This is a genomic window from Microbacterium sp. PF5 (assembly GCF_004794315.1).
GTDB classification, from domain to species: domain Bacteria; phylum Actinomycetota; class Actinomycetes; order Actinomycetales; family Microbacteriaceae; genus Microbacterium; species Microbacterium sufflavum.
Genome location: NZ_SSDQ01000173.1, coordinates 1 through 55,943, shown reverse-complemented (window position 1 = coordinate 55,943; position 55,943 = coordinate 1). Strand labels below are relative to the sequence as shown.

General features: G+C 70.6%; 52 protein-coding genes, 2 tRNA genes and 1 other RNA gene (1 of these 55 running past the window's edge). 36 read left to right on the top strand and 19 right to left on the bottom strand.

Features of this window, described 5'->3' with window-relative positions:
* A protein-coding gene (locus DW297_RS17995) for an SIMPL domain-containing protein (protein ID WP_136034990.1) crosses the window boundary here: on the bottom strand, nt 1-597 show its 5' portion. The gene continues 69 nt to the left of window position 1, outside the view; the window shows 597 of its 666 coding nt (coding positions 1-597); it begins with the start codon at nt 595-597; its stop codon lies beyond the left edge, outside the window.
* 142 nt (nt 598-739) lie between these two features.
* Here DW297_RS17995 and ssrA point away from each other — a divergent pair.
* Nucleotides 740-1,109: a transfer-messenger RNA gene (gene ssrA, locus DW297_RS17990) on the top strand.
* A 67-nt stretch (nt 1,110-1,176) separates the two neighbouring features.
* On the opposite strand, the gene DW297_RS19045 is transcribed toward ssrA, so the two are convergent.
* On the bottom strand, nt 1,177-1,338 hold the full coding sequence (locus tag DW297_RS19045; RefSeq protein WP_168387320.1) for a hypothetical protein: 162 nt from the start codon (nt 1,336-1,338) through the stop codon (nt 1,177-1,179).
* A 154-nt stretch (nt 1,339-1,492) separates the two neighbouring features.
* Between DW297_RS19045 and DW297_RS17985 the strand changes: the two genes are divergently transcribed.
* The gene (locus DW297_RS17985) at nt 1,493-4,357 is read left to right on the top strand and encodes an HAD-IC family P-type ATPase (protein ID WP_136035115.1); all 2,865 of its coding nucleotides are present in this window, start codon (nt 1,493-1,495) and stop codon (nt 4,355-4,357) included.
* A 15-nt stretch (nt 4,358-4,372) separates the two neighbouring features.
* On the opposite strand, the gene DW297_RS17980 is transcribed toward DW297_RS17985, so the two are convergent.
* The gene (locus DW297_RS17980; RefSeq protein WP_136034988.1) at nt 4,373-4,939 is read right to left on the bottom strand and encodes a hypothetical protein; all 567 of its coding nucleotides are present in this window, start codon (nt 4,937-4,939) and stop codon (nt 4,373-4,375) included.
* A gap of 26 nt (nt 4,940-4,965) precedes the next feature.
* Entirely contained in the window at nt 4,966-5,766 is an 801-nt protein-coding gene (locus tag DW297_RS17975) for an inositol monophosphatase family protein (protein WP_240744682.1), read from the bottom strand.
* A gap of 166 nt (nt 5,767-5,932) precedes the next feature.
* Between DW297_RS17975 and DW297_RS17970 the strand changes: the two genes are divergently transcribed.
* Nucleotides 5,933-6,008: transfer RNA gene (locus DW297_RS17970), tRNA-Lys, on the top strand.
* Between the two features lie 75 nt (nt 6,009-6,083).
* Here the strand turns inward: DW297_RS17970 and DW297_RS17965 are convergent.
* The 8 genes from DW297_RS17965 to DW297_RS17930 form a co-directional block, all read right to left on the bottom strand.
* The gene (locus tag DW297_RS17965; protein ID WP_136034984.1) at nt 6,084-6,359 is read right to left on the bottom strand and encodes a hypothetical protein; all 276 of its coding nucleotides are present in this window, start codon (nt 6,357-6,359) and stop codon (nt 6,084-6,086) included.
* A 28-nt stretch (nt 6,360-6,387) separates the two neighbouring features.
* Nucleotides 6,388-6,654 carry a hypothetical protein gene (locus tag DW297_RS17960; protein ID WP_136034982.1) on the bottom strand — a complete coding sequence of 89 codons (267 nt, stop codon included), beginning with the start codon at nt 6,652-6,654 and terminating at the stop codon, nt 6,388-6,390.
* A gap of 74 nt (nt 6,655-6,728) precedes the next feature.
* Nucleotides 6,729-7,067, bottom strand: a complete 339-nt coding sequence (locus DW297_RS17955) for a DUF7882 family protein (protein ID WP_136034980.1) — start codon at nt 7,065-7,067, stop codon at nt 6,729-6,731.
* A 128-nt stretch (nt 7,068-7,195) separates the two neighbouring features.
* Nucleotides 7,196-7,888 (bottom strand): SOS response-associated peptidase, encoded by a 693-nt coding sequence (locus DW297_RS17950; RefSeq protein ID WP_136034978.1) that lies wholly within the window; start codon nt 7,886-7,888, stop codon nt 7,196-7,198.
* A 111-nt stretch (nt 7,889-7,999) separates the two neighbouring features.
* Nucleotides 8,000-8,488: a YbaK/EbsC family protein gene (locus DW297_RS17945; RefSeq protein WP_136034976.1), complete on the bottom strand. Its 489-nt coding sequence runs from the start codon at nt 8,486-8,488 to the stop codon at nt 8,000-8,002.
* A 22-nt stretch (nt 8,489-8,510) separates the two neighbouring features.
* A complete protein-coding gene (locus DW297_RS17940; protein ID WP_136034973.1) occupies nt 8,511-9,749 on the bottom strand; it encodes an MFS transporter in 1,239 nt (412 codons plus the stop codon).
* The gene (locus tag DW297_RS17935; RefSeq protein ID WP_136034971.1) at nt 9,746-10,183 is read right to left on the bottom strand and encodes a MarR family winged helix-turn-helix transcriptional regulator; all 438 of its coding nucleotides are present in this window, start codon (nt 10,181-10,183) and stop codon (nt 9,746-9,748) included. Before DW297_RS17935 ends, DW297_RS17940 begins: the two co-directional genes overlap by 4 nt.
* A 35-nt stretch (nt 10,184-10,218) precedes the next feature.
* Nucleotides 10,219-11,007 (bottom strand): IclR family transcriptional regulator, encoded by a 789-nt coding sequence (locus DW297_RS17930; RefSeq protein WP_136034969.1) that lies wholly within the window; start codon nt 11,005-11,007, stop codon nt 10,219-10,221.
* Between the two features lie 105 nt (nt 11,008-11,112).
* Between DW297_RS17930 and DW297_RS17925 the strand changes: the two genes are divergently transcribed.
* Genes DW297_RS17925 through DW297_RS17915 form a run of 3 tightly spaced genes read left to right on the top strand, consistent with a single transcriptional unit; the run spans nt 11,113 to nt 13,751 of the window.
* Entirely contained in the window at nt 11,113-11,886 is a 774-nt protein-coding gene (locus tag DW297_RS17925) for a CoA transferase subunit A (RefSeq protein WP_136034967.1), read from the top strand.
* A gap of 1 nt (nt 11,887) precedes the next feature.
* Nucleotides 11,888-12,556: a CoA transferase subunit B gene (locus DW297_RS17920; RefSeq protein WP_205828328.1), complete on the top strand. Its 669-nt coding sequence runs from the start codon at nt 11,888-11,890 to the stop codon at nt 12,554-12,556.
* A complete protein-coding gene (locus tag DW297_RS17915; protein WP_240744681.1) occupies nt 12,549-13,751 on the top strand; it encodes an acetyl-CoA C-acetyltransferase in 1,203 nt (400 codons plus the stop codon). The genes DW297_RS17920 and DW297_RS17915 overlap by 8 nt, the downstream gene beginning before the upstream one ends.
* 24 nt (nt 13,752-13,775) lie before the next feature.
* Here the strand turns inward: DW297_RS17915 and DW297_RS17910 are convergent, their stop codons facing one another.
* Complete coding sequence (locus tag DW297_RS17910; RefSeq protein ID WP_025103262.1) at nt 13,776-14,075, bottom strand: hypothetical protein; 300 nt, start codon at nt 14,073-14,075, stop codon at nt 13,776-13,778.
* Between the two features lie 206 nt (nt 14,076-14,281).
* Here DW297_RS17910 and DW297_RS17905 point away from each other — a divergent pair, with 206 nt between their 5' ends.
* From DW297_RS17905 to DW297_RS17870, 8 genes are all read left to right on the top strand, one after another.
* Nucleotides 14,282-15,544 carry an MFS transporter gene (locus tag DW297_RS17905; protein ID WP_136034964.1) on the top strand — a complete coding sequence of 421 codons (1,263 nt, stop codon included), beginning with the start codon at nt 14,282-14,284 and terminating at the stop codon, nt 15,542-15,544.
* 62 nt (nt 15,545-15,606) lie between these two features.
* Nucleotides 15,607-17,013 carry an alpha,alpha-trehalose-phosphate synthase (UDP-forming) gene (locus DW297_RS17900; RefSeq protein ID WP_136034962.1) on the top strand — a complete coding sequence of 469 codons (1,407 nt, stop codon included), beginning with the start codon at nt 15,607-15,609 and terminating at the stop codon, nt 17,011-17,013.
* A gap of 35 nt (nt 17,014-17,048) precedes the next feature.
* Nucleotides 17,049-17,849 (top strand): trehalose-phosphatase, encoded by an 801-nt coding sequence (gene otsB / locus DW297_RS17895; protein WP_136034961.1) that lies wholly within the window; start codon nt 17,049-17,051, stop codon nt 17,847-17,849.
* Nucleotides 17,850-17,955: 106 nt separating this feature from the next.
* Complete coding sequence (gene ilvD, locus DW297_RS17890) at nt 17,956-19,674, top strand: dihydroxy-acid dehydratase (RefSeq protein ID WP_136034959.1); 1,719 nt, start codon at nt 17,956-17,958, stop codon at nt 19,672-19,674.
* Between the two features lie 51 nt (nt 19,675-19,725).
* The gene (locus DW297_RS17885) at nt 19,726-21,525 is read left to right on the top strand and encodes an acetolactate synthase large subunit (protein WP_136034957.1); all 1,800 of its coding nucleotides are present in this window, start codon (nt 19,726-19,728) and stop codon (nt 21,523-21,525) included.
* Between the two features lie 3 nt (nt 21,526-21,528).
* Nucleotides 21,529-22,038 (top strand): acetolactate synthase small subunit, encoded by a 510-nt coding sequence (ilvN, locus tag DW297_RS17880; protein WP_136034955.1) that lies wholly within the window; start codon nt 21,529-21,531, stop codon nt 22,036-22,038.
* Between the two features lie 43 nt (nt 22,039-22,081).
* The gene (gene ilvC / locus DW297_RS17875) at nt 22,082-23,110 is read left to right on the top strand and encodes a ketol-acid reductoisomerase (protein WP_136034953.1); all 1,029 of its coding nucleotides are present in this window, start codon (nt 22,082-22,084) and stop codon (nt 23,108-23,110) included.
* Nucleotides 23,111-23,204: 94 nt separating this feature from the next.
* Nucleotides 23,205-24,479 (top strand): alpha-L-fucosidase, encoded by a 1,275-nt coding sequence (locus DW297_RS17870; RefSeq protein ID WP_446724385.1) that lies wholly within the window; start codon nt 23,205-23,207, stop codon nt 24,477-24,479.
* An 18-nt stretch (nt 24,480-24,497) separates the two neighbouring features.
* On the opposite strand, the gene DW297_RS17865 is transcribed toward DW297_RS17870, so the two are convergent.
* Complete coding sequence (locus DW297_RS17865) at nt 24,498-25,649, bottom strand: ROK family transcriptional regulator (protein ID WP_136034949.1); 1,152 nt, start codon at nt 25,647-25,649, stop codon at nt 24,498-24,500.
* Nucleotides 25,650-25,848: 199 nt separating this feature from the next.
* Between DW297_RS17865 and DW297_RS17860 the strand changes: the two genes are divergently transcribed.
* The 6 genes from DW297_RS17860 to DW297_RS17835 all read left to right on the top strand — a co-directional run bounded on the left by DW297_RS17860 (nt 25,849) and on the right by DW297_RS17835 (nt 32,924).
* Nucleotides 25,849-27,108: an ABC transporter substrate-binding protein gene (locus DW297_RS17860; protein WP_136034947.1), complete on the top strand. Its 1,260-nt coding sequence runs from the start codon at nt 25,849-25,851 to the stop codon at nt 27,106-27,108.
* A 42-nt stretch (nt 27,109-27,150) separates the two neighbouring features.
* The gene (locus DW297_RS17855; protein ID WP_136034945.1) at nt 27,151-28,056 is read left to right on the top strand and encodes a carbohydrate ABC transporter permease; all 906 of its coding nucleotides are present in this window, start codon (nt 27,151-27,153) and stop codon (nt 28,054-28,056) included.
* Nucleotides 28,046-28,966, top strand: coding sequence for a carbohydrate ABC transporter permease (locus tag DW297_RS17850; RefSeq protein ID WP_136034943.1), 921 nt, complete (start codon nt 28,046-28,048; stop codon nt 28,964-28,966). Before DW297_RS17855 ends, DW297_RS17850 begins: the two co-directional genes overlap by 11 nt.
* A 2-nt stretch (nt 28,967-28,968) precedes the next feature.
* On the top strand, nt 28,969-29,943 hold the full coding sequence (locus tag DW297_RS17845) for an ROK family protein (protein ID WP_136034941.1): 975 nt from the start codon (nt 28,969-28,971) through the stop codon (nt 29,941-29,943).
* 63 nt (nt 29,944-30,006) lie between these two features.
* Nucleotides 30,007-31,578 carry a M81 family metallopeptidase gene (locus DW297_RS17840; protein WP_342589034.1) on the top strand — a complete coding sequence of 524 codons (1,572 nt, stop codon included), beginning with the start codon at nt 30,007-30,009 and terminating at the stop codon, nt 31,576-31,578.
* Nucleotides 31,575-32,924: an alpha-L-fucosidase gene (locus DW297_RS17835; RefSeq protein ID WP_136034937.1), complete on the top strand. Its 1,350-nt coding sequence runs from the start codon at nt 31,575-31,577 to the stop codon at nt 32,922-32,924. The genes DW297_RS17840 and DW297_RS17835 overlap by 4 nt, the downstream gene beginning before the upstream one ends.
* 83 nt (nt 32,925-33,007) lie before the next feature.
* On the opposite strand, the gene DW297_RS17830 is transcribed toward DW297_RS17835, so the two are convergent.
* A complete protein-coding gene (locus DW297_RS17830; protein WP_136034935.1) occupies nt 33,008-35,842 on the bottom strand; it encodes an FAD-binding and (Fe-S)-binding domain-containing protein in 2,835 nt (944 codons plus the stop codon).
* 74 nt (nt 35,843-35,916) lie between these two features.
* Between DW297_RS17830 and DW297_RS17825 the strand changes: the two genes are divergently transcribed.
* Nucleotides 35,917-36,579 (top strand): GntR family transcriptional regulator, encoded by a 663-nt coding sequence (locus tag DW297_RS17825; RefSeq protein WP_136034932.1) that lies wholly within the window; start codon nt 35,917-35,919, stop codon nt 36,577-36,579.
* 3 nt (nt 36,580-36,582) lie between these two features.
* Here the strand turns inward: DW297_RS17825 and DW297_RS17820 are convergent, their stop codons facing one another.
* Nucleotides 36,583-37,524: a hypothetical protein gene (locus tag DW297_RS17820; RefSeq protein WP_136034931.1), complete on the bottom strand. Its 942-nt coding sequence runs from the start codon at nt 37,522-37,524 to the stop codon at nt 36,583-36,585.
* Nucleotides 37,525-37,606: 82 nt separating this feature from the next.
* Here DW297_RS17820 and DW297_RS17815 point away from each other — a divergent pair, with 82 nt between their 5' ends.
* The 3 genes from DW297_RS17815 to serA all read left to right on the top strand — a co-directional run bounded on the left by DW297_RS17815 (nt 37,607) and on the right by serA (nt 40,240).
* Complete coding sequence (locus DW297_RS17815) at nt 37,607-38,155, top strand: hypothetical protein (protein ID WP_240744680.1); 549 nt, start codon at nt 37,607-37,609, stop codon at nt 38,153-38,155.
* On the top strand, nt 38,152-38,487 hold the full coding sequence (locus DW297_RS17810; RefSeq protein ID WP_136034927.1) for a hypothetical protein: 336 nt from the start codon (nt 38,152-38,154) through the stop codon (nt 38,485-38,487). Before DW297_RS17815 ends, DW297_RS17810 begins: the two co-directional genes overlap by 4 nt.
* 148 nt (nt 38,488-38,635) lie before the next feature.
* The gene (serA, locus tag DW297_RS17805) at nt 38,636-40,240 is read left to right on the top strand and encodes a phosphoglycerate dehydrogenase (RefSeq protein WP_136034925.1); all 1,605 of its coding nucleotides are present in this window, start codon (nt 38,636-38,638) and stop codon (nt 40,238-40,240) included.
* A 61-nt stretch (nt 40,241-40,301) separates the two neighbouring features.
* Here the strand turns inward: serA and DW297_RS17800 are convergent, their stop codons facing one another.
* Nucleotides 40,302-40,844, bottom strand: coding sequence for a TetR/AcrR family transcriptional regulator (locus DW297_RS17800; protein WP_136034922.1), 543 nt, complete (start codon nt 40,842-40,844; stop codon nt 40,302-40,304).
* A 96-nt stretch (nt 40,845-40,940) separates the two neighbouring features.
* On the opposite strand from DW297_RS17800, the gene DW297_RS17795 reads away from it, so the two are divergent.
* The 8 genes from DW297_RS17795 to DW297_RS17760 all read left to right on the top strand — a co-directional run bounded on the left by DW297_RS17795 (nt 40,941) and on the right by DW297_RS17760 (nt 49,242).
* Nucleotides 40,941-42,476 carry an MFS transporter gene (locus tag DW297_RS17795; protein ID WP_136034920.1) on the top strand — a complete coding sequence of 512 codons (1,536 nt, stop codon included), beginning with the start codon at nt 40,941-40,943 and terminating at the stop codon, nt 42,474-42,476.
* Nucleotides 42,477-42,558: 82 nt separating this feature from the next.
* Complete coding sequence (locus tag DW297_RS17790; RefSeq protein ID WP_136034918.1) at nt 42,559-43,602, top strand: 3-isopropylmalate dehydrogenase; 1,044 nt, start codon at nt 42,559-42,561, stop codon at nt 43,600-43,602.
* Between the two features lie 61 nt (nt 43,603-43,663).
* Nucleotides 43,664-44,764 (top strand): branched-chain amino acid aminotransferase, encoded by a 1,101-nt coding sequence (locus DW297_RS17785; RefSeq protein WP_136034915.1) that lies wholly within the window; start codon nt 43,664-43,666, stop codon nt 44,762-44,764.
* Nucleotides 44,765-44,832: 68 nt separating this feature from the next.
* Nucleotides 44,833-45,612, top strand: a complete 780-nt coding sequence (locus DW297_RS17780; protein ID WP_136034913.1) for a fumarylacetoacetate hydrolase family protein — start codon at nt 44,833-44,835, stop codon at nt 45,610-45,612.
* The gene (locus tag DW297_RS17775) at nt 45,609-46,868 is read left to right on the top strand and encodes an MFS transporter (protein WP_136034911.1); all 1,260 of its coding nucleotides are present in this window, start codon (nt 45,609-45,611) and stop codon (nt 46,866-46,868) included. Before DW297_RS17780 ends, DW297_RS17775 begins: the two co-directional genes overlap by 4 nt.
* A 92-nt stretch (nt 46,869-46,960) precedes the next feature.
* On the top strand, nt 46,961-47,518 hold the full coding sequence (locus DW297_RS17770) for a hypothetical protein (RefSeq protein ID WP_136034909.1): 558 nt from the start codon (nt 46,961-46,963) through the stop codon (nt 47,516-47,518).
* 47 nt (nt 47,519-47,565) lie between these two features.
* On the top strand, nt 47,566-49,071 hold the full coding sequence (gene gltX, locus DW297_RS17765; RefSeq protein ID WP_136034907.1) for a glutamate--tRNA ligase: 1,506 nt from the start codon (nt 47,566-47,568) through the stop codon (nt 49,069-49,071).
* 99 nt (nt 49,072-49,170) lie between these two features.
* A tRNA-Gln gene (locus DW297_RS17760) sits at nt 49,171-49,242 on the top strand.
* A 74-nt stretch (nt 49,243-49,316) separates the two neighbouring features.
* On the opposite strand, the gene DW297_RS17755 is transcribed toward DW297_RS17760, so the two are convergent.
* Both DW297_RS17755 and DW297_RS17750 read right to left on the bottom strand, forming a co-directional pair.
* Nucleotides 49,317-49,676 (bottom strand): hypothetical protein, encoded by a 360-nt coding sequence (locus DW297_RS17755; protein WP_136034905.1) that lies wholly within the window; start codon nt 49,674-49,676, stop codon nt 49,317-49,319.
* A 114-nt stretch (nt 49,677-49,790) separates the two neighbouring features.
* Nucleotides 49,791-50,630 (bottom strand): hypothetical protein, encoded by an 840-nt coding sequence (locus DW297_RS17750; protein ID WP_136034903.1) that lies wholly within the window; start codon nt 50,628-50,630, stop codon nt 49,791-49,793.
* 85 nt (nt 50,631-50,715) lie between these two features.
* Here DW297_RS17750 and DW297_RS17745 point away from each other — a divergent pair, with 85 nt between their 5' ends.
* The 4 genes from DW297_RS17745 to pepN all read left to right on the top strand — a co-directional run.
* Nucleotides 50,716-51,987, top strand: a complete 1,272-nt coding sequence (locus DW297_RS17745; protein ID WP_240744679.1) for an MFS transporter — start codon at nt 50,716-50,718, stop codon at nt 51,985-51,987.
* 10 nt (nt 51,988-51,997) lie between these two features.
* Nucleotides 51,998-52,504 (top strand): hypothetical protein, encoded by a 507-nt coding sequence (locus DW297_RS17740; protein ID WP_136034899.1) that lies wholly within the window; start codon nt 51,998-52,000, stop codon nt 52,502-52,504.
* A gap of 78 nt (nt 52,505-52,582) precedes the next feature.
* Nucleotides 52,583-53,617: a DNA topoisomerase IB gene (locus DW297_RS17735; RefSeq protein ID WP_136034897.1), complete on the top strand. Its 1,035-nt coding sequence runs from the start codon at nt 52,583-52,585 to the stop codon at nt 53,615-53,617.
* Between the two features lie 206 nt (nt 53,618-53,823).
* Nucleotides 53,824-55,943, top strand: a 2,120-nt coding sequence (pepN, locus tag DW297_RS17730) for an aminopeptidase N (protein ID WP_136034895.1), incomplete at its 3' end; no start/stop codon positions are given.

Here is a 55,943-nt window from a genome sequence, read left to right as displayed (position 1 = left end):
GGGTGCGGCGTCGGCGGCGAACGCGACCGCTCCGCGAGCCTTCATCAGGGGCGTACCGGGGCCGGGGTGGCCGGGGGCGATCAGCCCGACGTCGGCCAGTTCGACGGGCGAGACCTGATGGAGGCCGACGGCACCCGCGTACGCCTCGGCGCGCAGCACGGCGGCCTCCACGGCGCGGGCCGCGACCTCGCGTTCGACACGGGTGCGGGTCTCGGGGGTGAGGTGCCAGTCCACCCAACCGACCTCGACTCCCTCCCGCGCTGAGACCTCGGTGACCCACAGGGAGAGCTCGCCGTCCTCCGCGAACGTCGCGGTGAAGTCGACGCCGGCCATGTAGACGGGCGCGAGGCGCGAGCCATCGCTGCTCCACGGGCGCTCCGCCCGGACGCTGAGGTTCGCGCTGCTCCAGTCGAGCGCTGACCCGGTCTTCGTGCGCTCGGCGAGGTCTTCGCGCACGGGCTCGGAGAGACGCAGGGCTTCGTCGACCACGGGGCCGCGTTCCGGCCCCTCGGCACGGACGGAGACACGGACGGTGGCACGCTCGGGGTGGACCCGCACTTCGTGCTCACCACGGACGGTGACGATGACCTCGCTCATGCGCCGACTCTACGCGAGCCGGTCGGGGCAGGGGCGGAATGGCGAAGGGCCTCCGAACGTTGTAACCTGTGATGCTCGGGTGCATGTCGCCCGGCCTGGTAATTCCACAGTGTGACAGCGGCTCCTTCGAGAGAAGGACCACGGGGCTGATCGGTTTCGACAGCGCCTGTGAATCCACGAGAAGCGGGCCGAGGATGCAGAGTTATCTCGTAAACGCTCTCTGCAAAACAATAGTTGCCGAATCCAAGCGCAACGACTTCGCCCTCGCTGCCTAAGCGAGCCCGATAGTCCGTCAGACCGTATGTGATTCCGATACGGATCCTGGCGTCATCTAGGAATCTTGCTGCGTGACGGCGTCTGGACGTCACGTGGGACTCTTCCCAGGCTGGGCTCGTCGACTTAGGTGTCTGTGACAAAGGTCGGAGCCGAGCAGAACGCTTCCACAGACTGCGCCCGGAGAAGGCGTGGAGACTCAGCGTTGGACGGGGGTTCGATTCCCCCCAGCTCCACCAGGTCGCTGTCACAGACGAAGCCCCCGTGTTCCTCATGAACACGGGGGCTTCGTCGTTCCGAGACCAGCTAGTCGGCGTCGGTGCCGTCGTGAGCCTCCACGTCGTCGTCGCCGGTGGGTGGCACCGTGGGCGGTTCGCCCTTGTTGTCCTCGGCGCCGAGGTTGTCGTTCTCGTCGGGCCCGGGGGAGGATTCGGTGCTGATGTCGTTGCGGTGGCTGTCGCTGCTCATGCGCGTTCCTTTCTGGCTGACTTCCTCCAGCCTCTCCTCCCGGAGGATCGGGGGCCAGACGGTTGACAATGCGACCACGCGCGGCCCAGGGAGCAGACGCGGAGGAGGGCATGCCGCAGGAGACGCCGGCGCGGCCTATATTGAGGCCGTGACGATGACCCCGCCCACGCCCGCCGACGGACTCACGCGCGCCCAGGTGGCGGAACGCGTCTCGACGGGCCGAACGAACGCGTTCACGGCCGATACGAGCCGGAGCGCCTGGAGCATCGTCCGCGCGAACGTGTTCACCATCTTCAACGGGATCGTGTTCGCGTGCTTCTTCGTGCTGTTCGCGATCGGGCGGTGGCAGGATGCCCTTTTCGGTCTCGCCGCGTTCTCCAACGCGATCATCGGCTGCGTGCAGGAGTTCCGAGCGAAAGCGGCTCTCGATCGCCTCGCCCTGATGAACGCCCCGCGTGCGCTCGTCCGACGGGACGGAGCCGAGACGGAGGTGGTCCCCGGTGATGTGGTGCTCGACGACGTGCTCGTGCTGCGTGCCGGCGAACAGGTCCCGGCCGACGCCACGGTCACGCAGTCCCGCGGGCTGCAGATCGACGAGTCGATGCTCACCGGCGAGTCGGACCCAGTCGAGAAGCACCCGGGCGATGAGGCGCTATCGGGGGCGGTCGTCGTCGCCGGCGAAGGGCTCGCCGTCACCACCCGCGTCGGGGCGGACTCGTACGCGAACCGGTTCGCGGGTGAGGCGCGGCGGTTCTCGCTGGTGGCGAGCGAGCTCCGGTCGTCGATCGATCGCGTCCTCACCTGGGTGGGCTGGATCATCGGTCCCGTCGGGCTCCTCGTGCTGAACGCGCAGATCATCGTGACCGGCGGCTATGCGACGGCGTTCAGCTCAGGCTCGTGGCAGCAGGCGGTCGTCAACACGATCGCCGCGTTGACCGCGATGATTCCGCTCGGCCTCGTCTTGATGACCAGCATCGCGTTCGCGGTCGGAGCGTCGCGGCTCGCGCGTCGACAGGTGCTGGTGAACGAGCTGCCGGCGGTCGAGGGGCTCGCGCGTGTCGACGTCGTGTGCCTCGACAAGACCGGCACGCTCACGGTGGGCGACATCGTCTTCGACGCCGAGCACACGATCGGCGGCGCGTCTCCGTCCCGTGCAGACGAGGTGGCCGCCGTGCTGGCCTGGTATGCGGCAGCTCCGGACGCGAACTCGACGGCCCGTTCCCTGCGCGCCGACCACCCGGTGCGCGCACCGCTGCACGTCCGCGGAGACATCCCGTTCTCCTCGGCGCGCAAATGGAGCGCCACGGTGTTCGAGGAGGTCGACGGCACCTGGGTGATGGGGGCACCGGAGATGATCTTCGGCGACGAGGCCACCTCGAGCAGCACCGAGCTCGGCCGCACGGTCACGAGGCTCGCGGAGAGCGGGCGCCGCACGCTGGTCCTCGCGCGGGCGGAACAGCCGCTGTCCGAGTCTGAGATCGCCGAGGAGCGCCTGCCCGCCGGACTGGCCCCCGTCCGCGTCCTCACCTTCCGCGAACAGGTGCGTCCTGACGCCGCGCAGACGCTGGAGTACTTCCGCCGCCAGGAGGTGGCCATCCGCATCATCTCCGGAGACAACCCGCGGACCGTGGCGGCGATCGCGCGCGAGGTCGGACTCGACGTGGAGGAGGGGTTCGACGCGCGGGAGCTCCCCGACGACGATGCCGAGCTCGCCCGGCTCCTCGACAGCCAGCAGGTGTTCGGGCGGGTGACGCCGGAGCAGAAGAAGCGCATGGTGACCGCGCTGCAGAGCCACGGACACACCGTCGCCATGACCGGAGACGGGGTCAACGACGCCCTGGCGATCAAGACGGCCGACATCGGGATCGCCATGAACTCCGGCTCGCCGGCGACGAAGGCCGTCGCGCGCCTCGTCCTGCTCGACGGGCAGTTCTCCCACCTGCCCGACGTCGTGGCCGAGGGGCGGCAGGTCATCGCGAACATCGAACGCGTCTCGATGCTGTTCCTCACCAAGACGGCGTATGCGACGACCCTCGCCGTCGTGTTCGGTGCGCTGATCCTGGCCTTCCCGTTCCTCCCGCGCCAGCTGTCGATCACCGACGGCCTCACCATCGGGATCCCCGCGTTCTTCCTGGCGCTCATGCCGAACGCCTCGCGCTACCTCCCCGGCTTCCTGTGGCGATCCCTCAGCTTCGCGATCCCGGCCGGCGTCGTCGTGGCGGGCGGCCTCACCTGGTACGACGCTGTCGCGCGCGGTCTCGGCGTCTCCGAGGAGCAGCTGCGTACCGGCGCGACCGTGATCCTCGCGATCGTCGGCATCTGGGTGTTGGCGGTGCTGGCGCGGCCCCTCAATCGCTTCAAGGTCCTCGTGGTGGGCGCCATGTTCGTGCTGCTCGTCGGCATCTTCAGCCTGCCGCCGGCGCGCAGCTTCTTCGCCCTGGTCGATCCGGGGGAGGAGCTCGCGCTGGCCCTCACCGGGATCGTCGCGGTGATGATCGCCGCGATCGAGATCATCCGGTTCGTCCATCGCCGCGTCGTCGTCGATCGTGTTCGCCCGAGCGGCGACCGCACCGGCGAAACCGAGCGCGCCGCTCAGGCTGCCCGCGGCAGCACCGTGGCGCGGGTCCTCACGAATGGGGTCGCAGCCCTCGCCTATGTCTTCGGCCTGCTCGCCACGGCGTTCGGTGTGCTGGTGTTCCTCTCGCGCTACGAGGGGACGGTGGGACGGACGGCGTTCTCGCTCCTCGGCGCATCGATCGCCCTGTTCGGGCTCCTGGTGCTCGCGATCGCGGCGGGCGTGCGGCGGGGCAGCGGGTTGTCGCGCCTGTTGCTCACGATCGTGCTGACGCTCGCCATCGCGGTCAGCGTCGCGGTGCTGCTCGCGGGGGATCGCTGGGACTGGGGTGCCGGGATCACGGGGCTGGTCGCGGGCGTGCTCGTGACCCTGCTGTGGACGCCGCCGACGACGCACCGGTTCGGGCGCATCCGCGACAGCTCGATGGGGCGCGGTCGCCCCTGAGCGGCCGCGGTGCCCTCAGTCCGCCCAGTCGACGAGCAGCAGGCTCTGGCGGGTGTCGGCGAACTTCACCCAGCCGTCGCCGAAGAGGTAGGTCATGCCGTAGCCGTCCTCATCGGTTCCCATCGAGAACTCCGGGTCCTCCGTGACGTACACGCCCTCTTCCGACTCCTCGCGCTGCCACCCCTCGGCGAGCAGCCCGGCCTGCGCCTCCGCCGCGTCCGCGGCGCTGACGCGGGCCCATCCGTACAGCTGACCGTGGTCCGAGGGCACCGAGAAGTCGGCCCAGAAGCAGAGCAGTCCCTCGGTGAACTCCACGCCTCCGGCCCGGAACTCCTTGCCCTGCGCACTCCAGCCGGCCGACGTCAGCGCGGCGACCGTGCCGTCGGAGATCATCGACTCGCACGTGAGCTCCTCGCCCGTGGGTTCGGGCGCCGGAACGGGGGCGGGGGAGGACGTCTCGACCGTGGTGTCGGCCGTGGCAGGAGGAGAGCGGGTGGGCTCGGCGTGCGGAGCCCCGCTGCAGCCCGCCAGCAGCAGCACCAGCAGCGCGCCGGTGGCGGCGGGAAGGCTGCGGGCCGTCATGGGGGTCCTCGGGATCGCGGTGGCGGTCAGTCGTCGTGCAGGAGCGCGAGGAGGTCCTGGTGAAGGACTCCGTTGGTGGCGAGTGTCGAGCGGGCGGAGATCGTCTCGCTGCCTTCGAAGGACGTCATCCGGCCGCCGGCTTCGCGCACGATCGCCACGGCGGCCGCGATGTCATACTCCTTCACATCGAACTCGGCCACCATGTCGAGGCGGCCCTCGGCCAGCAGCATGTAGGCGTACACGTCGCCGTAGGCGCGGTCCCGCCAGACCCGGTCCGACAGTCGCAGGAGGGCGTCGAGGTGCCCGGCGTCCCGCCACTGAGCGATGCTCTGGAAGCTCACGCTCGCGTCATCCAGGGAGGACACGGCGGAGACCGTCAGTCGTCGTTCCTCGCCGTCCACGGCGGTCCACGCGCCGTCGCCGGCGGCCGCCCACCAGCGTCGTCCCAGCGCGGGCATGCTCACCACCCCGACCTGGGGCACCCCGTCGACCGCCAGAGCGATCATGGTGCCCCACAGCGGCACGCCGCGCAGGAAATTCGCCGTCCCGTCGATCGGGTCGATGATCCACTGTCGGTCCGTGGCCCCCTGTGCGCCGAACTCCTCGCCGAAGATGCCGTCATCGGGCCGTTCGCTCTCGAGGATGCTGCGCACCGCACGCTCGGTCGCCAGGTCGGCGTCGGTGACATGCGACCGGTCGGCCTTGGTGGAGATCTCCAGATCCGCGGCGTCGAAGCGCGGCAGAGATTGGGCGTCCGCCGCGTCGGCGAGCCGGAGGGCGAGGGCAAGGTCGGCGCGCAGGTCGGTCGCGGCAGGGGGCTGAGTCACGCTCCCAGGATAGTGGCGGTGACCGCGCCGCCCTGAGTGACCATCGGCCACCATGGCCGCGTCCCGAGGCGTACGCGTGTGCTTGGCGCGCCCGGGCGGCACACGATTTCGTCGGCGGCTGATCGGCTGGTAATGTAATTCCTCGGTCGGGGTTATCCCGGGCCACGCACCTCTAGCTCAATCGGCAGAGCAACTGACTCTTAATCAGTGGGTTCAGGGTTCAAGTCCCTGGGGGTGCACCACGCAGAAGCCCTCGATCCGTGCTCCACGGTCGAGGGCTTCTCTCGTACGGTGCTCGTCCGGTCGACGGCGTGCGGTCAGGCGCGCCGGACGGACAGCATCTGCCAGCCCTCCGGAACCTTGGCCTCGAGCGACGCCATGTCCTCCGCCTCGATTTGCTCGACGCCGTCGACCCGGCGGAACGTTCCCGTGGCCTCCATCTTCGCCTCGCCCTTCAGCATCCGCACCGGTGCGGATGCCAGGTCGAACCCAGGCTGCGCGTGGGCGGCCAGCTGTGTGCGCACATCCTCGAGGGACGTGCCGACGACGTCGGCGGTTGCGGTGCCGAGGGGGCGGATGAGGGCGATGAGCATCCTCCCAGCTTAGGAGGCGCGCGACGCGTCAGAGGTCCCAGTCGAGGGCGGATCGCAGATCGACGGGAGGAGGCGCATCCGTGGTGCTCCGCCGCAGGTAGACCGCCACGCGAGAGTGCGCCGTGATCAGCACACTCGTCAGACTGTCGCCGGTGGCGAGATCGACGAAGGTCGGCTCGGAACGTGCCGCAGCCTCGATGCGCGTCATGAGGTCAGCCACGTCGGTGCTGGACGGGAGCGCGAAGTCGTGCCCATCGATCTCGATGTGCGTCGTGGTCGTCTCGGTGTTCCCCATGCGGTCCACGGTAGGCAGGGCTCACCGAGGCGGCAAGAGGGGTTGAACCAGCCTGCGCATCGTGTTACGGGCGGTCACGCCGGGGCGAGGACCGCTTCGCGATCCGTCGGTGCCTGCTCTGCGGGCTCGGACACCAGGTACAGCCCGGTGGGGGCGTTGGCCGTGAACGCGAGTGCGTCGACCCAGGCCCGGTTGACGGCCGGCTGGCGGCTGCCGTTGTACTTGAAGACGAGCGAGCTGCCCGCGTGCACCCATACCGTGGTGCGTCCGCCGCCGATGCTGGCGTCTTCCCGCCAGGTGAAGCCGAACGGCTCCCCGCGGCGGAGCTTCGCGGTCATGACGAGCTGGACGTGTGTGAGCGCCCGATCCTCGATCTCGACCTTCACGCTGTTCTCGTACACGAAACGACCCATGACCTGCTTCCTGTTCCGCCACAGAAACCTGTGCCAAGAGGCGCAACCAAGATGATCACTGGTGTGGTGTTCCTCTACGGTCTCACACATTCGAGGAACCGGATACCCCGGCCGGCGACAGGGGCGTCTCAGGCGACGGGATCGAGGAGGGTGGGGTCGGACGGGTCGAGCGTGCGGGTGTTGCTGACCTTGCGGTCCACGATGCGTCCGCGGATCGTGGCGGCGACATCCGCCGAGCTATGGTCCAGCATCGCCAGCGCGTCGAGCTTCGCCTGCCCGGTCAGCTTGTCCGGGCTGAGCCAGGTGTCCCACGTGTCCGGCGTCAGGAAGGCCGGCATGCGGTCGTGGACCTCTCCGCTCGCGTCCCTGGCCTCCCTGGTGACCACGACGAAGCATCGCACCCGCTCTCCCTCGTGCTCCATGGACCACGTCAGTCCCGCGGCGGCGAGCAGGCCGTCGGCGTGCAGGAAGTGCGGGGTCTTCCGCCCCTTCTCGCCGGTCCACTCGAAGTAGCCGCGCATCGGGACGATGCACCGGGCCGCGGAGAACGCGGGTGCCCAGAACCCGGCCGCCAGCTTCTCCATCCTGGCGTTGATGAGCGGCGCGCGCTGGGGGCGGTTGGGCGGGCTCTGCCAGTCCCAGCGGACGAGCTCGAGGATGCGGCCCTCACCGCGGTCGCGGACGATCGGTGCGTTCTCGGTGGGGGCGATCGAGTAGGCGCCGTGCCACGACTTCCACCAGTCCTCGGGACGGCCGCCCTCGGCGACGAACTCGCGGATCAGCTCGTCGGTGGTCGCATCGTTCGCGAATCGTCCGCACATGTCTCACCCTCGCAGATCCGTGTCCGCCGATGCCCCGCGCACCGGACTCGATCGTCCCATCATGCTGCACGGGGTGCGCGGGTGCACGGCCCTGGATGCACGGAGCCCGGATCAGGCTCCGGCGACGTCGATCACGGTGCCGTGCGTGAGCTGCTCCAGTTCGGCGAAGGTGAGGGGCATCACCGTGTGCGGGTGCCCTGCGGCAGCCCAGATCTCCGGGAACGCCGTGAGTGCGCGGTCGAGGTAGGTCGGCAGCGGTGCCGGGTGCCCGACCGGTGCCACGCCGCCGATCGCCTGACCTGTCGCCTCCCGCACGACGGACGCCGGCGCCATCGAGACGTCCGTCGCGCCGACACTGCGCGCCAGGACGCCGAGGTCGACCCGGTGTCCGCCGCTCGTCATCACGAGCACCGGGTCACCGTCGGCGAGGAACACCAGGCTGTTGGCGATCGCGGCGACCTCGCAGCCGATGGCGGCCGCGGCCTCCGTCGCGGTTCGAGCGGAGTCGGGGAGGACCCGGATCTCCGCATCGACACCCGCCTCGACGAGGTGCTGATGCACCAGGCGGCTGCGTTCGGGAAGCGAGGGCGCGTCGGTCATGGCACCACGGTAGTGGAGGGGCTCAGGCCGCGTCGCCGACGACGATGGCTTGGGCGTCCTCCGCCGCGGGGTCAGCGGGCTCGTCGTCGATGTGCGCGAGGGCACGACGGCCGAGGAACACGGTGAGCGCGGCGAGGAGCACCGCGACCGCCGCGAACAGGTACGGAACGGTCGCGCTGAACAGGTGCCACAGGAGTGCCGCGATCGGCGGAGCCATCGCGCCACCGAGGAAGCGGACGGCCGAGTAGGCGGACGATGCGACCGAGCGGGGCAGATCGGTGGCCTCCATCACGGCCTCGGTCAGCACCGTGTTCATGATGCCGAGCAGCAGGCCGCCCACGATGATGCACGCCACGAGCGCGGCGGCGCTGTCGACGACGAGTCCGGCGACCACGAGGTCGATCGCCAGCAGGGGCAGCACGACCAGGATGATCCGGGTGCGGGGCATGCGCCGCATCAGCACGGGTGCGACCCACACGCTGGTCACCGCGAGCGCGACACCCCAGCCGAAGAAGGCGAAGCCGATGCCCATCGCGCCGAAGCCCAGGGGGAACGGCGAGAACGCCAGCAGCACGAAGAAGCCGATGTTGTAGAACAGCGCGGCGACGGCGAGGATCGCGAGCGCGGGACGACGGAGTGCTGTGAACGGCGCGGAGAACGGAACGGGCGTGCGCTTCTCGCTCGGGCCGCGCAGCAGCAGGGACACCGCGATGAACGCGATCGCCATGAGCACGACGACACCGAAGAAGGGGCCGCGCCAGCTCTGCTCGCCGAGGATGCCGCCGAGCAGCGGACCCACGGCGATGCCCAGACCCAGGGCTGCCTCGTACAGCACGATCGCCGCGCCGCTGCCGCCCGAGGCTGCCCCGACGATGGTCGCGAGAGCCGTGGAGATGAACAGCGCGTTGCCGAGGCCCCAGCCCGCCCGGAACCCGATCACCGCGTCGACGCTGCCGCTCAGGGCGCAGAGGAGAGCGAACACCACGATCAGCGCGAGACCGACGAGGAGCGTCGCTTTGGCGCCGATACGGCTGGAGACCCAGCTGGTGACGAGCATCGCGAGGCCGGTGACGAGGAGGTAGCTGGTGAACAGCAGCTCGGTCTCGACCGGTGACGCCTCGAGCGACTCGGCGATGGCGGGCAGGATGGGGTCGACCAGCCCGATGCCCATGAACGCGACGACGCAGGCGAACGCGACCGCCCACACCTGCGCGGGCTGCCTCCAGACGGACGGGGTCGATGCGGCGGTGGTCTGGGTCACTGGTGGTCTCCTGCTCTGTCGGCGGTGGTGCGCTCGGCGAGGATCCGGGCCGCGCGGGTGAGCGCTGCCCAGTCGTCGTCGTCGAGGTCTGCGAATCGCGGGGCGATGGTGGAGCGGAACTCCGCCCTCCACTCGTCCACGGCTGCCGTCCCGGCCTCCGTGATGGCGACCGTGATCGCCCGGGAGTCGTCGGGATCGGGGGAGCGGTGCACGAGCCCCTCGCGTTCGAGGGTGCCGATCAGCCGCGTCATGCCGGGCTGGGTCGTGCGCGCCGCCGCGGCCAGCTCGCCCACGCGACGGGGCCCCGTCTGGGTGAGCAGGCTGAGGACGCGCCACTGTGCCGCCGGGGCGTCGTTCCCCGCGTCCTGAGCGGCGATCCGGCCGAGCGCGTACCCGGAGAGCACGAGCGACGGGATGACATCCACGCGATTCATACCAGCCAGTATATATCGCTTGGTATGTATACGCGTCAGCGGCGGGCGTTCGCGATCCGCGCCGAGAGCTGATGGGCGTGCGCCAGCAGGATGCGGCCCAGCTCGGCCTGGCGATCCGGTCCGAACCGGAAGGCCACACCGGTCAGGCTCAGCGCCCATTCCGGGCGCCCCGCGCGATCGAACACGGCGGCGCCCAGGCCCCAGCTGCCCTCCACGATGAGACCGGGGTTCACGGCGTACCCGCGCTCCTTGGTCTCCGCCAGTCGCGCACGCAGGGGAGCCCGCCCGTGGGCGCGACCCCAGTGGGTCTCCAGGTCGGGGTGCCGTTCGAGATAGGCATCCACATCGTGGTCCGGCAAAAAGGACAGGATCGCCAGGCCGGCGCTCGCGACACCGAGGGGGAAGCGCACCCCCTCGCTCAGGACGAAGGATCGGATCGGGAACGAGCCCTCCTCGCGCAGCAGGCAGACGGTCTCGTCGGCGCGGCGCACCGAGAAGAACGCGCTCTCCTCGGTCGTGACGGCGAGCGAGCGCACGATGTCGCGCGCGAGGCCGGTCACGTCGTAGCGCGCCGCCGCCACGGATCCCATCAGGAACAGCTCCGGCCCCGGCATCCAGCGCGCGCTGTCCGTGTCACGGTCGACCAGGCCCTCCACGCGGAGGGCGGTGAGCAGCCGATGCGCCGTGGAGCGCGACAGCCCCGAGGCGCGAGCGAGCTCCTGCAGCGTCGCGCCCTCCGCCCCGGACGCGGTGACCAGGCGCAGGAGCCCGGCCGCCCTCGCGATCGCCTGGGCCCCGGGCACGCTTCGAGACGTCGATTCCACATTGTGGACGGTAGTCGGCCTGCGGGCCACATCACAAGACCGTGCTGGCGTGGGCGCACCCGCCGGGCGGATCCTGGAGGAGAGCACGGAACCGAAGGAGCAGACGTGATCGACAAACACTGGGAGTCCGCCGCCGCGGCCGTCGCGGACATCCCCGACGGCGCCTCTCTCGCGGTCGGCGGGTTCGGCCTCTCCGGCAATCCGATCGCCCTGATCGAGGCTCTCCTCGCCCAGGGCACGACCGACCTGAGCATCGTCAGCAACAACTGCGGCGTCGACGACTGGGGGCTCGGCATCCTCCTCGCGGCGCAGCGCATCCGGAAGATGACCTCGTCGTACGTGGGGGAGAACAGGGAGTTCGAGCGCCAGTTCCTCAGCGGCGAGCTCGAGCTCGAGCTGACGCCCCAGGGCACGCTCGCGGAGAAGCTGCGCGCCGGCGGTGCGGGTATCGCGGCGTTCTTCACACAGACGGGTGTGGGCACACAGGTCGCGGAGGGCGGCCTGCCGCGCCGCTACCATCCGGACGGCTCCATCGCGGTCGCATCGCCGGCGAAGGACGTGCGCACCTTCGACGTGGGCGGGGAGCCGAGGGAGTTCGTGCTGGAGGAGGCCATCACCACCGACTTCGCCCTCGTGCACGCCGCCCTGGGCGACCGTCACGGCAACCTCGTCTTCACCAAGGCGGCGCGCAACTTCAACCCGCTCGCGGCCATGGCCGGACGCGTCTGCATCGCGCAGGTGGAGCGGCTCGTGGAGCCCGGCGACCTGGACCCCGACGCGGTGCACCTGCCCGGGGTGTTCGTGCACCGCATCGTGGAGGTCGGCACCGACATCCCCAAGCGCATCGAGCGACGCACCGTCGCGGCGGAAGGAGCCTGACATGGCGCTCACGCGAGACCAGATGGCAGCCCGCGCCGCCGCCGAGCTGCAGGACGGCTCCTACGTGAACCTGGGGATCGGGCTGCCCACGCTCGTGCCCAACCACGTGCCGCCCCGCGTGACCGTGGTGCTGCAGTCCGAGAACGGGATCCTGGGGGTCGGGCCCTACCCGCGCGAGGAGGAGGTCGACCCCGACCTCATCAACGCGGGCAAGGAGACCGTGACGACGCTCCCCGGAGCGGCTTTCTTCGACTCCGCCCTCAGCTTCGGCATGATCCGTGGCGGGAAGATCGACGCCGCGATCCTCGGTGCCATGCAGGTGTCGGCCGCGGGCGACCTGGCGAACTGGATGATCCCGGGCAAGATGGTCAAGGGTCCGGGCGGCGCCATGGACCTCGTGCACGGCGCGGGCAGGGTCATCGTGCTGATGGAGCATGTGGCGAAGGACGGGTCGGCGAAGATCGTCGACGACTGCTCCCTCCCGCTCACCGGCCGCGGAGTGGTCGACCGCATCATCACCGACCTGGCCGTGATCGACGTGACGCCCGACGGCCTGGTGCTCGTCGAACTCGCCCCCGGTGTCACGATCGACGAGGTCGCCGCCGCCACGGAACCGCCCCTCAGCCTCTCCCCGGAACTGCAGAACGGAAGGACCCCCACCCATGACTGACAACCACATGGTGACGGACGACGACGTGGTCATCGTCGCCGCCGCGCGCACCCCGCAGGGTCGGCTCAAGGGTCAGCTCGCCGCGTTCACCGCGCCGCAGCTGGGCTCGTTCGCGATCCGCGGCGCTCTGGAGCAGGCACACGTCGACCCCGGCGACGTGGATGCCGTGATCGTCGGACAGGTGCTCGCCGCCGGCTCGGGACAGAATGCGGCCAGGCAGGCGGCGATCGGCGCGGGGATCGGCTGGGACGTGCCGGCGCACTCCGTGAACAAGGTGTGCCTGTCCGGGCTGACGGCCGTGATCGACGCCGCCCGCATGATCCGCACCGGCGACGCCGAGGTCGTGGTGGCTGCAGGCATGGAATCCATGACCAGGGCCCCGCATCTGCTGATGGGGTCGCGCGACGGCTGGGCGTACGGCACCGTCGAGGTGCTCGACCACCTGGCCTACGACGGCCTGACCGACGCGTACGACCGCGAGAGCATGGGGGCGTCCACCGAGCGGCACAACGAGCGCTTCGGCCTCACGCGCGAGGCTCAGGACGCGGTCGCCGCGCTCTCGCACCAGCGGGCCGCCGCGGCGCAGGAGTCCGGCGTGCTCGACGCGGAGATCGTGCCGGTCGAGGTGCCGCAGCGACGCGGTGAGCCGCTGCGCGTCACGAGGGACGAGGGCGTGCGCCCCGACACCACCGTGGAGTCGCTGGCCGGGCTGCGTGCCGCGTTCGCGGAGGGCGGCAGCATCACCGCGGGAAACTCCTCGCAGATCTCCGACGGCGCCTCGGCCGTCGTCGTGGCGACGCGGCGCATCGCGGAGGCGAAGGGCTGGCCCGTGCTGGCGACCGTCGGCGCGAGCGGGCAGACCGCTGGGCCGGACAACTCGCTGCAGGCGCAGCCCGCACGGGCGATCGAGCGCGCGTGCGAGAAGCAGGGCATCACGCCGGCGGATCTGGACATCGTGGAGATCAACGAGGCGTTCGGTGCGGTCGTCGCCCGGTCGCAGACCGAACTGGGTCTCGACAGCGACATCGTCAACGTGCACGGGGGCGGGATCGCGATCGGCCACCCGATCGGAGCGTCAGGGAACCGCCTGGTCGTGCACGCGGCTCACGAGCTCGTGCGACGCGGGGGCGGCACGGCCGCGGTCGGGCTGTGCGGCGGCGGCGGGCAGGGCGAGGCGCTCATCCTTACCCGGTGAACGACCGCGGGCCGTGGGGGCGCGTCAGGACCGCTTGTCCTGGGCGTGCCCCTGCGCGTCGGCGAGGGCCTTCTGCGACCGGAACTGCAGCCGCTGCGCCTTCTTCGACTTCTTGACGGACTGCGGGGAGTCGGCGTCGACCGGGACGCCGTGGCGCTCGCGACGCATGTCGACCACGGCGCCCACCGCGAGTGCCATCGTGATGCCCCAGCTCACCCACGACAGGAGCGAGCGCCAGGTGATGGGTTCGTTGCGGGTGCCGCGCAGCAGCGAGATCCCTGCCGAGATCGCGGCGACGAGTCCGGTGCTGAAGAGGTAGCGCATGCCCCTACGCTACCCGCCGCCCTCCGTCCCTCGCCCTGCCTTGACAACGCGAGGGCGGTGCTGGCAGGGCGCCCATGCAGGCGGGGTCGTTATCATGGGGGAGTCGCGGGTCACCCGCGGCCGCACACACCGTGTATCTACCGGCCGCCGGCCTCTCCGGCGGACAGCGGCGGCACCCGACATCGCGTCATCGACGCGCGAGAGCCATGACACACGTCACCGTCACCCCTCCTGCCCGCGCCCACGAGCCGAGCCTCTTCCGCCTCGCCGGCCTGCCCTACTTCCTGATCGCGTTCATCGCGCGACTGCCGTTCGCCATGATGGTCGTCGGCGTGCTCACCGTGGTGGTCTCGGCCCGCGGCTCCCTCGCCCTGGGCGGACTCACCTCCGCTGCGGTCGGCCTGGGGACCGCCTGCTTCGGGCCGCTCCTGGGCGCCGCGGCCGATCGGTTCGGTCAGCGCGCTGTGCTTCTCGTGCTCGCGGTCGGCAACGCCGCCATGCTGCTGCTGTTCACCGCGGTCGTGTACGGCGAGGCCGCCGACGGGTTCGTCCTGCTCGCCGCGGTCGGCATCGGGGCGACGGCGCCCCAGGTGGCCCCGCTGTCCCGCTCCCGCCTGGTCACGCTGATCGTGGAGCGGATGCCGGAGGAGCGCCGCACCAGGACCGTGTCCGGAACGATGGCGTACGAGTCGGCGGCCGACGAGACCGTGTTCGTCTTCGGGCCGTTCCTGGTCGGCATCCTCGCGTCTGCTCTCGCGCCCTGGGCCCCGCTGGTGGGCGCGGCGGTCCTGACGCTGGTCTTCGTGGGAGCCTTCGCCCTGCACCCCAGCGGTCGCCAGGTGTCGCAGGACCGCGACGCGGACGGCCGTGCTCCCTCGACCGTGTCCGAGCTGTTCCGCCCGCGACTGCTGATCGTGGTGCTCGGCATCCTGGGCGTCGGACTGTTCTTCGGCGCGATGCTCACCTCGCTCACGTCGTTCATGGCCGACCGCGGTGCGCCGGAGCAGGCCGGGCTGCTGTACGGCGTGATGGGCGTGGGATCGGCGGCGCTCGCCCTGGGCGTCGCGTGGCTCCCCGCTCGCTTCACGCTGCGGGCGCGGTGGCTCGTGTTCTCCGCGATCCTGCTCGCGGGCACGCTGCTCCTCGGGGTGGTCGACAGCCCCGCGGCCATGATGATCGCGCTGGCCGTGATGGGCATCGGCATCGGCCCCACCCTGGTCACGCAGTACAGCTTCGGCGCGGCACGCAGCCCACGCGGTCGGTCCGCGACGGTCATGACGATGCTCGGATCCGGTGTCGTCGTGGGTCAGTCCATCGGCGCGGCCGTGGCGGGCGAGCTCGCGGAGAGCGCGGGAACCGAGGCCGCGCTGGTGCTGCCCATGGTCGCCGCGGCCATCGCGTTCGGCGCGGGTATCGCGAACTGGGCCCTCAGCGGCGTGACGCATCGACGCGCGCCCGTCAAGCCCTGAGCGCAGATCGGCGAGCGCCGCGGTTCCTCGATAGCCTGGATGAAACCCCCAAGGAGCTCTCCGTGACCGCTGCTGACTTCGTCGTCGTCGCCAACCGCCTACCCGTCGACCGGGTGGTGGGCCCCGACGGCGAAGAGACATGGCGCACCTCGCCGGGCGGTCTCGTGGCCGCCCTCGAGCCCATGATGCGCCGTGTGCACGGCGCCTGGGTCGGCTGGCCGGGGCAGCCCGACGTCGCGCTGGACCCGTTCGAGGCGGACGGCATCGATCTGATCCCCGTCGCTCTGAGCGCGGACGAGGTCGCCGACTACTACGAGGGCTTCGCGAACGACACCATCTGGCCGCTCTACCACGACGTGATCGCGCCACCCCAGTACCACCGCGAGTGGTGGGAGGCGTACGTGACGGTGAACCGGCGCTTCGCCGAGGCGGCCGCGGCAGCCGTGGCGGAGGACGGCACCGTCTGGGTGCACGACTACCAGCTCCAGCTCGTACCGCAGATGGTGCGCGAGCTGCGACCCGACGTGACCATCGGCTACTTCCACCACATCCCGTTCCCCGCGCACGGCCTCTATGCGCAGTTGCCCTGGCGCGACCAGGTGCTGCGCGGCCTGCTCGGGGCGGACGTCATCGGCTTCCAGCGGGCGCAGGACGCGACCTACTTCCTCACGGCGGTGCGGCGTCGGCTGCGCTATGAGGTCAAGGGAGCCAACGTCGCCGTACCCGAGGGCGGCGAGACCAGGACCGCGCTCGCCAAGGCGTTCCCGATCTCCATCGACACGGCGCCGTACCTGGAGCTCGCCGCGCGACCGGACGTCCGGGCGAGGGCGGCCGAGATCCGCGCGAGTCTCGGCAACCCCAAACGGATCCTGCTCGGGGTCGACCGCCTCGACTACACCAAGGGCATCGGTCACCGGATCAAGGCCTACGGCGAGCTCCTCGAGGACGGGCGCCTGGCCGTCGAGGACGTCACGCTCATCCAGGTCGCCAGCCCGAGCCGCGAGCGCGTGGACGCCTACGCCCACCTGCGCGACGAGATCGAGCTCGCGGTCGCCCGCATCAACGGCGACCACGACACGGTCGGACACTCCGCCATCCGCTACCTGCACCAGGGCTATCCCCGCGAGGAGATGGTGGCGCTCTACCTCGCGGCCGACGTGATGCTCGTGACCGCGCTCCGCGACGGCATGAACCTCGTGGCCAAGGAGTACATCGCGACGCGGACCGACAACCACGGCGTGCTGGTGCTGAGCGAGTTCACGGGTGCCGCCGACGAGCTGCGCCAGGCCGTCCGGGTCAACCCGCACGACATCGCCGGGCTCAAGGACGCCATCATGGAGGCCGTCGAGATGTCGCCCGCCGAGCAGGCGCGCCGCATGAGGTCGCTGCGGCGCCGCGTGCTCGACAACGACGTGAACGCCTGGTCGACCTCTTTCCTCGACGCCCTCGCCGCGGTACGCGGTCGCTGAGCTCGCCCGATACCCGCACCTCGAACGGAGAACCCGTGACGCGCCCCTGGACCCCCGGAACCGCCGACGCCGACCTGACCGCGCTGGCCGCGACCCCCCGGCTCGTGGTGGCCCTCGACTTCGACGGCACGGCCTCGCCGCTCGTCGTCGACCCGATGGCCGCCAGGGCACATCCCGCGGTCGCCACCCAGATCGCCCGGCTCGCCGCGATGCGCGACACCGTCGTGGCCTTCGTCTCCGGCCGCAGCATGCACGACCTGCGTGAGATCACCGAGCACACGGACGACTCGGTGATCGCGCTCGCGGGGTCGCACGGCGCACAGTACTGGTTCCCCGGCGAAGGCGCGGCGGATGCGCCGGGTGCCCCCACGGCGGACGGTGCGCGCGAGGAGCTGTGGGCGGCCGCGCAGCCGATCATCGACCGCTACGAGGGGGCGGAGCTGGAGCCGAAGACGTTCGGCATGGGGGTGCACACGCGCCGCGCCGACCGCGAGACCGAGGAGCGCGTGTTCGCGGAGATCGACGCGCTGGTCGCCGAGCGGTTTCCGCACTGGCGTCGCCGCGCGGGCCATCGGGTGCTGGAGTTCTCGTCCCGGGCGGAGGGGAAGGATGCGGCGATGGCCGCGCTGCGGGAGCGCTTCGACGCGACGGGCATCCTCTTCGCGGGCGACGACGTGACCGATGAGGACGCCATGCGCGTGCTCGGCGAGGGCGACCTCGGCGTGCGCGTCGGCCCGGGGGAGAGCGCCGCGGCCCTGCGGGTGGATTCCCCGGAGCAGGTGGGCGCCCTGCTGGAGACGCTCGCCGACGAGCGGCAGGTCGCTCTCGGGGGCTGACCCTCCGGCTCCCGCTGCACGCGTGTGGACACCCCACAACAGATCGCCGCGCTTCTGGAGCCCGCGTGCGGACGAACGGGTGCTCGCGCAGGAATAGACTCTCGTCATGTCCTCGCATGATCCCTCCTCCAGCGCGCCCATCGACATCAAGCCCCGCAGCCGCGTCGTCACCGACGGCATCGAGGCCACGACCTCCCGCGGCATGCTCCGTGCCGTCGGCATGGGCGACGAGGACTGGGACAAGCCCCAGATCGGCATCGCGTCCAGCTGGAACGAGATCACGCCGTGCAACCTGAGCCTCGACCGTCTGGCACAGGGCGCGAAGGAGGGCGTGCACGCCGGCGGCGGCTACCCGCTGCAGTTCGGGACGATCTCGGTGTCGGACGGCATCTCGATGGGCCACGAGGGCATGCACTTCTCGCTCGTCTCGCGCGAGGTCATCGCCGATTCGGTCGAGACCGTGATGATGGCCGAGCGCCTCGACGGCTCCGTGCTCCTCGCGGGCTGCGACAAGTCGATCCCCGGCATGCTCATGGCCAGCGCCCGCCTCGACCTCTCCAGCGTGTTCCTCTACGCCGGCTCGATCGCGCCGGGGTGGGTCAAGCTCTCGGACGGCACCGAGAAGGACGTCACGATCATCGACTCGTTCGAGGCGGTCGGCGCGTGCCGGGCCGGTCTCATGAGCGAGGAGGACCTCAAGCGCATCGAGTGCGCGATCGCTCCCGGTGAGGGGGCGTGCGGCGGCATGTACACCGCCAACACGATGGCGTCGGTCGCCGAGGCGCTCGGCCTCAGCCTTCCCGGCTCGGCTGCTCCGCCCGCGGCCGACCGCCGTCGCGACTACTTCGCGCACCGCTCCGGCGAGGCCGTGGTGAACCTGCTCCGCCAGGGCATCACGACCCGCGACATCCTCACGAAGGAGGCGTTCGAGAACGCGATCGCGCTCGCGATGGCCCTCGGCGGCTCCACGAACGTGGTGCTCCACCTGCTCGCGATCGCCCGCGAGGCCGAGGTCGAGCTGAGCCTGCACGACTTCAACCGCATCGGCGACCGCGTGCCGCACGTGGCCGACATGAAGCCGTTCGGCAAGTACGTGATGAACGACGTCGACCGTCACGGCGGCATCCCCGTCATCATGAAGGCCATGCTCGACGAGGGCCTGCTGCACGGCGACGCGCTCACCGTGACGGGCAAGACGCTCGCCGAGAACCTCGCCGACCTCGACCCGCAGCCGATCGACGGCGAGGTCATCCACACCTTCGACAACCCCATCCACGCTACGGGCGGCCTCACGATCCTCCACGGCTCGCTCGCCCCGGAGGGTGCCGTGGTCAAGACCGCCGGATTCGACGCGGCCGTGTTCGAGGGACCGGCGCGTGTGTTCGAGCGCGAGCGTGCGGCGATGGACGCGGTCGCCGAGGGCTCGATCGAGCCGGGCAGCGTCATCGTCATCCGTTACGAGGGCCCCAAGGGCGGACCGGGCATGCGGGAGATGCTCGCGATCACCGCGGCCATCAAGGGCGCTGGGCTCGGAAAAGATGTACTACTCTTGACGGACGGACGATTCTCAGGCGGCACAACCGGCCTGTGCATCGGCCACATAGCACCCGAAGCGGTGGACGCTGGTCCCATCGCCTTCGTGCGCGATGGTGATCTGATACGGGTCGATATCGCAGCTCGCTCTCTCGACCTACTCGTCGACGAGGCGGAGCTCGCCTCCCGCCGCTCTGGCTGGGAGCCGCTTCCCCCGCGCTACACCCGAGGCGTTCTTGCCAAGTACTCGCGCCTCGTGCGGTCCGCCGCCGAGGGAGCGACCACCGGCTGACCCGGATGCATCGGCATCCGGCGTCCTCCACAGTTCACCAGAAGGAAAGTCATGACTGCTGACACCGTCTCGGCCGTGCCGAGGCCGCCCGCCCGTTCATCCGCCCCGGAGATCACCGGTGCCGAGGCCGTCGTGCGCTCGCTCGAGCTGCTCGGCGTCACCGACGTCTTCGGTCTCCCCGGTGGCGCGATCCTGCCGGTGTACGACCCGCTCATGGACGCGTCGCAGCTGCGCCACATCCTGGTGCGCCACGAGCAGGGCGCCGGTCATGCGGCCGAGGGGTACGCGTCCGCGTCGGGCAAGGTCGGCGTGTGCATCGCCACCTCCGGTCCCGGCGCGACGAACCTCGTCACCGCGATCGCCGACGCCTACATGGACTCGGTGCCGCTGCTGGCGATCACCGGCCAGGTGTTCTCGACCCTGATGGGGACGGACGCGTTCCAGGAGGCCGACATCGTGGGCATCACGATGCCGATCACGAAGCACTCGTTCCTGGTGAAGGACGCGGCGGACATCCCCGGCGCGATCGCGGCCGCCTACGAGATCGCCGGCACCGGTCGTCCCGGTCCCGTGCTCGTGGACATCACGAAGGATGCGCAGCAGGCGGTCGCCCCGTTCGTGTGGCCGCCCAAGATCGACCTGCCCGGCTACCGCCCGGTCACCAAGGCGCACGGCAAGCAGATCCAGGCCGCGGCCGCCCTGCTCGCCGAGGCCAAGAAGCCGGTGCTGTACGTCGGCGGCGGCGTCGTGCGCGGTCGTGCGGCCGCCGAGCTGCTGGAGCTCGCGGAGTCCACGGGCGCCCCCGTGGTGACCACGCTGATGGCCCGCGGCGCCTTCCCCGACTCCCACGCGCAGCACCTGGGCATGCCCGGCATGCACGGCACCGTTCCGGCGGTGCTGGCGCTGCAGGAGGCCGACCTCATCGTGTCGCTCGGCGCGCGCTTCGACGACCGCGTGACGGGCAAGGCGGCGCTGTTCGCTCCGCACGCCAAGGTCGTGCACGTGGACATCGACCCCGCGGAGATCTCGAAGATCCGCACGGCCGATGTGCCGATCGTGGGCGACGTGCGTGACGTGCTGACCGACCTCGACGCCGCATTCCGCGGTGCGACGGGTGGCGCGAAGCCCGACATCGAGGAGTGGTGGTCGTACCTCGACGGCCTCCGCAACGAGTTCCCGCTCGGCTACGCGCCGACGACCGACGGGCTGCTGGCGCCGCAGTACGTGATCCAGCGCATCGGCGAGCTCACCGGACCGGAGGGCATCTTCGCCTCGGGCGTGGGGCAGCACCAGATGTGGGCCGCGCAGTTCATCAAGTACGAGCGTCCGAACGCGTGGCTCAACTCCGGAGGAGCGGGCACCATGGGCTACTCGGTCCCCGCGGCGATGGGGGCCAAGGTCGCCGAGCCGGAACGCCAGGTCTGGGCGATCGACGGCGACGGCTGCTTCCAGATGACCAACCAGGAGCTCGCGACCTGCGCGATCAACAACATCCCGATCAAGGTCGCCATCATCAACAACTCCTCGCTGGGCATGGTGCGGCAGTGGCAGACGCTGTTCTACGACGGCCGCCACTCCAACACCGACCTGAACACCGGGCACGGCACGGTCCGCATCCCCGACTTCGTCAAGCTCGCAGAGGCGTACGGCTGCCTCGCGATCCGTGTGGAGAAGGAGGAGGAGGTCGACGCGGCCATCCAGCTCGCTCTCGACACGAACGACCGCCCCGTGGTGATCGACTTCGTGGTGAGCGCCGACTCCATGGTGTGGCCGATGGTGCCGCAGGGCGTCAGCAACAGCTATGTCCAGTACGCGCGCGACCACGCGCCCGCCTTCGACGAGGAGGACTGAGCCATGTCGACCCACGTGCTGAGCCTGCTGGTGGAGAACACCCCCGGCCTGCTGACCCGTGTCGCGGGGCTCTTCGCCCGCCGCGGCTTCAACATCGACTCCCTCGCGGTCGGCGTGACGGAGGTGCCGGGGATCTCCCGCATCACGGTCGTCGTCGACGTCGAGGAGCTTCCGCTGGAGCAGGTCACCAAGCAGCTGAACAAGCTGATCAACGTGATCAAGATCGTCGAGCTCGACCCGGCCACCTCGGTGCAGCGCGAGCACATGCTCGTGAAGGTGCGCACCGACAACGCCACCCGGTCGAACGTGATCGAGGTCGTGAATCTGTTCCGCGCGTCGGTCGTCGACTACGCCTCCGACGCCCTGGTGATCGAGGTCACCGGCGACAAGGGCAAGGTCGAGGCGCTGCTGCGTGCGCTGGAGCCCTTCGGCATCAAGGAGATCGCCCAGTCCGGTCTCCTGGCCATCGGCCGCGGTGGCAAGAGCATCACCGAGCGCGTCCTGCGCGGCTGACCATTCCCCACTCTTCCGAACCACAATCAAGGAGAAACACACCGTGAGCACCGAGATCTTCTACGACGACGACGCCGACCTGTCCCTGATCCAGAGCAAGAAGGTCGCGATCGTCGGCTACGGCTCGCAGGGTCACGCCCACGCGCAGAACCTGCGCGACTCGGGCGTCGAGGTCGCGATCGCCCTCAAGGAGGGCTCCAAGTCCGCCGCGAAGGCGGAGGAGGCCGGCTTCCCGGTCAAGACCGTCGCCGATGCGACCGAGTGGGCCGACGTCATCATGATCCTCGCGCCGGACCAGCACCAGCGCACGATCTACAGCGAGTCGATCGCCCCGAACCTGACCGCGGGCAAGACCCTCGCGTTCGCGCACGGATTCAACATCCGCTTCGGCTACATCGACGCCCCCGAGGGTGTCGACGTGATCCTGGTCGCCCCGAAGGCGCCCGGTCACACGGTGCGCCGCGAGTTCGTCGCCGGTCGCGGCATCCCGGACATCATCGCGGTCGAGCGCGATGCGTCCGGCAAGGCGTGGGACCTCGCGCTGTCGTACGCGAAGGCGATCGGCGGCACCCGGGCCGGCGTCATCAAGACCACGTTCACCGAGGAGACCGAGACCGACCTCTTCGGTGAGCAGGCCGTGCTCTGCGGCGGCATGAGCCACCTGGTGCAGGCGGGCTTCGAGACGCTCGTCGAGGCCGGGTACCAGCCGCAGATCGCCTACTTCGAGGTGCTGCACGAGCTGAAGCTCATCGTCGACCTGATGTGGGAGGGCGGCATCGCCAAGCAGCGCTGGTCGATCTCCGACACGGCTGAGTTCGGCGACTACGTCTCCGGACCGCGCGTGATCGACGAGCGCGTCAAGGAGAGCATGAAGGGCGTGCTGTCCGACATCCAGTCCGGCGCGTTCGCGAAGCGCTTCATCGAGGACCAGGACAACGGCGCCGAGGAGTTCCTCGCGCTGCGTGCCAAGGAGGAGCAGCACCCGATCGAGGCCACCGGCAAGGAGCTGCGCTCGCTGTTCGCCTGGAAGCAGCAGGACGAGGACTACGTGGACGGCAGCGCCGCGCGCTGAGTCGATCGTCGAAGGAACGGGCGTCCCCTCGGGGGCGCCCGTTCCGCGTTTCCGGACCTCATTCGTCCGTCAAACATCGGATGTCTATGCCAGGATGGGAGGCATGCGACAGGAATGGTTTGATCACGCCCGCTTCGGGATGTTCGTGCACTTCGGGCTGTACAGCGGCGCGGCGCGGCACGAGTGGGTGCAGAACTATGAACGCCTCACCGACGAGGACTACCGCCCGTACTTCGACAACTTCGACCCCGATCTGTTCGATGCGGCCGCCCTGGCCAGGACGGCCAAGGAGAGCGGGATGGGCTACGTCGTGCTCACGACGAAGCACCACGACGGCTTCTGCCTGTGGGACTCCGCGCTCACGGACTTCACGTCGATGTCGGCCGTCGGGCGCGACCTCGTGCGCGAGTACGTCGACGCGCTCCGCGCCGAGGGGCTCAAGGTGGGGCTGTACCACTCGGTGATCGACTGGCACCACCCGGACTTCACGGTGGACTGGAACCACCCCCGCCGCGACGACGAGAACGCGCACGCGCTCAACGAGGGTCGCGACATGTCGCGGTACCGCGCGTATCTGCACGGCCAGGTGCGCGAGCTGCTGACCGCGTACGGCGACATCGACTACCTGTTCTTCGACTTCACCTACCCCGAGGAGAAGGACGGCTGGGCCGGCAAAGGGCCCGAGGACTGGGACGCCGAGGCGCTGCTCGCTCTGTGCCGCGAGCTGCAGCCGGAGATGCTGGTGAACGACCGCCTGGGCATCCCCGCCGACTTCGTCACCCCGGAGCAGTACCAGCCGACCGCGCCACTCCTGCGCGACGGTGAGCCCCTGGTGTGGGAGGCCTGCCAGACCCTCAACGGATCGTGGGGATACCACCGCGACAACACCGATCAGAAGTCGCCGACGCTGCTGGTGCAGATGCTGGTCGACTCGGTCTCGATGGGGGGCAACATGCTGCTCAACATCGGTCCGGACGGCCGCGGGGCGATCGCGCCGCGGGATGCCGGGACGCTCGCGGAGATCGGGGAGTGGATGCGGCTGCACGAGCGCGCGGTCATCGGTGCAGGGCACGCCCCGTTCACCCCGCCGCGCGAGGGCGTGTACACGCTGCGGGGCGACCGCCTCTACCTCAGCCTGTTCAGCTGGCCGCTCGGGTTCGTGCACCTTCCCGGGCTCGCCGACCGCGTGACGTACGCGCGCCTGCTGAACGACGGCTCGTGGCTGTGCACCTCGGTGTCCGACCCCGAGCAGCAGGCGGATCTGATGACCCCCGCCGGCGAGGCCGAGGGGACGCTCACGGTGCATCTGCCCGTGCGTCGTCCCGACGTGCTGGTGCCGGTGATCGAGCTGCGCCTGCGCGCGGAGTGAGCGGGCGGTGGCGGCGGCTCAGGCCGTCGCCACCGGGATCTCCACGCCTTCGAGCGCCAGCCGCGCGGCGCCGTACAGGATCGCGTCCGCGCCCGTGGTCGCCGCCTCGATGCGCAGGCGCTGCGTGGCCAGGGGGTGGCAGGCCTCGTAGACCCGGCTGCGGACGGCCGCGATGAACGGCTCCGAGGCGCTCATGCTGCCCGTCAGGAACACGGCGTGCGGGTTGAAGAAGTTCACGACACCGGAGAGCGCCTGACCCAGGTGCGTGCCCGCCGTGCGGACGAGCGTGGTCGCGACGGGATCGGCGTCGCGCGCGAGCGTGAGCACGTCGGCGGTCGTGGCGACGGCGGTGTTGCCGCGCTCGTGCATCTGTCGCACGAGGCTGGCACCGCTGGCCACGGTCTCCAGGCATCCGGTGTTGCCGCACGAGCAGGGGATGTCGCCGCTGCCGTCGATGCGGGTGTGGGTGATGTCGCCCGCCGCGGCCGTCGCGCCGCGGTGCACGTGACCGTCGACGATGATGCCGCTGCCGATCGCGGTCCCCGCCTTCACGGTGATGCTGTGCTGTCCGTGACCGAGCTGCTCCCGATGCTCGCCGAGCGCCGCGAGGTTCGCGTCGTTGTCGACGACGACCGGCACGCCGTAGCGCTCGGCGAGGTGCTCGCCCACGCGGAAGCCCGGCCACCCCGGCATGCGCGAGGGCTGGTCGACGGATCCCGTGGCGATGTCGACCGGGCCGGGGAGACTGACCCCGATCGCGTGCACCCTGGTGTCCGCCACGAGGCGGTCGAACACCTCGGCGACCCGCGCGAGCGTGGCCTCCGGGCCGTCGGCGACGTCGATCGCGATCGTCTCGCTGTCGAGCAGCGCGCCGCTCAGGTCGTGCCGTCCCACGCGGGCGTGCTTTCCGCCCAGGTCGGCGGAGAGCACGAGGCCGTCGGAGGCGATCTGCAGCACGCGGGGCCGGCGACCGCCGCGCGAGGTGCCGGCTCCGGCCTCCTGCAGCACGCCGGCGTCGAGCAGCGCCTGCACGCGGAGTCCGACCGTGGACGCGGCGACGCCCATCGTCGCCGCCAGCTCCGAGCGGGAGCGGGCCTGACCGCGCGCGACGAGGTCGAGGATGCGCCGCGTGTGCGGGTCGTCGACGGGGGTGTCGGCGGGGTTCGTCATGGGAGCCCTTCGTCTCGGAGCATCGTCAGCGTAGCGGGGGAGTGTCGTGTTTCGGGGAGGTGACGCCGTATCACCGTCCGATAAACATCGGATGTTCAGCTTGCGGCACTCCCCGAACTATGAAAGCCTCACTTCATACGAAATCCTATTAGGTTAATTCGACCCGCGAAATAACCTTTCCCTTCTCAGGAGGCATTCAATGAAGAAGTTGCGTGTGGGGGCTGTCGCCGCTGTCACGGGCGTCGCCGTGGCGATGACCGGTTGTGCCAGCACGGGCGGCTCCGGAGGCTCCGCCGACGGCGACGCCATCGTCGTCGACATGTGGGCGGGCAGCGAGTCCGACGTCGATGCGCTCGAGGCGCAGATCGAGTTCGCGCAGAAGCAGAACCCCGACATCACCATCAAGCTGCAGACGTCGCCCTGGAGCGACTTCTTCACGAAGCTGACGACCAACATGGCCAGCGGCAACATGGCGTGCATCACCGGGATGAGCGGCGCGCAGCTCGGCGGTTACACGGGCGGCTTCCGCGAGCTGAGCGAGAAGGACCTCGAGACGGCCGGGATCGACTGGTCGGAGTTCAACCCGAGCGCCGACGGCATCCTCAGCTTCGAGGGCAAGGTCTACGGCGTGCCGTTCGACGTGGCCACCATGCTCGTCTACTACAACCAGGACATGCTGACCGCCGCCGGTGCCGCCACGCCGGAGATCGGCTGGACGTTCGACGACTTCTCCGCGATCGCCGCCGACGCCACGAAGGACGGCAAGTACGGCTTCGGCATGGGCATGGGCGGCTACCAGTGGATGTCGATGCCCATCGCGTACTCCGCCACGCAGCCGGCCTCCGAGGACGGCACGCTGCACATCGACGACGACGCGTTCGTCGACGCGGCCACCTGGTACGCCGGGCTGGTCACCGAGCAGAAGGTCGCGGCGCCCGTCGCCTCGGCCTCCGACACGGGCTGGGGCGAGAACCAGTACACCGGCGCCAACGCGGCCATGGCCGTCGACGGCACCTGGAACGCGGTCAGCTACCTCAACAACGAGTCCGGCTTCGCCGCCGGCATGGTGCCGCTGCCCGCGGGCGTCGACGGCAACCCCGGACCGATCCTCGGCTCGGGCTACGGCATCGCCGCCAACTGCAAGAACCCGGAGGCCGCGCTGAAGGTCCTCGGCTCGCTGGTGGGTGAGGACGCGCAGGACTACATCGCGTCGTCCGGCCGCTCGTACCCCGCGCGCACCTCCTCGCAGCCGCTGTACTTCGAGTCGATCGACGAGCAGTACCGCGACCAGGTGCAGTCGGTGTTCGAGGCCGCGTTCGCCGACACCGTCCCGCTGTACATGACCAAGAGCTGGCAGAAGCTCGACAGCTACATCCAGCCCAACCTCGTCAGCGTCTACAACGGCCAGATGACGATGGAGGAGCTGCTGTCGAACGCCCAGGCGCAGTTCGGCGAGTGACCCGGCTCCGGCCGCCGCAGCAGTAACAGAGAAAGACAAGAGATGACGATCACGACGACACGTCGAGGATCGCTCGCCAAGGTCGAGGGCCGCCAGGCGCTGGGTTTCGCAAGCCCGGCCCTGGTGGGCCTCGCCCTGTTCACGATCGTGCCCGTCGGGCTGTCGATCGTGATGAGCGTCTTCGACTGGCCGACCTTCGGCGAGCGGACCTTCAACGGGGTGGACAACTACGTCAAGCTGTTCACCAGCAGCCCCGACTTCTGGCCGGCGCTGCGGAACTCGGCGGTGTACACGCTGCTGTACGTGCCGCTGAGCGTCGCCCTCTCGCTCGTGCTCGCTCTCGGACTCGGACCGCGGATCCGCGGTCGCGGCGCCCTGCGCGTGCTCTTCTTCATCCCGGTCGTGACGCCGATGGTCGCCAACGTGCTGGTGTGGAAGATGATGCTGCAGCCGCAGGGCCTCTTCAACGGCCTGTCGGTCAGCTGGTTCGGGATCGAGCTGCCGAACTTCCTCGCCGATCCCTCCTGGGCCATGATCATGGTCGTCGTGATGAGCGTCTGGCAGGGCCTCGGCTACAACATGCTGATCTTCTCGGCGGCTCTCGAGCAGCTCCCCGAGAGCGTGCTCGAGGCGGCCAGCATCGATGGCGCGCAGGGCTTCCGCCGCGTGTGGAGCATCATCATCCCGATGATCTCGCCGTCGATCTTCTTCGCCACCATCATGACGATGATCACCTCGCTGCAGGTGTTCGTGCAGCCGCAGATGCTCACCGGCGGCGGCCCGGGCAACGCCACCAAGCCGCTCGTGATGTACATCTGGGAGCAGGGCTTCACGTTCGGCGACCTCGGCCTCGCGGCCGCCGCCGCCTGGATCCTGTTCGCCATCATCATCGCGATCACCGGCCTCCAGTTCGCCGCGCAGAAGAAGTGGGTGCACTATGAGCACTGAGACCCTCGTCCGCCCCGCCGGCCCCGCGCCGCGCCGCGACCGCGAGCGTGAGCGCGAGAAGGCTCGCGGAGCCTCCACGACTCCGGGTGCCCGCCTCCGCCTGGTACTCGCGCACGTCTGCATCTACATCGCCGCGCTCATCTTCATCGCGCCGCTCGTGTACGCGTTCTTCTCGGCCCTCAAGCCCAACTCCGAGATGTTCTCCATGCCGCCGACGCTCGTCGGCTCGGAGATCCGCTGGAGCAACTTCGTCGACGTGTTCGCCTACGGGCCGTTCCTGACGTACATCATGAACTCGTTCATCGTGGCGGTCGGCGGCACGCTGGTCGTGCTGGTGGTCTCGACCACCGCCGGGTACGCGTTCGGGCGGCTGCGGTGGAAGGGGCGCGACGCCGTGTTCGTGCTCTTCCTCGCCACGCTCATGGTGCCGGCCGAGGTGCTCGTGATCCCGATGTTCCAGGTCATGCAGTGGTTCAACTGGGTCGACACATACCAGGCGCTCATCCTGCCGTTCGCGTTCGGCGCCTTCGGGACCTTCCTCATGCGGCAGTTCTTCCGCGGGATCCCCTATGAGCTGGAGGAGGCGGCACGCGTCGACGGCGCCGGTCCCGTCCGGTCGTTCCTGCAGATCATCCTCCCGCTGTCGAAGTCGGCCGTCGCCGTGCTCGCGGTGTTCACGTTCCTGTCGTTCTGGAACAGCTACCTGTGGCCGCTGATCGTGACGGTCGACTACAACGCCCACGGCACGCTGCCGGTCGGACTGGCCAGCTTCGCCGGTCTCACCGGCACCCGCTGGGACCTGCAGATGGCGGCGGCGATCATCTCGATGATCCCGACCACCGTGCTCGTGATCGTGCTGCAGAAGCACCTGGTCAAGGGCATCGCGATGGCAGGACTGGGCGGACGCTGAGCATGATCGGTCAGGGACAGGGCACCACTGTGCCCATCGACGGTCGGCCGCGTCCGCGAACCGGGCTGGCGGGGATCGACATCGGCGGCACCAAGATCGCCGCGCTCGTCGTGGGGGAGGACGGATCCGTCGTCGCCCGCGGCAGCGTGCCGGCCCCGGCCGCCCTGGGCGGAGTGGCCATGGCCGATGCCGCGGCGGACCTCGTCCGGGCACTCGCCGACGAGGCCGGAGTGCCGCTCGCCGCCGCGGGCGTGGGCGCCGCGGGCGTCATCGACCACGAGACCGGCACCGTGCGGGCGGCCTCGGCCACATTCGTCGGCTGGGCGGGATTCCCGCTCGCGGACGAGCTCGGACGGCGCCTGGGCGTGCCGGTCAGCGTCGAGAACGACGTCAACGCGTTCCTGCTCGGAGAAGCGGCCGCGCTGAGCCGCACCGAGCGCGACGTGCTGGGCGTGATGCTCGGCACGGGCGTGGGCGGAGCCGTCATCATCGACGGCGCGCTCCACCACGGGCCCCACGGTGCGGCGGGCGAGATCGGACACACCCCCGGGTACAGCGAGCTCGTGTGCACCTGCGGGCAGACGGGGCACCTGGAGACGCTGGCCTCCGGAACCTCCATCGCCCTGCGCTACCGCGAGCGGACGGGCGGCGAAGCGGCAGACGCCCGGGCGGTCGCCGCCCTCGCTCGGGGTGGAGACGCGGACGCCCTCGCCGTGTTCGCCGCCGCCGGTCGCGCGGTCGCCCTCGCCAGTGCGAGCGCCGCGACCCTGCTCGACCTGCCGACCGTGATCGTGGGCGGTGGCGTCGCCTCGGCGTGGGACCTGCTGGAACCCGCGATCCAGGCGACCCTGCGCACGGACTCGCCGGTGTCGGGCATCCCGCTGCGCATCGTCCCGGCGCAACTGGGCTCCGATGCGGTCGCCCTCGGAGCGATCGAGACCGCCCGTCGGGCCCTCGCCCCCGCACCCACACTCTGAATCGACTCCCCGGATGAGAGGTATCGCATCGTGACCGCACCCCAGGACGCCCACGAGATCTGGATGGGCCCGCTGCCGCCCGTCGCCGACGGCGGCCTGCCGAAGCCCCGCGTGGGCATCGCCGGCATCTCGATCGAGTCCAGCACGTTCTCGCCGCACATCTCCGGCGACGAGGCCTTCACGATCCGTACCGGCGCGGACCTCCGCGCCTACTACCCGTTCCTCGACGAGGGGCGCGAGCTGGCCGAGGCCGCCGAGTGGGTTCCGCTCACGCACGGCCGCTCGCTGCCCGGCGGCGCCGTGGACCCCGAGACATACCGGCGGATGAAGGACGCGATCCTCGACGGCATTCGCGAGCACGGGCCCTTCGACGGCTTCTTCTTCGACATCCACGGCGCCATGAGCGTCGTGGGCATGGACGACGCCGAGGGCGACCTGGCCCGTGCCGTCCGGGAGGCACTGGGACCCGACACGCTCGTCTCCACGTCGATGGACCTGCACGGCAACGTGTCGGAGGTGCTGCGCGATGCGGTCGACCTGCTGACCTGCTACCGGATGGCTCCGCACGAGGACTGGCTCAACACCAAGGAGCGCGCGGTGTGGAACCTGCTCGACCGGCTGCGCGGGCCGCACGGCGCCGACCCGCTCGCGCGACGGCCCTTCACCGCCTGGGTGCCGGTCCCCGTGCTGCTGCCCGGTGAGAAGACCAGCACGCGGCTCGAACCGGCGCGCGGCATCTACGCCGAGCTGCCCGCGATCGAGGCGCTGCCCGGCGTGGTCGACGCGTCCGTCTGGATCGGGTACGCGTGGGCCGACGAGCCGCGCTGCCAGGCCTACGTCGTGGTCACCGGCGACGACCGTGAGCTCATCGCCCGGGAGGCCGAGCGCGTCGCCCGCCGGTTCTGGGACGCGCGCGAGGACTTCGTGTTCGTGGCCGAGACCGGCACGCTCGACGAGGCGCTGGACCGCGCGCTCGCGCCCGCAGCCGCCCGGCCGTACGTCATCTCGGACTCGGGCGACAACCCCACCGCCGGGGGAGCGGGCGACGTGACCTGGACGCTCGCGCGCCTGCTGGAGCGACCGGAGCTCACCGACGGGAGCCAGACGACCCTCGTCGCGTCGATCTTCGACCGTGAGGCCGTCGCGCGGGCGGTCGCAGCGGGTGTCGGCGCCGAGGTCGAGCTCGAGGCGGGGGCCCGCGTCGACCCGGGTCCGCACGGGCCCGTCACGATCCGCGGCACCGTCTTCTCGATCACGCACGGCGACCCCGACGCGGGCACCCAGGCCGTGATCGCGGTCGGCGGCCTGCACGCCATCGTGACCGAGCGCCGCAAGCCCTTCCACCACCTCTCGGACTTCCGCATGCTGGGCCTCGAGCCCACCGAGGCCGACATCGTCGTGGTGAAGATCGGCTACCTGGAGCCGGAGCTGTACGAGCTCGCCGCCGACTGGACGCTCGCGCTCACGCCCGGCGGCGTCGACCAGGACCTGCTGCGCCTCGGCCACCACCGTCTGCGCCCTGGCGTCTACCCCTTCGACACCACCGGCACGCCCGACCTGACCGCGACGGTCGTCCGCCGCGGCGACGCCGAGACGCCCGTCGACTCCACCCCCGCAGAGGAGACCCCCGCATGATGAACTTCGAGAAGCGCACCGGGCCCGACCTCGGCTCCGCGGCACCGGTGTACCCCGCGAACGGTGTGCCGGAGTGGTACCGCGACGCGAAGCTCGGCTTCTTCGTGCACTGGGGCCTGTACTCGGTGCCGGCGTGGGCGGTGCAGCACGGCGAGGGCGTCAACATCCCCACGGAGGACGCCTACGCGTGGCACCAGTACGCGGAGTGGTACGGCAACACCGTGCGCATCGCCGGGAGCCCCACGTGGGAGCGGCACCAGCGCCTGTACGGCCCCGGCACCTCCTACGAGGACCTCGCCGACCGCTGGGACGCCGCGGCGTTCGACGCCGACGCGTTCGTCGGAGAGCTGGTGGGCGCGGGCGCGAGGTACATCGTGCCCACCACCAAGCACCACGAGGGCTTCTGTCTGTGGGACACCGCGACGACCGGCTTCAACGCCGTCGCGCGTGGGCCCCGGCGCGACCTGATCGCCGAGTTCCACGACGCCACGCGTCGCGCTGGCGCGAAGTTCGGCGTGTACTACTCCGGGGCGCTCGACTGGCACGTCAGCGACTTCCCGGCGATCGAGTCCGACACCGACCTGTTCCGGTTCCGCCGCAACGACGAGCACTTCGCGCGATACTCGGCCGCCCAGCTGGAGGAGCTCGTCGAACGCTTCGCGCCGGATGTGCTGTGGAACGACATCGAGTGGCCGGACGGCGGCAAGGGCGACCAGGAGTACGCGGTCGCCGCGCTGCTGCGCCGCTACTTCGATGCGGTGCCCGAGGGCGTCGTGAACGACCGCTGGGGTGTGCCGTACCACGGCTTCCTCACGCGCGAGTACACGGACATCCCGGAGATCATCCCCGAGCCGTGGGAGTCCACGCGCGGACTCGGCTATTCGTTCGGCTTCAACCAGGACGAGGACGAGCGCCACTCCCTGTCCGGCGCGGCCCTGATCCGCCTGCTGGTCGACGTCGTGGCCAAGAACGGCAATCTGCTCATCAACGTCGGCCCCGCGGCAGACGGCTCGATCCCCGAGCTGCAGCGCCGGGCCATGCGCGAGCTCGGGTCGTGGCTCGACGCGAACGGCGACGCCGTCTACGGCACGCGGCCATGGATCCGGATGGGGGAGCAGGCCGGGGCCCCGCGCCGCTACACGACCTCGGCCGGTGCCGTGCACGTCCACGCGCTCGACCCCGCGGCCGGCCGCATCGAGCTCCCCGCGGAGCTCGACCACGCCACGCTGCGCTGGAGCGACGGCTCGGAGGCGGAGGTGTCGCGAGACGGCTCCGGCGCTGTCGCCACCATCCCGCCGGGGCTGCGGCCCGCTCCGGTCGCGGTGCTGTCCGCCCAGGGCGTCTGAGCAGCCACCCCGCACGATGCGAACGACGAGGGCTCCGGTGTCGCGCACCGGAGCCCTCGTCCGCTTCCATCGCCCCGCGCGGCTCAGGGTCGCGTGAGCTCCTCCAGCACCTCGATCACGTGCCGGTAGGGGCGCCCGGTGGCGCGGGTCATGCCGATCTCACACGTGCGGTTGGCGGACACGAACGCGTCGAAGCCCCCGCGCTCCCCGTCAGCGGCCGCGACCTCGGCCGACTCCTGCGCAGTCGCACTCGCGGTGAGCTCGGGGTGCAGCATGCCGCGGTCGCCCGCGAACGCGCAGCAACCCCAGCCCTCGGGCACGAACACGTCGTCGGCCACGGCGGCAGCGATCTCCGTCAGGGCCCCGGTCGCCCCGAGCGCCGTGGTCGAGCAGGTGGGGTGCACCGCGATGGAGGGGAGCTTCGCCGGCACGCTCAACCGCGGCAGCACCTCGCGGGCGACGAAGGTCGTGGCGTCCTCGATGCGCAGTCCCGCGTACCGCGGATCCTTCGCGACGGACTGGGCGAGCATCACGTCGAGCCCCTCGGTGCACGACGCGGCGTCGCACACCACGGGGAGCTCGCCGTGACGGCTGGCCTCCCACAGCGACGCCAGCACCCGGTCTGACATCAGCCGGTAGCCGTCGAGGTGTCCCTTCGACTTCCACGGGGTGCCGCAGCAGAGCCCGCCGTTCTCCTCCGGAATCACCACCGCGATCCCCGCGCGGTCGAGCAGGTGGCGCAGGGCATCACGGGATCCGTGGCCGCCGTCCTCCGCGCCGAACATCGTGCCGATGCACGCGCCGAAGAACACGGCCTGCGCGTCGGGCGGTGACACCGGACGATCGGGCTTCGAGCCGCCGCGGGGGAGTCCACCGTCGTACAGCGGCACGGTGTCGGCGCCGAGCACGGCGCGTCCGAGCTGCGTCACGCCGCGGACGAGCGGGGCGGGGAGGGCGTCCGCGACCGTGAGGGCCACGCCGCCCGCGCGGGTGACCGTGCTCCAGTGCTTCGCGGCGGTGCCCCAGACGGCGCCCTCGACCGCGTTCGACTGCTCGGCCCGCAGCCGCCGCACGAGGTCGCCCGTGTTGATGTCGACCGGACACGCGACCCCGCACATGCCGTCGACGGCGCAGGTCTGCACGCCGTCGTAGTCGTAGTCGGCGCGCAGGTCGCGCAGCAGCTCGGTGTCGCCCTGCTCCTCGGCCCACGCCATGTCGCGGCGCAGCACGATGCGCTGCCGCGGGGTGAGGGTGATGCTCTTGCTGGGGCACGTGGGCTCGCAGTACCCGCACTCCACGCAGCGGTCCACCTCGCTCTCGACCGTGGGAACGCGCTTGAGGTCGTGCAGGTAGGAGTCGGGGTCGTCGGAGAGCACCACGCCGGGGTTGAGGATGCCGTCCGGATCGATGAGTCGCTTGAGCTCCCACATCAGGTCGGTGAGCTCGTCGCCGTACTGCCGCCGGACGAACGGCGCCATGATGCGACCGGTGCCGTGCTCGGCCTTGAGCGACCCCTGCTGGGAGAGGACGAGCTCGACGAGGTCGTCGGTGAAGCGGCGGTAGCGGGCCACGCTGTCGGGGTCGTCGAAGCGCTCGTTGAGCAGGAAGTGCACGTTGCCGTCCTTCGCGTGCCCGAAGATGACGGAGCCCTCGTAACCGTGCTCCGCGAACAGCTCGATCAGGCGCTCGCACGTGGCCAGCAGCCGGGGCACCGGTACCACGATGTCCTCCAGCAGCGCGGTCGTGCCGGAGGGGCGGGCACCGGCGACGGCGGTGTAGAGGCCCTTGCGAACGTGCCACAGCGCGGCCCGCTCGGCGGCGTCGGTCGTGAGCCGTGGCGGCACGGTGAGGGGGAGGGCATCGAAGTGCGACTGGGCGGCAGCGCTCGCGAGCGCCAGGGCGTCGGTGTCGGCCGCGTGCACCTCCACCAGCAGGGCGGCGTGCCCCCGCACGTCGATCTCCGCGATCGCCGCCGGGACGTCGCTCAGCCCCTGGGCCACGCGCAGCGACGCCGCATCCAGGAGCTCGATCGTGGCGAGACCGAGACGGGTGAGGTCGGGCAGTGCGGACATGGCGGCCGACAGCGTCTCGAACACGAGCAGCCCGGTCGCGATCGCGGGGCGTACCTCGATCGTGCGGAAGCGCGCCTCGGCGACGAAGGCGAGCGTGCCCTCCGAGCCGATCACGAGGTGCTCCAGGATGCGGACGGGGTCGTCGAAGTCGAGCAGGGCGTTGAGGCCGTAGCCCATGGTGTTCTTCATGGAGAACTGCTGTCGGAGGAAGGCCACGTGCTGGGGGGAGGCGAGCAACCGCGCGCGCAGGGCGAGCAGGCCGTCGGCGATCGCCGGCTCGGCGGCGCGGAGCACCTCGTTCGCGTCGGGGCGACCCGTGTCGAGGATGGTTCCGCTGGGCAGCACGAGCGTCATCGACGTGATCGTCTGGTACGAGTTCTCGGTGATGCCGCAGGCCATGCCGCTGGAGTTGTTCGCCACGACGCCGCCGATCGTGCACGCGATCTCGCTCGCCGGGTCGGGTCCGAGCTTGCGGCGGTACCGGGCGAGCCGTGTGTTGACCTGACGCACGGTGGCGCCGGGCCCGACGCGGACGGCGGCGCCGTCGTCCTCCACCCGGATGTCGCGGAAGTGGCTGCGGGTGTCGACGAGGATGTCGCCGCTCACCCCCTGTCCGGAGAGACTCGTGCCACCGGAGCGGAAGGTGAGGGTGCGTCCGGCGGCGCGCACGGCGCCGAACGCGCGGGCCACGCCGGCCGCGTCGGCGGGGGAGAGCACGGCATCGGGGACGAGCAGATAGTGGGAGGCGTCGTGGGCGCGGGCAAACCGGTCGATCGACCGGGCATGCACCTCGGTGTCCGGCCCGAGCAGCTCGTGGTCCAGCGGTTCGGCGATGGTGGTCGGCACGGTGCTCCTCTGCTCCGGGTCAAGATTGTCTGACAAGTGTACCGATGACCGGATGCTTCGCTAGGCTGACGGCCATGACCATCCCCACGGACCGCGGCCTCGGCGTCGTCGGCGTGGTCGATGCGGTGACCGCCCAGCTGCGCGCGCGCATCCTCGGCGGTGAGATCCGATCGGGCGAGCCGCTCACCGAGGCCGCGGTGTCGCAGTCCTTCGGTGTGGCCAGGCCCAGCGCGAAGGCGGCGATCGAACAGCTGGTCGCGAGCGGCCTGCTCGTGCGCACGGCACATCGCACCGCACGCGTGGTGGGTATCGACCAGGCGACGGTGCGCGACGTCTACCGCACGCGCACCCGCCTGGAGAGCGCCGCGCTCCGGGAGCTGGCACGGGCGCGCAGAGTGCCCGCCGCCGCGGTCGAGGCGAACGCGGAGCTGCTCGCGATGGGACCGGGGCCCGACCCGGCGACCGTGGACCCCGATCTGCGCTTCCATACGGCGCTGATCGATGCGCTGCACAGCGAGCGGACCGGACGGATGTATCGGAGCGTGCTCGACGAGGTCCGGTTGTGCATGGCGCAGGTGCAGGGGCGGCGCTTGCTGAACGCGGAGGAGATCGCCGCACAGCATCGGGAGATGCTCGATGCCGTCGCCGCGGGTGCGGAGGACGAAGCGGCCGAGCTGCTGCGGGCGCACCTCGCGTCCGCGGAGGAGCGACTGGTCGAGGCGCTCGGGCGCGACTGAGCGTCAGCCCACGTTCGCCGGGGCGTCCTCGATCTGGATGGGCGCATCCGCCGGGTCCGCCCACACCGGCGCGGGCAGCGGCGTGTCCACTGCGCCGTCCTGGATCGCGCGCAGCGCCTCCGTGATCTCGTCCGCGTTCTCCGGCACCGCGAGGCCGCACGTGCGCAGCTCCGAGGCGAACTGCAGCGTGAGGCGGATCTTGCCCGCCTCGATCGCCTGCGCCGTCGTGCCGGTGCGGATCTCACTGCCCGTCTGGATCGCCGGCACCTCGTCGCACACGTGATAGACCTTGCCGCCGTCGACCCAGACCACCTCGTCCTTGCCGAGCAGCTGGATCACGGTCGACTGATCGGCCGTGTACTGCTCGACCGACGGCGGGGCGAAGTCCACGCCGACGAACACGGCCAGTGCGGCCAGGACGACGCCGACGATGCCGGCCGTCGTCTTCTGCCCCTTGTCCATGTCCTTGTTCAGGAAGATCAGGATCACGAGCGGGAAGAAGGCGACGATCGCGATGATCGCGCCGAGCTGGTTCTGCACGAAGAAGCGGGTCTTGTCCGCCTTCCGCGCGGGATCGAGCCGGTTCGCCTTCTTCCAGAGCACGGAGCCCGTGATCGACAGGGCCGCGATCACGACGAGCAGCACGAGCAGGGCGATGAACGCCCACTGCGGGAACTGTGCCGTGACGCCATGCTCCTCGAGCAGACCCGTGTCGGGGTCGCGCACGAGCGTGCCGTCCTCGCCGACGTAGACGCGCTGGCGGAGCAGCCAGAAGATCCCGACGCCCTCGCCGATGATCGCGAGGGCCCACAGCGCGCCCGCGATCCAGCGGAAGCGCATCGCCGTCGTCTTCGCCGCGGCGCTCGGCGTCCACCCCGCCGGTGGCTCCGTGCTCGCGGCGGTGTTCCTGTCCCTGCCGGCGGTCCTGTCGTCGCTCTCGGCCACGTTGATCCCTTCCCCCGAAGGCCCGACCGCACCGGCCAGGGCACGCAAGATCCTAGTGGACGGGGTGTCCTACGCTGGAGGCATGACCTCCGACTCCGACGACGCCCTGAGCTGGGAGGGCGACGACGACACGGCGTCGCATCGCACCGGTCGCCCGCGGCGACGTGAGAACGCGGCCCCGCCCGTCGAGCCGCCTCTTCACGACGCCACGCCCACGGAGAGCGCCGCGGGCGCGCCCACGACGCGACCCCCCGCGTCTCCACCGCCCACCGAGGCGGCACCGCCGTCGGCGCCCGCGGCGTCCGTCGCCGCCGACGACGACGAGGCGCCGGCGGGACTCAGCAATGCGATGCTCCTGCTCGTCGGGGTGGTCGGCGGGGTGTATCTCCTCTATTCGGTCGGCTGGGTCGTCGGTGGGCTGCGGCTGCAACCGCTCGCCTCGTTCCTGGTCGCCGACGCGATGTTCCTGCCCTGGTTCGTGCTCGCGATCGCGGCGCCCGCGCTGTGGTTCCTCGCGACGTGGGTTCTCACGCGGGGGAGGGCCGCGTGGGTGCGGGTCGCCCTGCTGCTCGCCGGGGTCGTGCTCCTGGTGCCGTGGCCGTTCGTGACGGTGGGGGTGGTCGGATCATGAGCTCGTCGGAGAACGCATCGGCGGTGTCGTCCGGATCGCCGCGCTGGCTCGCCGGCACCGTCATCGTCCTCGCCGGGCTGTTCTACGCCTACGCGGTGTGGAACGCGGTCGCGCATCTGATCACGATGGCGCAGACCGGTCTGACGGGTGCGGGCTGGGCCGTGCTGCTGTTCGGTGTCGTCTTCCCCCTGATCGTGTTCGGCTTCGCCTCCGCGATCGGGCGTCGCCGGCGCGTGGGCGAGCTCGCCCTCGTGTTCCTCGCGGGGCTGGGCATCGTCGCCGTCTTCTGGATGAGTCTGCTCGCGCTCAGCCTCACGCTCCCCAGCGCCTGACCCGGACGCCACCGGTCGAGCCGGACCGCGCGGCGTCACACGGCACGGAGCGGCATGGCGGCTCGGGTAGAGTTGTCGCGATCGCGCCCCCGACGGTGTGCGGCGCATCGGCCCCTCCCGCCTGTCGCGCTGCCCCGAAGGATCCACTGTGCCGAAGCCCGTCGTGCTCATCGCCGAAGTACTCTCTCCCGCCACGATCGAGGCGCTCGGCCCCGACTTCGACGTCCGCCACGTCGACGGCACCGACCGCGAGGCCCTGTTCGCCGCGCTGGCCGAGGCCGACGCGGTGCTCATCCGCTCGGCGACCCGCATTGACGAGGAGGCGCTGGCGCACGCGCCGAAGCTGAAGGTCGTCGCGCGTGCGGGCGTGGGCCTCGACAACGTCGACATCAAGGCCGCGACCACGGCGGGCGTCATGGTCGTGAACGCTCCGACGTCGAACATCGTCTCGGCCGCCGAGCTCACGGTCGGTCACATCCTCAGCCTCGCTCGGCGCATCCCGGCCGCGCACGCCTCGCTCGCCGCCGGGCAGTGGAAGCGCAGCTCGTTCACGGGCGCCGAGCTCTTCGAGAAGACGGTCGGCATCGTGGGGCTCGGACGTATCGGCGCGCTCGTCGCCGCCCGCCTCGCGGCGTTCGACATGCGCGTCGTCGCGTACGACCCCTACGTCACGTCCGCCCGCGCCCAGCAGCTCGGCGTGCAGCTCCTGTCGCTCGACGAGCTGGTGGCGGAGTCCGACTTCCTGACGATCCACATGCCCAAGACTCCGGAGACCACGGGCATGATCGGCGCGGAGCAGTTCGCGGCGATGAAGCCGACCGCCTTCGTCGTCAACGTCGCGCGCGGCGGGCTGATCGACGAGGAGGCGCTGCACGAGGCGCTCGTCGCTGGCGAGATCGCCGGTGCCGGTCTCGACGTCTTCACGTCTGAGCCGCCGGCGGAGGGCGGCAGTGCCCGTCCGCTGCTCGACCTGCCGAACGTGGTCGTCACGCCGCACCTCGGTGCGAGCACGGAGGAGGCGCAGGAGAAGGCCGGTGTCTCGGTCGCCCGCTCGGTGCGACTCGCGCTGGGCGGCGACCTGGTGCCCGACGCGGTCAACGTGGCCGGCGGCGTGATCGACCCGTATGTGCGTCCCGGGATCTCGCTCGTGGAGAAGCTGGGCCAGATCTTCGCGGCCCTCGCGACCTCGCCGCTCACGAGCCTCGACGTCGAGGTGCACGGCGAGCTCAACGACTACGACGTCAGCGTGCTCAAGCTCGCGGCGCTCAAGGGCGTGTTCACGAACATCGTCAGCGAGACCGTGTCGTACGTGAACGCTCCGCTCCTCGCCGAGCAGCGGGGGATCGCGGTCCGCCTGCTCAAGGACGACGTGAGCGAGGAGTACCGCAACGTCATCACCTTGACGGGGGCCCTGTCCGACGGTTCGCAGCTCTCGGTGTCCGGCACCCTGACCGGTCCGAAGCAGGCGGAGAAGCTCGTCGGCATCAACGACCACGCGCTGGAGCTGCCGATCGAGAAGCACCACGTCGTCATGCTCTACACCGACCGTCCGGGCATCGTGGCCGTGTACGGCCAGAAGTTCGGTGAGGCGGGCATCAACATCGCGGGCATGCAGATCGCGCGCCGCGCGGCCGGCGACCAGGCGCTCAGCGTGCTGACGCTGGACTCGCCCGTGTCGGAGGAACTGCTCGACGACGTGCGCGACGCGATCGACGCCGACCTGTTCCGGCAGATCGAGATCACCGAGGTCTGAGCCGCAGCACCACGGAAGAGGGGCGGGAGCGTGACGCTCCCGCCCCTCTTCGGTTCGCGAGTCAGGCGGTCGCACGCAGGACCAGGGCGATCAGGTCGGCGAGCTCATCGCTGCGGGGGACGAGCCGCTCGGGTCCGTGCACGTCGAGCGAGTTGTTGAAGTAGAGCCCGTCGCTGACCAGCATCACCAGGTCGAGGCTGGCGGTGTCGCGCACGTGCGGGCGGATGGTGTCGGCCCAGCGGCGCCGGGTCTCGCGGAGCATGTCGGCCGCGCGGGCCGAGCCGCCCTGGGCGAGGCGGGTCGTGGCGATCAGGGCGCGGTCGAGGGCGTCGTCCTCCATGACCGACGTGCGGACGTAGTAGGCGACCGGGCCCTCCTCCGCCGCGTTCATGCGCTCCAGGTCGAGGGTGGTGAGGTGGTCGAGCCGCTCCACGAGTCCGGCCTCGAGGTCGTCCTTGGAGTGGAAGTGGTACAGCAGCCCGCCTTTGGAGACGCCCGCGGCCTTGGCTGTCGCGTCGAGCGTGGCCGCGCGCTCGCCCTCGTCGATGAGGATCGCCTCGAAGGCGTCGAGAACCTTCTCGCGGGCGAGGGGAGGTCGGGGCATCGTTCATCCTCTGTTCGGAAACGGGAGGCCGGTCTCTGTTACTATACCAGCCGGACGGTTTACTAACGGAGCCGCCGAGAGTCTGAGAGGTGTTCCATGAGCCGTACTGCGTCGATCCCGACGACAGAGACGGAAGCCCCGCGCGTCGGCGCCAGAGGGTGGGCGGCGCTCGTCGTCCTCATGCTCCCCGTGCTGCTGGTGTCGGTCGACAACACGGTGCTGAGCTTCGCCCTGCCCGAGATCTCGATCTCGCTCGCACCCACCGGTGCCGAGCAGCTGTGGATCATCGACGTGTACCCGCTCGTGCTGGCCGGACTGCTGGTGACCATGGGCACGCTCGGTGATCGGTTCGGGCGGAGGAAGCTGCTGCTCATCGGAGCCACGGGGTTCGCCGTGGTCTCGGCCCTCGCCGCGTTCGCTCCGACGGCCGGTCTCCTCATCGCCGCCCGCGCCCTGCTCGGCTTCTTCGGTGCGATGCTCATGCCCTCCACGCTGTCGCTCCTGCGCTCGATCTTCCAGAACCGCGATCAGCGGCGCATGGCGATCGCGGTCTGGGCGTCCGCGTTCTCCGCCGGTGCGGCCCTGGGGCCGATCGTCGGCGGGTTCCTGCTCGAGCACTTCGCGTGGGGCTCGGTGTTCCTCCTCGCTGTACCGGTGCTGATCCCGCTGCTGATCGGCGCACCGCTGCTGGTTCCCGAGAGCCGGGACCCGCACCCCGGTCGCATCGACCCGCTGAGCATCGCCCTGTCGATGGCCGCGATGATCCCGGTCGTCTACGCGATCAAGTCGTTCGCGGTGGACGGGCCCTCGCTGTACGCGGGGGGATGGGCCGTGCTCGGCCTTCTGATGGGCGCGCTGTTCGTGCGGCGTCAGCTCCGCTCCGACGTCCCGATGCTCGACATGGCGCTGTTCCGAAGGGGCTCCTTCTCCGGGGCGATCCTGGTGAACCTGCTCAGCGTGGTCGCCCTGGTGGGCTTCCTCTACTTCGTGTCGCAGCACGTGCAGCTCGTGCTCGGGCTCTCGCCCATGATGGCCGGGCTCGCACTCGTGCCCGGCATGGCGGCGATGATCGTGGCCGGCCTCACGGTCGTGCCGATCTCGCGTCGCGTGCCGCCGCACGTGCTGATCCCCGCGGCGCTGGTCTTCTCCGTGGTCGGCTACCTGATCGTGGCGATGACGACGCACGACCACGGTGTCGTGCCGCTGATCCTCGCGTTCGCGGTGCTCGGCATCGGCATCGGTGCCGCGGAGACGATCTCGAACGAGCTCATCCTCTCCAGCGCTCCGGCCGCGAAGGCCGGCGCGGCCAGTGCCGTGTCCGAGACCGCGTACGAGCTCGGCGCCGTGCTCGGCACCGCCATCCTGGGCGGCCTCATCACGGCGTTCTACCGCGGAGCGCTCGTGCTTCCGGAGGGCCTGCCGGCCGACGTCGCGCACGCGGCGCAGGAGACGCTGGCCGGCGCGTACACCGCGGCGCAGCAGCTCCCGTCGCAGCTCGGAGACGCGCTGTGGCAGGCCGCCGCCGACGCGTTCGGCTCCGGGGTGACGGTGACCTCGCTGATCGGCGCCGGGCTCGTGGTCGTCGCCGCGGTGATCGCCGCCGTCACACTGCGCAAGGCACCCACGCACTGACCACTACGCTGGGGGGACCGGCCCGTACGACCCGCGGTCGCGCCGCGGCCGGTCCACCCCCGTGCAGTGCGCAAGGAGTCTCATGTCGCGTGTCGTGAAGCTGGCCGTCATCCCCGGTGACGGCATCGGTCCCGAGGTCATCGCGGAGGCGGAGAAGGTGCTCGACGCCGTCACCGCAGACAGCGACGTGACGTTCGACAAGACCCGCTTCTCGCTCGGAGCCGGCCGGTTCCTCGAGACCGGCGACACGCTCACCGATGACGACCTGGCGGCGATCTCGGCGCACGACGCGATCCTGCTCGGCGCGGTCGGAGGCACGCCGGGCGACCCGCGCCTGAAGAACGCGAACATCGAGCGCGGCCTGCTGCTGAAGCTCCGCTTCACGCTTGACCACTACGTGAACCTGCGCCCGTCGAAGCTCTTCCCTGGTGCGCCCGGTCCGCTCGCCGACCCGGGGGAGGTCGACTTCGTCGTGGTGCGGGAGGGAACCGAGGGGCCCTACGTCGGCAACGGCGGCGCGATCCGCGTCGGCACGCCGCAGGAGGTCGCCAACGAGACCTCGGTCAACACCGCCTTCGGTGTGGAGCGCGTCGTGCGCTACGCGTTCGACCTTGCCGAGCGTCGGCGCCGGAAGCTCACCCTCGTGCACAAGACCAACGTGCTCGTGCACGCCGGGGCGATCTGGCAGCGCATCGTGAACGAGGTCGCGGCGGAACACCCCGATGTGACCGTCGACTACCTGCACGTCGACGCCGCCACCATCTTCCTGGTCACGGACCCCTCGCGTTTCGACGTGATCGTGACGGACAATCTCTTCGGTGACATCCTCACCGACCTCGCCGGCGCCGTCACGGGCGGCATCGGCCTCGCAGCCTCGGGGAACATCAACCCCGACGGCGCCTTCCCGTCGATGTTCGAGCCCGTGCACGGCTCGGCTCCGGACATCGCGGGTCAGCAGAAGGCCGACCCGACCGCCGCGATCCTCTCGATCGCGCTGCTGCTCGACCACCTCGGCTTCGCGGCCGAGTCGGCGCGTGTGAGCGCCGCGGTCGAGGCGGACATCGCCGCGCGCAGCGGTGCCCGCACCACCGCGGAGATCGGCTCCGCGATCACTGCCCGCCTCTGAGCGGCGGGCGTAGGCTGACAGGGCGCGAGGATGCGCCCACCCACGAGGATTGGATGACGACATGACGACGATCGACGCCGAGACGAGCGTGGCTCCCCTGGAGTTCGCCGTGACGAAGAACCTGAACGCCGCGAGCCCGACGCGGCTCGCCGAGGTGCTGGAGAACCCCGGGTTCGGGGTCGTCTTCACCGACCACATGGTCGACATCTGCTGGTCGGCCAAGGGCGGCTGGCACCGTCCGCGCGTGCAGCCCTACGGCCCGATCCCGCTCGACCCCGCCGCCTCGGTTCTGCACTATGCGCAGGAGATCTTCGAGGGCATCAAGGCCTACCGTCACGCCGACGGGTCCATCCACACCTTCCGTCCCGACCGCAACGCCGCCCGCCTGCAGGCGAGCGCGCGCCGCCTGGCGCTTCCGGAGCTGCCCACCGAGTACTTCATCCAGTCGCTGCGCGAGCTGATCACCGTTGACGGTCGGTGGGTGCCGTCGGGCGCCGACCAGAGCCTGTACCTGCGGCCGTTCATGTTCGCCAAGGAGGCGTTCCTCGGGGTGCGGGCGGCGCAGAAGGTCGCGTACTACGTGATCGCGAGCCCCGCCGGCGCGTACTTCAGCGGCGGGGTGAAGCCGGTGCGCATCTGGCTCTCGGAGGACTACGCTCGCGCGGGCAAGGGCGGCACCGGGAAGGCGAAGACCGGCGGCAACTACGCCTCGAGCCTCCTCCCGCAGGCCGAGGCCGCCGCCAAGGGCTGCGACCAGGTCGTGTTCCTCAACGAGAAGCGCGACGTCGAAGAGCTCGGCGGCATGAACGTCGTGTTCGTCTTCAAGGACGGCCGCGTCGTCACCCCGGAGTCCGACAGCATCCTCGAGGGCATCACGCGCGACTCGCTGCTGCAGCTCGCGGAAGACCGCGGCTACACGGTCGAGAAGCGACCGATCTCGATCGACGAGTGGCGTCAGGGCGTCGCCTCGGGCGACATCGTCGAGGTCTTCGCATGCGGCACGGCCGCCGTCGTCACCCCGATCGGTGCGCTGGTCGGCGACGGCTTCGACGAGCCGCAGCCGCTCGGCGAGCTGGCCCTGTCGCTGCGCGAGGAGCTGACCGACATCCAGTACGGCCGCCGCGAGGACAAGCACGGCTGGCTCGTGCGCCTCGACGCCTGATCCCCACCTCCGAAGACCCCGCGCCGGCTCGCCCGGTCCGGGGTCTTCGTCGTCGCTAGGCTGGACGCATGAAGATCGCCCGGTTCAGCCACGACGACGCCATCATGTACGGGATCATCGACGAGCGCGAGCTCGTGGTGCTGGCCGGGGACCCGATGTTCGCCGGGTACGAGACCACCGGCGACCGGGTGCCGCTCGCCGAGGCGAAGCTCCTCGCCCCCGTGATCCCGCGCTCCAAGGTCGTGTGCGTCGGCAAGAACTACCACGACCACGCCGCCGAGATGGGTGGGGTCGCGCCCGAGGAGCCGCTGCTGTTCCTCAAGCCGAACACGGCCGTCATCGGCCCGGACGACGCGATCGTGCGTCCCACCGCCCTGTCCGAGCGCACCGAGTACGAGGGTGAGCTGGTGGTCGTGATCGGCAAGATCGCCAAGAACGTCACGGCGGAGAACGCCCTCGACTACGTGCTCGGCTACACGATCGGCAACGACGTCACCGCGCGCGATCTGCAGCGCAAGGACGGACAGTGGTCCCGGGCGAAGGGCTTCGACACCTTCTGCCCGCTCGGCCCCGTGATCGAGACCGACTTCGACGCGTCGACGGCGACCATCGAGACCAGGGTCAACGGCGAGGTGCGGCAGCACGCGCCGCTCACCGACATGATCCACTCGGTGGCGGACATCATCGCGTACGCCTCGGCCGTGTTCACCCTTCTCCCCGGTGACGTGATCATGACGGGGACCCCGGCGGGTGTCGGCACGTTCACGGCGGGCGACGTCGTGGAGGTGGAGATCTCCGGCCTCGGCATCCTCCGCAACACCGCGCGCGACGCCGTTCCCGCGACATGACCTCCGGCGCCCTGACGGCGGCGCAGCAGACGGCGGTGCAGCGGCGCACCGTCCTCGTGCTGTCGCTCGGGCAGGTCCTCGGGGGCATCGCGTTCGGGGCGACCGTCTCGCTCGGTGCCCTGCTCGCGGCCGACATCTCCGGCAGCGACGCGCTCTCCGGGCTGGCGACCGCCTCCGTCACGCTCGGCGCGGCACTGTGCGCGATCCCGCTCGCTCGGCTGGCGGCACGGCTCGGTCGACGCCGCGCGCTCACGCTCGGCAACCTCTTCGCCCTGGTCGGCATCGCCGTGGTGATCCTCGCGGCCTCGGTCCAGGTGTTCCCGTTGCTCCTCGTCGGCATCCTGTTGATCGGTGCGGGCAACGCGGGCAATCTGCAGTCGCGGTTCGCCGCGACCGACCTCGCGGCCCCGCAGCACCGCGGCCGCGATCTGTCGATCGTGGTGTGGTCGACGACGATCGGCGGCGTCGCGGGACCGCTGCTGCTCGGCCCCGGCGAGGTCGTCGGCCACGCGATCGGGATGCCGCCGCAGACCGGGTCGTACGTGTTCTCGTTCGTGGCGCAGTGTGCCGCGCTCGTGCTGTACCTCGTGGCGCTGCGCCCGGATCCGCTCCTCGCGGCGCAGCGCCTCGCGACGCAGGCGGCCGCCGCCACCGGGACGACGGCGGTCGACCGTCCGCGGGTCGCGCGCTACGCCATCTTCGCCATCGCCGGTTCCCACGTGGTGATGGCGTCGGTCATGGCGATGACCCCGGTGCACCTGTCGCACATGGCGCACGGGGCACACGGCGCTGCGGCGACCCCGGCCGACGTCTCGGCCCTGGTGGGGATCACGATCGCGCTGCACGTGGGGGGCATGTACGCGCTGTCGCCCGTGTTCGGTGTGCTGGCCGACCGGTGGGGGCGGCTGCGCGTGGTGCTGCTGGGGCAGGTGCTCCTGGGCGGCGCGCTGGCGTTCGCGGTGTTCACGGGAACGGAGGCGTGGGGTGTGATGGTCGCGCTCATCCTGCTCGGCCTGGGCTGGAGCGCGGCGACCGTGGCGGGCGCCGCCCTGCTGACCGAAGCCTCGGCACCCGAGCTGCGCACGCGCCGCCAGGGTCGCAGCGACTCGCTCATGAGCCTCTCGGCCGCCGCCGGTTCCGTGCTCGCGGGCATCGTGCTGTCGAACTTCCAGTACGCGGGCCTCGGCATCGCCGCCTCCGTGCTCGTCCTCGCGATCGTGGTGCTCTCGCCGCTCGCGCGGACCACTGCGCGGTGACCGACGGCGGGGGAGCCGTCACACGGCGATCGCCCTGAGCGCCATCCGCTGAGCTCACGCGGAGGCGGTGTGTACTGCGCTACGGTCGAGCCATGTCCTCCCAGGCCGGACGAGTCGCCGCAGCTGCGCTCGTCGTCATCGTCGGCGCGCTCACCGGGTGTGCACCGAGCATCGGGACGCTGGTGAGGGACAGCCTCGCCGAGTCCGTGGAAGACGCGCAGGACTCGTTGTGGGAGTACCGCGACCAGATCGTCAGCGACCCGGAAGCGGCCGTCGCCGGACTCGGCTTCGTCCACGACGCGCGTGAGGGTGCCGAAGACGGATCCGGTCTGTACACCCTGGTGGCCCTCGACGACGCCGAGGACGCCGTGACCCTCACTCTCGTCGTGGGCGGCGGTGCGACGACCGGCGGCGGGCACTGGTATCAGCAGTCGAGCGCCGCGACGTGCGTCGACTTCGTCTTCCCGCAGGCCGCCGCCGAGATCCGTGCGGAGGACGGCGTGTGCGGAGACATCCCGGACGCGGACAGGTACGACGAGGTCGTCCCCTTCACCGAGCTCGACGTTCGGGAGTCGGTGACGGCGGCGGACTACCCGCCACCGATCTGCCAGTGCCACAGCGGAGGCGACTGCGACTGCCCGGGAGGCTGAGCGAGCGCCGCGGGCTGAGCCCCGCGCACCCGTAGAATCGAAAGGCTATGGCTACTCCTCACCCCCTCACCACGACCGCCAGCGGCGCCGACATCCGCGTCCGCTTCTGCCCCTCTCCGACGGGGCTGCCGCACGTCGGCATGGTCCGCACGGCTCTGTACAACTGGGCGTACGCGCGCCACAACGGCGGGAAGATGGTGTTCCGCATCGAGGACACCGACGCCGCGCGGGACAGCGAGGAGAGCTTCCGTCAGCTGGTCGACGCGCTCACCTGGCTTGAGATCGACTGGGACGAGGGCGTCGAGGTGGGCGGTCCCCACGCACCGTACCGCCAGTCCGAGCGGCACGACATCTATCGCGGAGTGATCGACAAGCTGCTCGCGACGGGCGCGCTCTACGAGAGCTACTCGACGGCGGAGGAGATCGACGCCCGCAACGAGGCCAACGGTCGGGCGAAGCAGCTCGGCTACGACAACTTGGACCGCGACCTCACGGATGAGCAGAAGGCGGCGTTCCGCGCGGAGGGTCGCCAGCCGGCCCTGCGCCTGCGGGTGCCGGACGAGGACCTCACGTACGTCGACCTCATCCGCGGCGAGGTCACCTTCCCGGCCGGATCGTTCCCCGACTTCGTGGTCGTGCGTCCGAACGGCGTGCCGCTGTACACCTTCGTGAACCCGGTCGACGATGCGCTGATGGGCATCACCCACGTGCTGCGCGGCGAGGACCTCATGCCCTCCACCGCCCGTCAGCTGTCGCTCTATGCCGCGCTGATCGACGCCGGGGTGACGACGTTCGTCCCACGCTTCGCGCACATGCCGCTGGTGCTGGGGGAGACGGGCACGAAGAAGCTCTCCAAGCGCGACCCCCAGGCCGACCTCTTCCTGCACCGGGAGCGCGGCTTCATCCACGAGGGGCTGCTGAACTACCTGGCGCTGCTGGGCTGGTCGATCGGCCCCGACCGTGACGTGTTCTCGCTCGACGAGTTCATCGCCGCGTTCGACATCGAGAACGTGAACCCGAATCCGGCCCGCTTCGACCAGAAGAAGGCGGAGTCGATCAATGGCGACCACATCCGCATGCTCGACGTGAAGGACTTCGCCGAGCGCTCGGTGCCGTACCTCGCCGCGGCCGGCCTGTTCGACGAGCCGACCCACGAGCAGCTCGTGCTGGCCTTCCGCGCCGCGCCGCTCGTGCAGGAGCGGGTGCAGCTGCTGGGTGAGGTGCCGGGCATGCTCGGTTTCCTCTTCCGCGACGAGGTGTCATACGACGCGGACGCCCTCAAGGGTCTGCCGGCGAACGCCGCGGAGGTGCTCGAGGCCTGCGTCGCCGCGCTCGAGCCCGTGCAGGACTTCACCCCGGAGAAGGTCCAGGAGGCCCTGTCGACGGCGCTCGTGGACGAGCTCGGGCTCAAGCCCCGCGTGGCCTACGGGCCGCCGCGCGTCGCCATCACCGGGCGCCGCGTCTCGCCGCCGCTGTTCGAGTCGATGGAGCTGCTCGGCAAGGACGAGTCGCTGCGGCGACTGCGCGCCCTGGCCGCGTTCCTGGCCGACTGAGCCGCGACGCGCCCGAGCGGCGGCACACGCCGGTGGTTTTGGCGATCGGTCGCCGCTCGGGTAAGCTTGACTCTCGGTGCGAGGCTCTGGTTTCGCCCTTGGGGTATGGTGTAATTGGCAACACGGCTGATTCTGGTTCAGTTGTTCTTGGTTCGAGTCCAGGTACCCCAGCACTTCACAGAAGCCCGGAAATCCGCAGGAATGCGGCTCCGGGCTTCTGTCGTTCTCGGGCGAGGGCGGGCACGCTACGGGGTGTTCGCCGGCGGGCCCGTCCGCTCCGCGCGGAGCACCAGGGCGATGGTGGCGAACGCGATCGATGCGGCGACGGCGGGGAGATAGGTCAGGATGTCGGGCGTGACCGTCGAGGCGCCCCAGCACACCGCGGCGGCAAGTGCGGACACCAAAAAGGCGAGGATGTCGAGGGGACCGCGCTTCCTGACGAAGACGGCGGCCAGGAGCAGCGCCGCGGCGATCAGTGGTGCCCCGGTGGTCAGCACGGCGGCGACGCCGTGGTGGTTCGCCGCGTTCCAGACCGCGAAGTAGAGCTGCGCTCCGGCGAGGACGGAAGCCGCGACGCGGCGGGTTTCGCGATAGAAGGCGTGCATCAGTGCTCCTCAGTGACCCGGGAGCATGGGCCGCTCCCGACGGAGTGAGGGTACGTCAGATCTGTCGGGGTGTCCGCATATGAGGACGCCAACGCGACCGAACCGTGCTCCCCGCTACTCGCACTCCCCGAGGAAGCCCAGGTAGCAGACGGCCTCGTGGGTCACGGCGGGCTCGTAGTCGTCGTTGGATACCTGGCGGGTCGCGGTCTCCGGCGTGCGGGTGAGGTGTCCGAAGTCGCCCAGGGAGGCGACGTACGTGCCGTCGACATCCTCCGCGATCATCCGGTCGATCTCGGCGCGGTGCTGTGCGCACAGGTCGGCCGCGGTCGGCACCAGTTCCACGCCGGCGCACGCCCCCGCGTACTGGGCCTCCATCGCGGCGATGCAGTCGGTCCAGTCCTGGTCGACGTAGCACGGGCTCACCCCGTCGTCGGCGACGAGGTAGGCGCCGGTCTCGTACTCCTCGCTGTGGAAGGTCTCGGGCTTCTCCGGCACGTCGACCTTGGTCCAGTGGCGCGCCGTGACCACGGCGTAGACCGTGACGATCGCGGCGATGAGCAGCAGGGCGCCGACGATCGACAGCGCGATCCAGAGCCCCGCACGACTCTTGCGGCCGGTGCCGTCGGCGGGCGGGGCGTTCGGGTCGAGCGGCGGGGTGGCGAACGGAGCGGCGCCGGTCGCGTACGCCTCGGTGGTCGCGCCGTACGCCGCGGGGTACGCGGTCGGCGCGGACGTGGGGAGGTCATGGCCGCCCAGGGGCATCGTCGCGGCGACGGTCGCGGCGGGCGGCGTGGCCTGGCCGCTGACGGTGAGCCAGTAGTCGTACCAGCTGCGGCTCGCCTGGTCGTCGGCCTGCACGCGCTGGGCCTCGGCGGCGGTCAGCGGGAGGCCGAGGGCCTGCAGCCCCTCGTCGCTCAGCAGGGACGATCGGAACTCCTCGTATGACAGCGGCATGGTCGCAGAATATCGGTTCGGCGCCGGATCGGCAGGCCGCGCGGCCGATGTCGGAAGACCCTGGAACACTACCGAGGTGATCGGAATGAGCTCCTTCTGGAAAGCGCTGCCCACCGAAGGGCGCTGGCTGCTGTCCACCGTCGCCATCCAGACGCTCGGGCGGGGCATGACGTTGCCGTTCACGATCATCTACCTGCACGAGGTCCGCGGGTTCGACCTGGGGCTCTCGGGTGCGCTGATGAGCCTGATCGCCATCACCGGGCTCGTCGTGACCGGTCCGGGAGGCACGCTCATCGATCGCTTCGGTGCCCGCCGCGTGCTGATCACGGGGCTGCTGGCGATGATCGCGGGGTGCACGCTCTTGGCGTACGCGACGCACCCTGCCGTGGCCACCGTGGCCGTCGTGCTGATCGGCGTGAACTTCGGCGTCTCCTGGCCGGGGTTCAACGCCCTGATCGCCTCGGTGGTCGAGGGTGAGCTCCGCCAGCAGTACTTCGGCGTGAACTTCGCGCTGGTGAACCTGGGCATCGGCGTCGGCGGCATCGTCGGCGGCTTCTTCGTGAACGTCGACGATCCCGCGACCTTCACCACGATCTTCCTCATCGACGCGGCGACCAGTCTCATCCCGCTCGCGCTGCTCCTCGGGCCGCTGCGACGTGTGCGCACGCAGCCCGACCACGACCCGGCCGACGAGACGGCGGGTGGCTACCGCGAGATCGTGCGCCGGCCCGCGGTGCTGTGGCTGACGCTGCTCACCTTCCTCTCCGTCTTCATCGGCTACGGACAGCTGGAGGCCGGCTTCCCGGCGTTCGCGCGACAGGTGGCAGAGGTGTCGACACAGGTGGTCGGCGTCTCCTTCGCCGTGAACACCGCGGTGATCGTGCTGCTGCAGTTCGCGGTGCTCCGGCTGATCTCCGGCAAGCGTCGCACGCGGGTGATGCAGGTGATGGCGCTCATCTGGGCCCTGTCCTGGGTCGCGCTCGGAGCTGCGGGGCTGCTGCCCGACTCGCTCGCGGCCGCGATCGGGGTGATCGCGTTCATGGGGGTGTTCGCATTCGGGGAGACGATGCTGCAGCCGACGGTGCCCGCGATCTACAACGACCTCGCCACCGACCGCACCCGGGGCCGCTACAACGCGATCAACTCGGCGGCGTTCCAGGGTGGAGCGATCACCGGGCCGTTGGTGGCCGGTCTGCTGCTCGGCGCGGGGGCGCAGGGCTGGTTCATCGGCGTGATGGTGGCCGGAAGTCTGGCGGTGGGCGTGCTGGCTCTCGTGCTCGAGCGCGTGGTGCCTTCGGAGGCGAACGGCGTCCCCCTCCATCGAACGGAGGAGGTCGCGGGCGAGGCCGCGGTCTAGGCTCCGGAGCATGGCACTCGAATCGCTCTTCCTCCGCCTCGATCGGATCGCCGGCGGGCGGCAGGCCGGCGTCGCGATCAGCGAGGCCGGACGCACGCATCCGAAGACCGTGCGCGCCTTCACCTGGATTCTCTGGCTGCTGGTCGCGGAACTGGTGCTCGGGGTCGGCGCCGTCGTCGTCGCGCTGATCCTCGCCGTCGACGGCGAGAGGGTGCCGTTCGCCGTGTGGATGCGCACGCTCATCGTGCTGGCGATGACGGCGACCCTGTTCTACTTCGCCTGGCGGGCCCGTCGTGGTTGGCGCTGGGCCTACCAGCGCCTGCGCCTCTTCGCGCAAATCTTCCCGGTCATCACGCTCGTCATGGCCGCCATCCCCGGGCTGTACCCGGTGTGGATGGTGACCGAGCAGATCGTGTTCAGCCTCATCATGATCGGCATCGCCGACTTCCTCACCAGCGACCACATGCGATCCGTCTTCGCGAAGGATCCGCAAGCGGATAGCACCTCGGCCGGGTGACGCGCCACTCCCTTTTCGTCCGGTCGCACCCGAGGCAGGGTTCAGGGGACCGGAACGACGACGGCGGGAGGAGCAGGGATGGCGCGGCTGATCAGGGTGGTGCCGGGCGTCGACCCGGGGTTCCGTCGACAGCGGTCGGGTTCCGGGTTCCGCTACGTCGACCCGACCGGCGCACCGGCGCCCGAGGCCGACCGGGAGCGCATCAACGACCTGGTCATCCCGCCCGCGTGGCGCGACGTGTGGATCGCGGCCGACCCGCTCGCGCATATCCAGGCCGTCGGCATCGACCAGGCCGACCGCAAGCAGTACCTCTACCACCCGCTGTGGCGCGTCTCCCGCGACCGCCGGAAGTTCGTGCGCGCCCTCGATCTGGCCTCCGCGCTCCCGAGCGCGAGGGCGCAGGTGACCAGGGCGCTGCGCGAAGAGGGGCAGACCAAGGACAGGGCCCTCGCGATCGCGTTCCGACTGCTCGACGACGCGGCCCTGCGCATCGGATCCGAGCGGTACCTCGCGCGTCACGGCAGCCGTGGACTGACCACGCTGAGGCGCCGCGACGTGCGCCTCAGCGGCCGCGACGTCGCACTGTCGTTCCCCGCCAAGAGCGGTCGCACCGCCTCGATCGAGATCACCGACGAGGCCCTCGCGGAGGCGCTCACGGACTTCGCGGCGGGAGCCTCGAATGCGTTCCTGCTCGCGTACCGCAAGGGGAGGAGGCGTGTGAAGATCACCCCCGCGGAGGTGAACGCGTACCTCAAGGACGTGTTGGGGGCGAGCTTCACGGCGAAGGACTTCCGCACGCTGCACGGCACGATCATCGCCGCCGACGCCCTCGCCCGCATCGGGGCCCTCGACCGCAAGGGTCAGCGCGCTCAGGCCGAGCGGCTGGCCGTGCAGGCCGCCGCGACCGCGCTCGGGAACACGACCGCCGTCGCCCGCAACAGTTACATCGACCCGCGGGTGTTCCGGCAGTACGCTCGCGGACGCACCCTCGACCTCGACGTGACCCCCGAGACCGCGATCCGTCGCCTCCTCGGCGGTCCCGAGACCTCCCGCAAGATCAACCGGCGAGGGACGAGCAGAGGGCGGCGATCAGCAGCGGCACGAGCCGCGTGAGCACGGCCGCGACCACCGGCCAGCACTGCGCGCGCGTCTTGACGCCGCGTACCGCGGCCGGGACCCGGTCGCGCGGCGACGAGGCCGTCGCGTCGGCCCGGCAGGCCGCGTCCCGGGGGCTCTCCGCGGAACCGGGGGCATCGGCTCGTCCAGGTCTGAACCTCGCCGAGGCCGTGCGAACGGCTCCAGGATGCCAGGATGGAAGGGTGGACACCGCCAACCTGACCCGCGAGGAGACCGCCGCGCGATCCGCGGCCGTCACCCTCCACCGCATCCGCGTCGAGCTCGACCTGACCGGAGCGCCGGAGCGGGCCCGCACCGGATTCCCCACCGCGACCACGCTGGAGTTCGACGCGACGACCGACGCGACCTGGCTCGACTTCATCGGCGAGGAGGTGCGCCGCGTCGAGGTGAACGGCGAGGAGCGCGAGGTCGACTACGACGGAGCACGGATCGCGATCACCGGTCTGGCACCGTCCAACGTGGTGCGGGTCGAGGCGGTCGGCGCTTACAGCCGCTCGGGGGAGGGGCTGCACCGCTTCCACGACCCCGCCGACGACCGCACCTACCTGTACACGCAGTACGAGCCGGCGGACGCCCGCCGCGTGATGGCGTGCTTCGAGCAGCCCGACCTCAAGGCCGAGTACACCTTCGTGGTCGATGCGCCGTCGGGGTGGGAAGTGCTGTCCAACCAGTCGCCCGCCCATGTGGACCTCGGCGTGGGCGTGCAGCGCGTGGAGTTCGCCCCTACGCTGCCGATCTCCAGCTACATCACCGCGGTGGCCGCGGGACCGTACACCCGCGTGGACGGGGAGTGGACGCGCGACGAGCAGCGCATCGCCCTCGGACTGTTCGTGCGACGCTCGCTGGCCGAGCACCTCGAGTCGGACGAGATCCTGGAGGTCACGCGGCAGGGGCTCGACTTCTTCACCGAGGCCTTCGCCTATCCGTACCCCTGGGGCAAGTACGACCAGCTCTTCGTACCCGAGTACAACCTCGGCGCGATGGAGAACCCCGGGCTGGTGACCTTCACCGAGTCCTACCTCTCGCGCGGTGCCGCCACCGACGCACAGCGGGCGGCCAGGGCCAACACGATCCTGCACGAGATGGCTCACATGTGGTTCGGCGACCTCGTGACCATGACCTGGTGGGACGACCTGTGGCTCAAGGAGTCGTTCGCCGACTACATGGGCTCGCACGCGTCCGCGGTGGCGACGCGCTTCCACGACGCCTGGGTCACGTTCGCGATGCGGCGCAAGTCGTGGGCATATCAGCAGGATCAGCTGCCGACGACGCACCCGATCGTGGCCGACATCCCCGATCTCGAGGCGGCGAAGCTCAACTTCGACGGCATCACGTACGCCAAGGGTGCCTCGGTGCTGAAGCAGCTGGTCGCCTACGTCGGCGACGAGGCGTTTTTCGAGGGCGCGCGACGCTACTTCGCGGCGAACGCCTTCGGCAACACCACGCTCGACGACTTCCTCGTGGTGCTGAGCGAGGCGTCCGGGCGCGACATGAGCGACTGGGCGGCGGCGTGGTTGCAGACCACCGGGGTCTCGACGCTGTGGATCGAGGCGGACGACGACGGCCGCCGCACCCTCGTGCAGAGCGGGACCCGTCCGCATCGCCTCCGCATCGGCTTCTACGACCGGGTCGACGGTCGGATCGTCCGCCGCGAGCAGCGGGAGCTCGACCTTCCCGGCGAGCGGGTCGAGCTCGACGTCCCCGAAGCGGACCTCGTGCTCCTGAACGACGACGACCTCACCTACGCGAAGGCGAGGATGGACGACCGCTCGCTGGCGACCGCGGAGGAGTCGCTCTCGGCCATCGAGGACCCCCTGGCGCGGGCGCTGGTGTGGTCGTCGCTGTGGAACGCGACCCGCGACGGTGAGCTCGATGCGGGACGCTTCCTGCGCATCGCCCGTGCTCACGCCCCGGCCGAGCCGAACGGCGGACTGTTGGGGGCGGCGATCCAGAACGCCGCGTTCACCGTGCGCCACTTCGTGGCCGACGAACGCCGGGTCGAGGAGCAGCGCGCCTGGACGGAGGCCGCCTGGTCGGCGCTGCAGGCCGCGGAGGCGGGAAGTGACGCGCAGCTGTCGTGGGCGCGCGCGCTGGCGACGGCCTCGGCGTTCGACGATGTGCACCACGCCGACCTGCGCGACATGCTCGACGGCCGGGGTCCGGACGGTCTCGTGATCGATCCCGACCTGCGGTGGCAGCTGCTGACCGCGCTCGTCACCACCGGACACGCCGACGGTGCCGACATCGCGGCGGAGGAGGAGCGGGACGACACCGGCGACGGACGCACGGCCGCCCGCCGTGC

What these genes read in the sequence shown, in the direction of transcription:
- DW297_RS17850 (WP_136034943.1), top strand. Translation starts at nt 28,046, where the DNA reads ATGAGCACTGAGACCCTCGTCCGCCCCGCCGGCCCCGCGCCGCGCCGC.
- DW297_RS17885 (WP_136034957.1), top strand. Translation starts at nt 19,726, where the DNA reads ATGACTGCTGACACCGTCTCGGCCGTGCCGAGGCCGCCCGCCCGTTCA.
- ilvD (WP_136034959.1), top strand. Translation starts at nt 17,956, where the DNA reads ATGTCCTCGCATGATCCCTCCTCCAGCGCGCCCATCGACATCAAGCCC.
- DW297_RS19045 (WP_168387320.1), bottom strand. Translation starts at nt 1,338, where the DNA reads ATGAGCAGCGACAGCCACCGCAACGACATCAGCACCGAATCCTCCCCC.
- DW297_RS17735 (WP_136034897.1), top strand. Translation starts at nt 52,583, where the DNA reads ATGGCGCGGCTGATCAGGGTGGTGCCGGGCGTCGACCCGGGGTTCCGT.
- DW297_RS17800 (WP_136034922.1), bottom strand. Translation starts at nt 40,844, where the DNA reads ATGCCCCGACCTCCCCTCGCCCGCGAGAAGGTTCTCGACGCCTTCGAG.
- DW297_RS17865 (WP_136034949.1), bottom strand. Translation starts at nt 25,649, where the DNA reads ATGACGAACCCCGCCGACACCCCCGTCGACGACCCGCACACGCGGCGC.
- DW297_RS17870 (WP_446724385.1), top strand. Translation starts at nt 23,205, where the DNA reads ATGGGAGGCATGCGACAGGAATGGTTTGATCACGCCCGCTTCGGGATG.
- DW297_RS17955 (WP_136034980.1), bottom strand. Translation starts at nt 7,067, where the DNA reads ATGGGTCGTTTCGTGTACGAGAACAGCGTGAAGGTCGAGATCGAGGAT.
- DW297_RS17795 (WP_136034920.1), top strand. Translation starts at nt 40,941, where the DNA reads ATGAGCCGTACTGCGTCGATCCCGACGACAGAGACGGAAGCCCCGCGC.
- DW297_RS17740 (WP_136034899.1), top strand. Translation starts at nt 51,998, where the DNA reads ATGGCACTCGAATCGCTCTTCCTCCGCCTCGATCGGATCGCCGGCGGG.
- DW297_RS17965 (WP_136034984.1), bottom strand. Translation starts at nt 6,359, where the DNA reads ATGCTCATCGCCCTCATCCGCCCCCTCGGCACCGCAACCGCCGACGTC.
- DW297_RS17810 (WP_136034927.1), top strand. Translation starts at nt 38,152, where the DNA reads ATGAGCTCGTCGGAGAACGCATCGGCGGTGTCGTCCGGATCGCCGCGC.
- gltX (WP_136034907.1), top strand. Translation starts at nt 47,566, where the DNA reads ATGGCTACTCCTCACCCCCTCACCACGACCGCCAGCGGCGCCGACATC.
- DW297_RS17950 (WP_136034978.1), bottom strand. Translation starts at nt 7,888, where the DNA reads ATGTGCGGACGATTCGCGAACGATGCGACCACCGACGAGCTGATCCGC.
- DW297_RS17775 (WP_136034911.1), top strand. Translation starts at nt 45,609, where the DNA reads ATGACCTCCGGCGCCCTGACGGCGGCGCAGCAGACGGCGGTGCAGCGG.
- DW297_RS17935 (WP_136034971.1), bottom strand. Translation starts at nt 10,183, where the DNA reads ATGAATCGCGTGGATGTCATCCCGTCGCTCGTGCTCTCCGGGTACGCG.
- DW297_RS17750 (WP_136034903.1), bottom strand. Translation starts at nt 50,630, where the DNA reads ATGCCGCTGTCATACGAGGAGTTCCGATCGTCCCTGCTGAGCGACGAG.
- DW297_RS17915 (WP_240744681.1), top strand. Translation starts at nt 12,549, where the DNA reads ATGACTGACAACCACATGGTGACGGACGACGACGTGGTCATCGTCGCC.
- DW297_RS17985 (WP_136035115.1), top strand. Translation starts at nt 1,493, where the DNA reads ATGACCCCGCCCACGCCCGCCGACGGACTCACGCGCGCCCAGGTGGCG.
- DW297_RS17755 (WP_136034905.1), bottom strand. Translation starts at nt 49,676, where the DNA reads ATGCACGCCTTCTATCGCGAAACCCGCCGCGTCGCGGCTTCCGTCCTC.
- DW297_RS17785 (WP_136034915.1), top strand. Translation starts at nt 43,664, where the DNA reads ATGACGACGATCGACGCCGAGACGAGCGTGGCTCCCCTGGAGTTCGCC.
- ilvN (WP_136034955.1), top strand. Translation starts at nt 21,529, where the DNA reads ATGTCGACCCACGTGCTGAGCCTGCTGGTGGAGAACACCCCCGGCCTG.
- DW297_RS17945 (WP_136034976.1), bottom strand. Translation starts at nt 8,488, where the DNA reads ATGACCGACGCGCCCTCGCTTCCCGAACGCAGCCGCCTGGTGCATCAG.
- DW297_RS17780 (WP_136034913.1), top strand. Translation starts at nt 44,833, where the DNA reads ATGAAGATCGCCCGGTTCAGCCACGACGACGCCATCATGTACGGGATC.
- DW297_RS17905 (WP_136034964.1), top strand. Translation starts at nt 14,282, where the DNA reads ATGACACACGTCACCGTCACCCCTCCTGCCCGCGCCCACGAGCCGAGC.
- DW297_RS17840 (WP_342589034.1), top strand. Translation starts at nt 30,007, where the DNA reads ATGGGCCCGCTGCCGCCCGTCGCCGACGGCGGCCTGCCGAAGCCCCGC.
- DW297_RS17920 (WP_205828328.1), top strand. Translation starts at nt 11,888, where the DNA reads ATGGCGCTCACGCGAGACCAGATGGCAGCCCGCGCCGCCGCCGAGCTG.
- DW297_RS17825 (WP_136034932.1), top strand. Translation starts at nt 35,917, where the DNA reads ATGACCATCCCCACGGACCGCGGCCTCGGCGTCGTCGGCGTGGTCGAT.
- DW297_RS17855 (WP_136034945.1), top strand. Translation starts at nt 27,151, where the DNA reads ATGACGATCACGACGACACGTCGAGGATCGCTCGCCAAGGTCGAGGGC.
- DW297_RS17835 (WP_136034937.1), top strand. Translation starts at nt 31,575, where the DNA reads ATGATGAACTTCGAGAAGCGCACCGGGCCCGACCTCGGCTCCGCGGCA.
- DW297_RS17790 (WP_136034918.1), top strand. Translation starts at nt 42,559, where the DNA reads ATGTCGCGTGTCGTGAAGCTGGCCGTCATCCCCGGTGACGGCATCGGT.
- DW297_RS17910 (WP_025103262.1), bottom strand. Translation starts at nt 14,075, where the DNA reads ATGCGCTACCTCTTCAGCACCGGACTCGTCGCCGCGATCTCGGCAGGG.
- DW297_RS17860 (WP_136034947.1), top strand. Translation starts at nt 25,849, where the DNA reads ATGAAGAAGTTGCGTGTGGGGGCTGTCGCCGCTGTCACGGGCGTCGCC.
- DW297_RS17845 (WP_136034941.1), top strand. Translation starts at nt 28,969, where the DNA reads ATGATCGGTCAGGGACAGGGCACCACTGTGCCCATCGACGGTCGGCCG.
- DW297_RS17980 (WP_136034988.1), bottom strand. Translation starts at nt 4,939, where the DNA reads ATGACGGCCCGCAGCCTTCCCGCCGCCACCGGCGCGCTGCTGGTGCTG.
- DW297_RS17770 (WP_136034909.1), top strand. Translation starts at nt 46,961, where the DNA reads ATGTCCTCCCAGGCCGGACGAGTCGCCGCAGCTGCGCTCGTCGTCATC.
- DW297_RS17745 (WP_240744679.1), top strand. Translation starts at nt 50,716, where the DNA reads ATGAGCTCCTTCTGGAAAGCGCTGCCCACCGAAGGGCGCTGGCTGCTG.
- DW297_RS17815 (WP_240744680.1), top strand. Translation starts at nt 37,607, where the DNA reads ATGACCTCCGACTCCGACGACGCCCTGAGCTGGGAGGGCGACGACGAC.
- DW297_RS17960 (WP_136034982.1), bottom strand. Translation starts at nt 6,654, where the DNA reads ATGGGGAACACCGAGACGACCACGACGCACATCGAGATCGATGGGCAC.